The organism is Streptomyces sp. NPDC048606, from assembly GCF_040650855.1.
Classification (GTDB): Bacteria; Actinomycetota; Actinomycetes; order Streptomycetales; family Streptomycetaceae; genus Streptomyces.
This window is the reverse complement of the sequence record NZ_JBEZIB010000006.1, coordinates 1-56896: the sequence shown is the minus strand read 5'-3', so window position 1 is coordinate 56896 and position 56896 is coordinate 1. Positions and strand designations below refer to the sequence as shown.

The following is a 56896-nucleotide window of genomic DNA, read 5'->3' as shown; positions in this document are numbered from 1 at the left end:
CGGTGGGCCAGCAGCTCCTCGATCCGCCCGTTCAGCGCCGGGTGGCGGGCGGCGAGCACGCTGCCGCCCAACAGGACCGGCACCGCCTCCTCCAGCAGCCCCAGGCGGCCGAGCGCCACCGACGCCAGCGCCACCACCTCCTCGGCCTGCCGCTCCACGAGCGCCGAGGCCACCGCGTCACCCCCGGCCGCCACCGCGAACAGCACCGGCACCAGCTCGTGGATCCGGCGCCGGGGGACCGGCCCCAGGTGCAGCGCCTCGATCAGCTCCGCCATCGAGGCCAGCCCGAAGTGGGCGGGCAGCGCCGAAGCCAGCTCCGTCGGCCCGCCCCGCCCGTCCTCGGCCCGCGCCGCCCACCACAGGGACTCCTCCGCCAGGCCGCCCCCGCCGCCCCAGTCGCCGGAGATCACCCCGAGGGCCGGGAAGCGGGCGGTGCGCCCGTCGGGCAGCAGGCCGACGCAGTTGATGCCCGCCCCGCACACCACCGCGACCCCGCGCGGCGGGCCGGGCTCGGTCAGCCCGGCCCGCAGGATCGCGAAGGTGTCGTTGCGCACGTCGGTCGTCGCGCCCCAGCCCCGCTCCTGGAGCGCCCGCGCGAGGCGGCGTTCCTCCACGGGCAGGTCGGCGTTGGCCAGGCAGGCCGAGACCCGGGCCGCGTACGGGGCGCCGGGCACGCAGGCCGGGAGTCCGGCCGCCGCGACGGCCTCGGCGACCGCCTGCCCGAGCACGTCCACGGCCGCCTCGACGCCGACCCGGGGCGGCTGGAAGCCCCCGGCGCGTCCGGTGCCGAGCACGGCGCCGTCGTAGCCGATCAGGGCCACGTCCGTCTTGCTGTTGCCGGCGTCGACGGCGAGTACGGCCGCCCCCGCTACGCCCATGGCAGGTGCTCCTTGTTGTGCGCGAGCAGGCGGTCCGTGAGCCCCTCGGCCAGGTCGAACTGTCCGACCAGCGGGTGGGCGAGCAGGGCCCGGAAGACCCGGTCGCGGCCACCGCGCAGGGCCGCGTCCAGGGCCAGGTCCTCGTACGCGCCGACGTGCGCGACCAGGCCTGCGTACAGCGGGTCGAGCCGGGGCGCGGGCAGCGGTACGGGTCCGGAGCCGTCGACCCGGGCCTGGACCTCGACGACGGCGTCGTCGGGCAGGAAGGGCAGCGTGCCGTCGTTGCGGGCGTTGACCACCTGGACGGACGGCCCGCCGCCGCCCAGCAGGGCCGCGGCCAGGTCCACGGCCGCCTCCGAGTAGAAGGCGCCGCCGCGCCGGGCGAGCAGCTCCGGCTTCTCGTCGAGCGCGGGGTCGGCGTACAGGGCGAGGAGTTCGCGTTCCATGGCGGCGACCTCGGCGGCCCGGGAGGGCTTCTCGCCCAGTTCGCGGACCACCTCGTCGTGGGCGAGGAAGTAGCGCAGGTAGTACGAGGGCACCACGCCGAGCCGGTCCAGTACGGCGCGCGGCATCCGCAGGTCGGCGGCGACGGCGTCCCCGTGCTCCGCCAGCAGCCGCGGCAGTACGTCGGGCCCCTGCGGGCCGCCCAGGCGCACGCCGAGCTCCCAGGTCAGGTGGTTCAGGCCGACGTGGTCGAGGTGCACCTCGGCCGGGGTGACGTCCAGCAGCGCGGCGAACTTCCGCTGGAAGCCGATGGCGACGTTGCACAGGCCGACCGCCTTGTGCCCGGCCTGGAGCAGGGCCCGGGTGACGATCCCGACGGGGTTGGTGAAGTCGATGATCCAGGCGTCGGGGGCGGCCCGCCGGACCCGTTCGGCGATGTCCAGCACCACGGGCACCGTGCGCAGGGCCTTCGCCAGTCCCCCCGCGCCGGTGGTCTCCTGGCCGACGCAGCCGCACTCCAGCGGCCAGGTCTCGTCCTGGAGGCGGGCCGCCTGGCCGCCGACGCGCAGCTGGATCAGCACGGCGTCGGCCCCGGCGACCCCGGCGTCGAGGTCGGCGGTGGTGGTGATCCGTCCGGGGTGGCCCTGACGGGAGAAGATGCGCCGGGCCAGGCCGCCGATCAGTCCCAGGCGGTCGGCGGCCGGGTCGATCAGGACCAGTTCGCTCACCGGCAGGGTGTCGCGCAGCCGCGCGAACCCGTCGACCAGTTCGGGGGTGTAGGTGGAACCGCCGCCCACCACTGCGAGTTTCATCGGGCCTAGCCTTTCACTCCGGTCAGGGTGACGCCCTCGACGAACGCCTTCTGGGCGAGGAAGAAGAGGAGGATCACCGGGGCCATGACGAGCACGGTCGCCGCCATGGTGAGGTTCCAGTTGGTGTGGTGCGCGCCCTTGAAGGACTCCAGCCCGTAACTGAGCGTCCAGGCGGCCGGGTTGTCGGAGGCGTAGATCTGCGGGCCGAAGTAGTCGTTCCACAGGGCGAAGAACTGGAACAGGGCGATGGCCGCGATCCCCGGCTTCGCCATCGGCAGCACCACCCGCAGCAGGGTGCGGATCTCGCCGCAGCCGTCGATGCGGGCGGCGTCGAGGTACTCCTCGGGGATGGTCAGCAGGAACTGGCGCAGCAGGAAGATGGAGTAGGCGTCGCCGAAGAGCAGCGGGACGATCAGCGGCCACAGGGTGCCGGACAGGTCCAGCTGCTTCGCCCAGAAGAGGTACATGGGGATGACGACCACCTGCGGCGGCAGCATCATCATGGCGATCACCAGGAGCATCGACAGCCGCCGGCCGCGGAAGCGGAACCGGGCGAGGGCGTACGCGACGGGTACCGAGGAGAGCACGGTCAGCGCCGTGCCCAGGCCCGCGTACATCAGGGTGTTGCGCCACCAGGTGAGGAAGCCGGGAGTGTTCCACACCTTCGCGTAGTTGCCCCATTCCCAGGTGTCGGGCGTCAGGTCGCGGGTCAGCGCCTGTTGGTCGCTCATCAGGGAGGTGAGGAGGACGAAGACGAAGGGGAGGACGAAGAACAGGGCGGCGGCGACCCCGAGGGCGTGCACGCCGATCCAGTGGAGCACGGCCCTGCGGCGCACGGCCGGGGGCCTGGGCGGCGTCACGGGCTCGACCCCGTGCGCGGTCCGAGGCCCGGACACGACGACGGTCATCTCAGTCCCCCGCTTCGATCAGTCCGCCACGGCGGCGCATCAGGAGCGCGGTGCAGGCCATGGAGAGGGCGAACAGGACCAGCGCGACGACGCAGGCGGCGCCGTAGTCGAAGCGTTGGAACCCGGCGTTGTAGATGATCTGGGGCAGCGTCAGCGTGGACTTGTCCGGGTAGCCGGGCTCGAACTGCTGCCCCGAGCCGCCGATGACGCCCGCCGACACCTTCCCCGCCACCAGCGGCTGCGTGTAGTACTGCATGACCTGGATGACCCCGGTGACCACGGCGAACAGGATGATCGGGGAGATGTTCGGCAGGGTGATGTGCCGGAACCGGCTCCACGCCCCGGCCCCGTCCAGCTCGGCGGCCTCGTACTGCTCCCTGGGCACGTCGAGCAGGGCGGCCATGAAGATCACCATCAGGTCGCCCACCCCCCACAGGGCGAGCACGGTGAGCGCGGGCTTGGCCCAGTCCGCGTCCGTGAACCAGCCCGGCGCGGGCAGTCCGACCGCCTCCAGCGCGACGTTGACCGGGCCGGTGCCGGGGTTCAGCAGGAAGACGAAGGCCAGGGTCCCGGCCACGGGCGGCGCCAGGTAGGGCAGGGAGAACAGGGTCCGGAAGATCCCGGTGCCCGTCTTGATCCGCGTGATGAGCAGGCCGATGCCGAGGCCGAACAGGACCCGACAGCCGACCATCGCCAGGACCAGCCACAGGGTGTTCCACAGGGCCGGCCAGAACAGCGGATAGTCCGTGAAGACGTACGTCCAGTTGTCCAGGCCGTTGAAGACGGGCGGGCGGAAGCCGTCGTATTTGGTGAAGGAGAAGTACACCGTGGACAGGAGCGGGTAGGCGAAGAAGAACGAGAACCCGATCAGCCAGGGCGACATGAAGGCCGCGGCCCGCAGGGCGGACCTGCGGCGCTTCGCCCTCAGGGGGTGCGTGCCGGCCATCGGGGTCACTTCGCCTTCGCGATGTCCGTGTCGATCTGCCGGTCGACCCCGGCGAGGCCGGCCGGGATGTCGGCCACGTCCCCCTTCTCGACCGCGTACGCGAAGTCCGTGAAGGTCAGTTGGTAGGTGCCGCCGTCGGCCTGGGCCGGGGTGGTCGTCGACTTCGGGTGCCGGGCGATGTCGAGGAACGTCTTGAACTCCGGGCTCACCCGCAGGTTCGGGGAGTCCAGCGCGGCCAGCGTGGAGGGCACGTTGTGGATGGAGTTGGCGAAGGCGACGACCGCCTCGGTGTCGGTGGTCATGTACTTGACCAGCTCCCAGGCGGCGTTCTGCTTCCTGCTCGCGGAGGAGATGCCCATGATCGTGCCGGAGAGGTAGCCCTTGCCGTAGTCGGCGATCCGGTCGTCGGGCACGGGCAGCGGGGCGGTGCCGATCTCGAACGTGACCCCGGCCTCCTTGGCCATGTTCGCCCGCCACTCGCCGTCGATCTGCATGGCCACGAGCCCCTTGTGGAAGGGGTGCTCCGCGCTCCACTCGTCGCCGAAGGTGCTGCGGAAGCGCTCCAGCCGCTCGTACCCGCCGAGCTTGGCGACCAGGTCCTTCTGCGCCGTCAGCATGTTCGCGAAGGCCGGGTCCTTGGACAGGTTGGCCTTGCCGTCGGGGGTGAAGTACGTCGGGCCCCACTGCGCGGCGAGGCGCATGGGCGTGGTCTCGTAGCCGTGGAAGGTCGGCATGACGCCCACCCGCTCGTACGAGTCCCCCTTCGCCTTGGTCAGCTGCTGCGCCACCTCGACGAACCGGCTCCAGGTCTTCGGCGGTTCCGTGATGCCGGCGGCCTCGAAGGCGTCCTTGTCGTAGACCAGGCCGTACGCGTCGTTCAGCAGCGGCAGCGTGCACTGGTTGCCGTTGAACTGCGTGTACTCCAGCAGCGTCTTGGGGAAGACCTTCTCCTTCTCGATCCCGGACTTCCGCAGGAAGGGGTTCAGGTCGGCGAAGGCGCCGGAGTTGCAGAACTTGCCGACGCTGTCGGTGGTGAAGGAGGAGACCACGTCGGGGGCCTTGTCCCCGCCCGCCCGCAGCGCCTGGTTGATCTTGTCGTCGGTCATGTTGCCGGTGACCTTGACCTTGATGTTCGGGTGCGCCTTCTCGAAGCGCGCGATGTTCTCCTCGATGGCCTTGGTCTCGCCGGGAGCGGACCATCCGTGCCAGAAGGTGAGGGTGACGTCCGCCTGGGGGTCGTCCGCGGCGGCGGCGCCGCCCTGGCCGGTACAGGCGGTGGCGAGGACGGATATCGCGGCCAGGAGGGCCGCCGCGAGGGTCGGTCGTCCGGTTCTGGGCATGGCGGTGCTCGCTCTCTGCTGGAGGAACTTCCGGTGGGGGTGCCGATGCGCGGATGGGGCGTGGGCGTACGGGTGGGGCGTGGGGGGAGGGGCAAACAGGGGGGGGGGAGGAACGGGGAGGAACGGGGCGGGGCGGGCTCAGCGGGAGGTGTCGAAGACTTCCTCGCGGGTGGTGGCCAGGGCGCTCTCCAGGGCGCCGCGCAGCACGGGCCGGTCGACGACCTCGCCGGTGACCAGTCGGGGTCGGGAGGGGGCCAGTTCGGCGAGTTCGGTCTCCAGCAGGGCGCGCAGCGGTTCGCCGCCCGCGGTGATCACGGCCCCGGACAGCACCACGATCTCCGGGTCCAGTACGGAGACCAGCGAGGCCAGACCGGTCGCGAGGAGGGTGGCGTACGAGTGGAGGAAGCGCAGGTGCGCCCCCTCGGGCCGGTCGGCGGCACGCCGCAGCAGGGCGACGCCGGCCGCCACCTCCGCCCCGGCGGAGGTCGCCGCCGCCTCGCCGGGGTCCGCCGGCGGGGCCTCGACGCCGAGCCCGGCGGCCAGCGCCGGCAGCACCTGTACGCCGGCCAGCTCCTGGTAGCCGCCGCTGTTGGCCCGGGTGACCTGGCGGACCAGGGGGTGTCCGGGCACGGGCAGGAAGCCGACCTCGCCGGCTCCGCCGGTCCAGCCCCGGTGCAGCCGGCCGCCGAGGACCAGGGCGGCGCCGAGGCCCTCCTCGTTCCACAGCAGGACGAAGTCCTCGTGGCCCCGTGCGGCGCCGAGGCGCTGTTCGGCGACGGCGGCCAGGTTGACGTCGTTCTCGTACTCGACCGGCAGGGGCAGGGCCGTCGCCAGCTCGTCGAGCAGGGTGGGGGAGTGCCAGCCGGGCAGGTGGCTGGCGTAGCGCAGCCGTCCGGTGCGGGGGTCGAAGGCGCCCGGGGTGGCGATGACCAGCCGGCGCAGGTCCGTCAGGCCCAGTCCGGCGGCGGCGAGCGCCCCGTCGAGGGCCCCGGTGACCTGGGCGACGGCTTCGGTGCCCTCGGTGTAGGGGAGGGCGAAGCCGCCGACGATCGTCCCGGTGAGGTCGGCGACGGCGGCGAGGACCCGTTCGGGGGTGACGTCCAGGGCGCCGACGTACGCGGCGCGGGGGTTGAGCTCGTACAACTGGGCGTTGGGGCCGGGGCGGCCCTCGTCGGTGCCGGTGGCCAGGACCAGCCCGGCGGCCTCCAGCCGGGCCAGGAGCTGCGAGGCGGTGGGCTTGGACAGGCCGGTGAGGTGCCCGATCCGGGTGCGGGACAGCGGGCCGTGCGTGAGCAGCAGTTCCAGGGCGGCGCGGTCGTTCATGGCGCGCAGCAGGCTGGGCGTTCCGGGTGTCGCTGCGGGCATGGAGCGGTCTCTCCCTCACCGAGAAGAACTGTTAGGTAAGTTTCCTATCGTGTTCCGGAGCCTGTCAATGGCACTGCCCCGCCGGATGACAGACGGGGCAGTGCGCGGGCGGGGCGTGGTGGCGCGGGCCTACTTGGTGATCCGGGGCGTCTGCGGCGCCGGGATCGGGGCCGTGGCCAGGGACTGCGGCGAGGTCGGGTTGGCGAGCGCCGACGGCGCGGCCACGGCGGCCGTCGGGTCGGGCGTCGCCTCCTCGTCCTCGTCGCCGGCCGGCAGGCCGCCGATGATCCGGATGCCCGCCGCGTCGAAGGCCTCCTTGATCCGCCAGCGCAGCTCGCGCTCCACCGCGAACTGCTGGCCGGGCATGGTCTTGGCCGACACCTTCACGGTCATGGAGGCCAGCAGCACCTCGTCCAGACCCAGCACCTCCACCGGGCCCCACAGGCGCTCGTCCCACGGGGACTCCTTGGCCAGGGTGTCGGCGACGCCCTTGACCACCTCGCGGATGTGCGCCAGGTTCTCCGACGGCCGCACCTGCACGTCCACGCCGGCGGTCGCCCAGCCCTGGCTGAGGTTGCCGATGCGCTTGATCTCGCCGTTGCGCACGTACCAGATCTCACCGTTGTCGCCGCGCAGCTTCGTCACGCGCAGACCGACCTCGATCACCTCGCCGGAGGCCACACCCGCGTCGATCTTGTCGCCGACGCCGTACTGGTCCTCCATGATCATGAACACGCCGGAGAGGAAGTCCGTGACCAGGTTCCGCGCGCCGAAACCGATCGCCACGCCGGCCACACCGGCACTGGCCAGCAGCGGCGCCAGGTCGATCTTCAGGGCCGCCAGCACCATCAGCGCGGCCGTGCCCAGGATCAGGAACGAGGCCACCGAACGCAGCACCGAGCCGATCGCCTCCGAACGCTGCCGGCGGCGCTCCGCGTTGACCAGCAGACCACCCAGGGCGGTGCCCTCCACGGCCTCGGCGCCCGTGTTCATCCGGCTTATCAGCTTCGTCAGCGCCTTGCGGACCACCGACCGCAGCGCCGCCGCGATCACGATGATCAGCAGGATGCGCAGGCCGATGCTCAGCCAGGTGGCCCAGTTCTCCTCGATGAAGCTCGCGGCGTTCGTCACGCTCTCGGCGGCGTCGTCGGTCGTCGTCGCTGCCAAGGGGAGCAGGGTGGCGGGCGAGGGCACGGCGGGAACCTCCAGGCATAGCGGTCTGTCCGCCGGAAGGGGTGTGCGGACAGGCCAACCACACTAACGGGGCACGGGCCCCGACCCCGTTGTCGTGTTCGAGGGAGAGACCAGGCTCACCCGGGGACAGTGGAGGTGTGGTTGAAAACACCCCGGACCCGTTACGGGCGAGTGGTGGCGTTTCGACCGACCGTAAGGGGAGACTGGAAGGCAGATCGTCCCGGCGCGAGCCACGCGCCGCCGGCGTACAAGGAGGCAGTCCGTGCCGCACGTCCTGGTCCTCAACGCGTCGTACGAGCCCCTGGGCGTCGTACCGCTCCGCCGCGCGCTCGTCCTCGTCCTGGAGAACAAAGCGATCTCCCTGGAGGAATCCGGCGCCTTCCTGCACAGCGCGACCAGAGCGGTCCCCGCGCCCAGCGTGGTCCGGCTCAAGCGTTTCGTGCGGGTCCCCTACCGGGGGCCCGTTCCCCTCACCCGCCGCGCCCTCTTCGCCCGCGACGGCGGCCGCTGCATGTACTGCGGGGCCGTCGCCACCAGCGTCGACCACGTCATCCCGCGCAGTCGGGGCGGCCAGCACGTCTGGGACAACGTCGTCGCCGCGTGCCGCCGCTGCAACCACGTGAAGGCCGACCGGCACCTGCTGGAGCTGGGTTGGCGGCTGCGCCACCAGCCGGCCCCGCCGTCCGGCCTGGCCTGGCGGATCATCGGAACGGGGCACCGCGACCCCCGCTGGATGCCCTACCTCCAGCCGTACGGGGCCGACGACGCGCTCTCGCGCATCGGGGCCGCCGCGTCGTAGCGGTCGGGCCGGGCGAGGACCGGATCCAGGACCGGATGGAGAACGGGACCGAGAACGGGACCGAGGAGCGGATCGAGGAGCGGGGACCGGCAGGGCGCCGGGCCACCCGGGGCGGGCACCGGATCAGCCGACGACGGCGAAGGCCGAGGCGGACCACAGGCTGCACCCGAACCGGGTCGCCCGGCGCTCGCACGTCACCCGCAGGAAACGGGTGTCCGGCGCGTCCAGACGGACGGCGTCCACACCGCCGCGCGAGCTCACCGAGGCCCCCGGACGCCAGGTCACGCCGTCCGGGGAGGTCTCCACCCGGTACGCCGACGGGTAGGCGTCCTGCCAGTGCAGCGTCACCAGACCCACCCGGGCGGGCGCCGCCAGCTCCGCCTGCCACCACGCACCGTCCTTCGCCGGGGACGACCAGCGGGTGGAGTCCAGCGCGTCGACCGCCGCCGAGGCGGGGAAGCGCGCGGACTCCTCGCCCGAGGCCGAGGCCCGCGCGCCGCGCAGCAGGTCGGGGCCGCCCGTGCGCGGCACCGCCCGGACGGTGATCTCCCGCGTCTGCCCGTCGAAGACCAGCAGGATCCGGTACGTCCCGGCCGGCGTCCCCGCCGGGACGGTCACCTCCACCGGCACCGTCACCCCCGCCCCCCGGGGCACCACGACCTCCTGCGGGACCTTTACCTCCACCCCCGCCGGCGGGGCCGCCGACAGCGGGCCGCGCACCTCGCCCGGCGACAGCGCCGACAGCTCGACCGGCACCCGGCGGGCACCGCCGCCGATCTCGGCGTCGAGCGGGCCCCCGGCGGCCGGCTCGAACTCCACCCGGGGCCCGTCCGCGAACCACGGCACGACCCGGTGCACCACCGGGGCCGTTCCCGCCCACGCCAGGCGGACGGCGTCCGCGCGCACCCCGCCGGCGTCGGCCTGGGTCCAACCGGAACCGGCCGCGTCGGCGATCTTGCGCCAGCCCTCGCCCGGCACGTGGACCTCCACCACCGCGCCCCGCACCTCGGGAGCGGTCGGATCGGTCATCACCGTCACCGCCGACAGGGCGCGCGGGGAGTCGAGCCGGACCGTCCACGCGCCGGGCTCCTCCCGTACGGCGCCGGCCGGGCGGGCCGCGCCCGTCCAGGCGTCCGCCTCCTGGGTCGCCCGCTTCAGGAACGGGTCCAGCACCGAGACGTCCACCCGGGCGCCGCCCTTCTCGCCCGCCGCGCGCCGCGCCGCCGCCAGGTCCCGGGAGGCCTGCCAGGCCGCCGCGCCGTCACCGCGCGCCTGGGCCCGCAGCAGGTCCACGGCCAGCTCGCCCGCCGTCCCGTAGCGCGCGAGCCGCTCCAGCCAGGGGCCCGCCTCCGCCGCCAGCGACGGCAGTCGGGACGGGGCCTCCCGCAGCACCGTGAAGGCCTCCCGCAGCCGGTCGGCGGCCCGGTCGGCCGCCGCCCGGTCGCCGCCGGAGCGCGCCCGCCAGAACTCCTCGACCAGCGGCCGCAGGTACGCCGACTCCTCCAGCCTGAGCCCCGAGGAGGCCGTGTTCCCGGCCAGGGCCGCCAGCGCCGCCCGGGTGCGCGGATCCGGGCCCGCGAGGTCGCGCACCGCGGCCGCCCAGGACTCGCCGGCGCGGTAGCCGCGCGGGTTCCAGGCGTAGTCCGCGGCCGTGAACAGCGCCACCCGCGACAGGGTGCCCTGGGGCATCGCGTTGGCCAGCACGGCCGCCGAGCCGCTCGCCACCGCGGGCTCGCGGCCGGCGGTCGGCCCGAGGAAGATCCGGCCCGGGTCCCAGTCGTTGACCGGGTAGTTGTCCATGGTGACCACGGGGTGCCCGAGCGCCGAACGGGCGCCCGCCAGCTCCGCGCCGGTGATGGTGCGCGGCACCACCCCCACGCCCGTCCAGGCCACCTCCACCCGCGGGTCCAGGGCCCCGGCCAGCGCCGTCCGGTAGGCGGTGGCGCCCTCCTGGAAGTACTCGGTCGGCAGCAGCGACAGCGGGGCCGCGCCCGGGTGGCGGGCGGCCAGGTGGGCCGCCAGTTCCCCGGCGACCTCGGCGTGCGCCTTCGCGGCGGCCGCCGGGCCGGTCCCGTAGCGGACGCGGTCGGCGCGGCAGCCCCACTCGGTGTAGCTGACGTCCTGGAACTGCACCTGGAAGGCCCGGAAGCCGAGCTCCCACATGGCGTCCACCTTGCGGGCCAGGGCCGCCCGTTCGTCCGCCGAGGCCAGGCACATGCCCTGCCCCGGCGACACGGCCCAGCCCAGCACCACGTGGTTCGCGCCGGCCCGCCGGGCCAGCGCCCGGAACTCCTCCTGCCGCTCCCTCGGGTACTCCGTGCGCCACGACGTCGTCCGGTACGGGTCGTCGCCGGGGGCCAGCAGCAGCCGGTTCTGCTTGGTGCGGCCCATGAAGTCGACCTGCGCGAGCCGCTGCGACGCCGTCCAGGGCTGCCCGTAGAAGCCCTCGGTGATCCCGCGCACCGGGGCGATCGGCCAGTCCCGCACCAGCATGCCGGGCACCTTCCCGGAGCCCGTACCCGTGCCCGTGCCGGAGCCGGCCGGCGCCCCCGCCGCGAGCAGTTGACGCAGCGTCTGCGCGGAGTGGAAGAGCCCGTCCGCGCCGACGCCGGCCAGCGCGACCGTGTCCCGCCCGCCGGTACGGCCCACCGCCAGCCGGTAGCCGCCGTCGGGCAGGTCCCCGGCGGCCGAGGCGCCCAGGGCGCGCAGCGCGACCTCCGCGTCCGACCCCTGGAGCCGTACGACGAGGCCCCGTTCGGGCAGCGCCTGCCCGGGGGCCCGCTCGTGCAGGGTCCGTACGCCCGCCGCGCGCAGCGCGCCCCGGACCACCTCGACGGCGTACGGGTCCGCCCCGGCCGGCGCCACCACCACGGCCTCGGAGCCCACCGGGACCTCCCGCCCCGGATCGGCGTGGGCCGACTGCGGCCGGGGCCACACGGCGGGGCCCTCGGAGGCGGTTCGCGGGGGGTCGGAGCCCGGGTCGAGGGGCGGGCCGGGGGCGGTCGCGCCGGCGGGGACGGCCCCGCCGGTCGAGGCGGCGCCGGGTGCGGCGGCGGGCCCGCCGGCGCCGGGGCCCGTCGGCGTGCCGGAGGCCGCGAGGAACCCGAGGGGGGCCGAGGCCACCGATCCGCCCCACAACGTACCGAGCACGGCGACCGCCGCGGCGGCGCTCCGCTTCCTGCCCCTGAGCTGCACGGAGCCTCCCCGTTCGGCTTCGCGGCGGCGCGGGCCGCCTCGCACGCGTGATCCCGAGCCCACCACCCGTGCGGCGGGGGTGTCAATGAGGGTGGGGTGATCTGACCGGGAACCTTCAGGAATGCGGTGCCTCCGACTGGGTATGGCTGCGGTGTTCCTCGGCGGTGTTGCATGGGTGGATCCGGTCTTCGCGCACGAAGGAGTGCTCCCATGAATGCCCGTACCGCCCCCGCTTCCACCACCGCCTCCACCACCGTCACCCGTGCCCACGCACCGCTCGCCCACCTGCCCGTCCAGTCCGGGCCGGCGCAGGGCCCCCTCACCAGTGAGCCCCCGCTGACCGGTTCCGCGTTCGCGCCGCTGACCAGCGAACCCCCGCTCGCGGACGAGGCCCCGCTGACGAGCGAGCCCACCCTCCCCGCCGCGACCGCCGCGGGCTTCTAGACAGGGACATCGATGGACGACCTCGCCCGGCTCGCGGCCCACCACGGCGTCGCCGACAGCTACCGGCCCGCCGAGGAGGTCACCGTCGAGGTGCCCGACGCCACCGTCCGGGCGGTCCTCGCCCTGATGGGCGTCCCGGTCGACACCGAGGAGGAGGTCCGGGCGTCGGTCGACGCCGCCGAGCGGGAGCGGGCCGAGCGGCCCCTGCCGCCGACGGTGGTGCACTGGCGCGGCGAGGACGCCCCGCGGGCGCTGGCCGCGCTGCCGCCCGGGACCCGGCTGCGGGTGACCCTGGAGGACGGCGCCGGCGAGGTGGCGTGGGACCCCGGACTGCCCCTCGGGGTGCACCGCCTGACCGTCCGCACCCCCGACGGGCGCACCGCCGGGGCCACCCTGATCGTGGCCCCGGACCGGGCCCCGACCGCCCCGGAGCGGGCCCACGGGCTGCTCGTCCAGCTGTACTCGCTGCTCTCGGAACGCTCCTGGGGCATGGGGGACCTGGGCGACCTGGCGGAGCTGGCCCGCTGGGCGGCCCGCACCCACGGCGCCGACTTCGTCCAGGTCAACCCGCTGCACGCGGCCGTCCCCGGCACCCCGAGCGACCCCTCCCCCTACCGCCCCTCCTCGCGCCGCTTCCCGGACCCGGTGCACCTGCGGATCGAGGACGTCCCCGAGTACGCCGCCTGCCCCGAGCGCGAAGCCCTCGCCGCCCTGGCCGAACGGGGCGGCCGGCTGCGCCGCGAGGTGCTGGAGAAGGGCGCGCTGATCGACCGGGACGCGGTGTGGGAGCTCAAGCGGGCCGCCCTGGAACTGTTGTACGCCGTCCCGCGTTCCCCCGTACGGGAGGCCGCCTGGCGCGCGTTCCGGGCCGGACAGGGGGAGGCCCTGGAGCGGCACGCCGCCTGGTGCGCGACCGCGGCCGGGGAGGACCCGCGGGAGCGGGCCGACTTCCACGCCTGGCTGGTGTGGCTGACGGACGACCAGCTGACGGCCGCCCAGCGGGCCGCGCGGGAGGCCGGGATGGCCATCGGCGTCGTGCACGACCTGGCCGTCGGCGTGCACCCCGACGGCTCGGACGCCCTGACGGCGCCCTTCCACGCCCGCCGCGCCGCCGTCGGCGCCCCGCCCGACGCCTTCAACGCCCGCGGCCAGGACTGGGGGCTGCCGCCCTGGCGGCCCGACGCCCTGGAGCGGGCGGCGTACGCCCCCTTCCGGGAGCTGCTGCGCGGCGTGTTCCGGTACGCGGGAGCGCTGCGCATCGACCACGTGATGGGCCTGTTCCGGCTCTGGTGGATCCCGGAGGGGACCCCGCCCGCGCGGGGGGCGTACGTCTCCTACGACGGCGAGGCGATGCTGGCCGTGCTGGTCCTGGAGGCGCACCGGGCCGGGGCCGTGGTCGTCGGCGAGGACCTCGGGACCGTCGAGCCGCGGGTGCGGCGCGCGCTCGCCCGGCGCGGGATCCTCGGCACCTCCGTGCTGTGGTTCGAGCGGGACTGGTCGGGCGACGGAGAGCCGCTCGCGCCCGCCGACTGGCGGCGGGACTGCCTGGCCACGGTCACCACCCACGATCTGCCGCCCACCGCCGCGAAGCTGACCGGGGGCCACGTCGAACTGCGCGACCGCCTCGGGCTGCTGACCCGCCCCCTGGACGTGGAGCGCGGCGAGGACGCCGAGGACACCGCGGGCTGGCTGGGCCTGCTGGACGGGCTCGGGCTGGAGACCAAGACCGAGGAGGCCGCCGTACGGGCCCTGTACGCCTTCCTGCTGCGCACGCCCGCCCGGCTGGTCGGCGTATGGCTGCCGGACGCGGTGGGCGACCGGCGGCCGCAGAACCTGCCGGGCACCTGGGACCAGTACCCCAACTGGCGGTTGCCGATCGCCGACGGGGCGGGCCGGCCGCTGACCCTGGAGGCGCTGACGGCCTCTCCCCGGGCGAACGCCCTGCTGAGCGCGGTGCGGGAGGGGGCGCACCCCCGTACGGCACCCCCGGGCGCGCGCCCGCTTTAGGTGTTCGCTACGTTTGCACCGTGGACAAGAAGAACGCTCTGCGCGCCGGCGCCGTCACGGCCGGAACCGCGCTGATGATGCTGCTGATGACGTCTCCCGCCCTCGCGCTCACCCGCGACGACGGCGACGACCCGGGTCCGGGCCTGAGCATTGGCGAGACGCTCGGCCTGTTCGTGGCCGCTCCGATCGTGCTGTTCCTGGTCATCACGGGTCTCGTGATGGTCGGCGACAAGTCGCGCAAGCAGCAGAACGCGGGCTGACACCGGCCCGATCGGGGACCGGCCGACCGGACGGTCCTCCTTTCGACTTCCGGGCGCCGGAGGTCCGTGGAGCCGCCTTCGGGCGTGCCCCCGTGACCTCCGGCGCCTTGTCGTGCCCCGGATCGCGCTCCGGATCGAGTTTCGGATCCCGCTCCGGATCCCGTTCGGTCCCGCTCCGGATTCCCCGCCCGTTCCCCGGCGTGATCAGGCCGGGACGTCGGCCAGGAGCCGGCGCAGCAGGTCCGAGAGTCCTTCGACCTCCTCGGGCGCGAAGCCGGTGAGCGCGGCGCGCTGCACTTCGAGGCCCGCGGTGACCGCCTGGTCGACGACGGCCAGTCCGTGCTCGGTGATCGTCACCTGGAGCGCCCGCCGGTCGTGCGGATCGGGGCTGCGGGTGAGCAGTCCGGCCTTCTCCAGCTTGTCCAGGCGGCCGGTCATTCCGCCGGTGGTGAGCATGAGCGTGGCGGACAGCTGGCGGGGCGAGAGCGTGTAGGGGGCTCCGGATCGGCGCAGGGTGCCGATGACGTCGAACTCCCCGCGGGAGATCCCGTGGCGGCCGTAGGCGCGCTCCATCGCCTCGCCCATGGCTTTGGAGATCCTGTAGATCCGCCCGAAGACGGCCATAGGGGCGGTTTCGAGTTCGGGTCGCACCGCGTACCACTGGGCGATGATCGCGTCGACGGCGTCCTTGCTGGCCTCGGTCATGGCGTCAGTATCCGGTTCCACTTGTTCGTTCGCAAGAAAGTTGCTTGACGAAAAGTAGCTTAGGGGTAAGCTACTTCCAAGTGAGCTACTTGGGGGAGTCAGTGATGAAGCGGTTCGGGAAGACGCGGTCCGGAAAGGCGCCGGAAGAGCGCGTGGCGGGGGAGAGGTCCCTGCTCGTGGGCGTCGGGATCAGTGCGATCGGGATCGGCATGTACATCCCCTTCTCGCTCGTCTTCTTCCACCACGTCACCGGCCTCTCCTTCGCCCTCGTCGGACTGGTGCTCACCGTGACCGGCCTCGCCGGACTGGCGTTCATGCCGCTGGCCGGCTCCGCGATCGACCGGTTCGGCGCCCGCCGGATCAACCTGGTCCTCTACGCGGTCCGCGCCCTCGGCTTCGCCCTCTACCCCTTCGCGCACTCCCTGCCGGCCTTCGCCGCCGTCGCGTTGTTCACCGCGCTCGCCGACCGTTCCTTCCCCGTCGTCCAGCAGTCGCTGATCGGGGAAGTGGCGCGCGGCGCCGCCCGCGACCGGCTCCAGGCCTCCCTCCGGGCCCTGCAGAACGCCGGCATGGGCGCGGGCGCCCTCCTCGTCTCCGGGGTGCTCGCCCTGTGGGGCACGGGCGGCTTCCAGTACACCGCCTGGGGCAACGCCCTCGCCTTCGCCCTCGCCGGACTGCTCGTCAGTCGGGTCCGCCCGGTCCGCGACGCCGAGGCCGACGCGGCCGGCGCCCCCTCCGCGAAGCGGGCGCCCGCCGGATACCGGATGGTGCTGCGCGACCGCCCCTTCCTCGGCCTGACCGCCGCCAACTTCCTCACCGCGCTGGGCTACGCCGCCCTGTCCGTCCTCTTCCCGCTCTACATCTCCACCTGGCTGCGCGGGCCCGACTCCCTCACCGGAGCCGCCTTCACCGTCAACACCGTCCTGTGCGCCGGCATCGGCGTCCTGGTCGCCGGCCGCGTCCGCCGCTCCGGCGCCCGCCGCACCCGCTCCGCCGCCCTCGGCTCCCTGCTCTTCGCCGCCGCCTTCATCGGCCAGATCGTCCTGGGCACCCTGCGCCCCGGCCAGACCGTCACCCTGGTCGCCCTGCTGGCCATCGTGGTCGTCTACACCCTCGGCGAGCTGATCCACAGCCCCTCCGGCGGCGCCCTGTCGGTCTCGGCCGCCCCCGAAGCCGTCCGGGGCCGCTACCTCGCCACCTACCAGCTGTCCTACTCCCTGGCCACCGCCCTCGCGCCGTCCCTGTTCACCGCGCTGCTCTCCGTCGACGGCCGGCTGCCGTGGGCCGTCCTCGCCGTCGCCGCCCTCGGCGCCGCGTACGCCCTGCTGAGGCTGGAGCGCCGGCTGCCCGCCGAGGCCGTGTACGCCGCCCCGCCGCTGACGGCGCCCGCGGCGACCCCGCGGCCGGCGCGCCCCGCCGCCGCCCCGGCGGCCTGAGCCGCCGGACCGCCTGAGCCGCCGGGCCACCCCCGAGCCTCCCTTTCGCCCGAGCCGTACGAGGAGTCACCGTGAACCGCCTCGCCACCGTCGCACTGACCGCGCTCGCCCCGATCTCCTGGGGATCCACCTACGCCGTCGCCACCGAACTCCTGCCGCCCGACCGCCCGCTGTTCACCGGGGCCATGCGGGCCCTGCCCGCCGGACTGCTGCTGGTCGCGCTCTCCCGGACCCTGCCCAAGGGCGACTGGTGGTGGAAGTCCGCCGTCCTCGGCACCCTCAACATCGGCGCCTTCTTCCCGCTGCTGTTCCTCTCCGCCTACCGCCTGCCCGGCGGGGTCGCCGCCGTCCTCGGCGCCGCCGGGCCGCTGTTCGTCGTCGGGCTCGCCGCCCTGTTCCTCGGCGAGCGGGCCAGGGCGCGCACCGTACTGGCCGCCGTGGTCGGGGCGTTCGGCGTCAGCATGGTGGTGCTGAAGGCCGAGGCCGCGCTCGACCTCGTCGGCGTCATCGCGGGCGTGGTCTCCTCCGCCTCCATGGCGGCGGGCACCGTGATGACCAAGCGGTGGGGCCGCCCCGAGGGGGTCGGTCCGCTGGCCGTGACCGGCTGGCAGCTCACCGCCGGCGGGCTCGTCATCATCCCGATCGCCGCCCTCGTCGAGGGGGCGCCGCCCGCGCTCGACGGCAAGGCCTTCCTCGGCTACGGCTACATGATGCTGATCAACACCGGGATCGCGTACTGGCTCTGGTTCCGCGGCCTCGGCCGGCTCACCGCCACCTCCGTCACCCTGCTCGGCCCGCTGTCCCCGCTCACCGCCGCCGTCATCGGGTGGGCCGCGCTCGGCCAGTCGCTGACCCCCGTCCAGCTGATCGGCATGGCGATCGCCTTCGGCGCCACCATCGTGGGACAGCTCCCGGGCCGCGAGCCGGAGCCCGCCCAGGAACCTTTCAGCTCGGCTGAAGGAACTGATCGAAATGATTCGATGGACCTGGGTAATGCCGAGGTGCGACGGTAGGGCGGACCCACCCACCACCACACCCCGAGGGGGAGACCACCCGTGGCCGTCGAAGGCGCCCGTACCGTCACACAGGAACCGCGGCAGGAGCGGCCGCAGGACCGGCCGCGCGGCGGGTCCGAGGGCCGCCCCGCCGGCCCCGGCACGGGCGGGTCCGGCGGAAGGTTCACGGGGGCCGCCGGACTCGGCGTCCTGCTCGCCCTCGTCGCGACGGTCGTCTGGTCCGGCAGCTTCGTCGCCACCCGGGGCATGGCCGACACCGTCCCGCCCGTCCAGGCCGTCTTCTGGCGCTGGGTCATCGCCGCCGTCGCCGTCTCCCCCTTCGCCGCGCGCCAGGCCTGGCGGCAGCGGGCCCTGATCCGCCGCCACATCGGCTACGTCGCCCTCGCCACCCTCTTCGGCGTCACCCTCTACAACACCCTCGTCCACCAGGCCGGACTGACCACCTCCGCCGCCAACATGGGCATGATCATGGCCGCCTCGCCGGTCATCATGGCCGGCTACGCCCGCCTCGGCGGCGAACGGCTCGGCGCCCGCCGCACCTTCGGCCTGCTGCTCGCGGCCCTCGGCGTCCTGCTCCTGGTCGGCGACGGCTCGATCGGCTTCGACTTCGGCGCCGGCGACCTGTGGATGTTCGCCGCCGCCCTCTCCTTCGCCACCTACAGCGCACTGCTGAAGCGCAAGCCCGCCGAGATCGGCGGACTCGCCTTCCTGATCACCACCTTCGTGCTCGGCGCGCTGATGCTGGCCCCCGCCTACGCCGTCTCCGTCACCGTCCAGGGCGCCTTCACACCCACCCCCGCCACCCTCGGCCAACTCCTCTACATCGGCGTCTTCTCCTCCGCCGTCGCCTTCTTCGCCTGGAACAAGGCCATCACCCTCATCGGGGCGGCCCGCGCCGGAGTCGTCTACTACCTCCAGCCGGTGTGCGTCGCCGGACTCGGCCTGCTGCTGCTCGGCGAGGAGACCGGCCCCGCGCAACTGCTGTGCATGGCGCTGATCCTGGGCGGGGTCGGACTGTCGAGTGTCGCCCGACGGTAGCTTCGGGTCCGTGACCGAATGGGACCTGAAGAAACTCCGGATCCTGCGGACCCTGGCCGACCGGGGCACCGTGACCGCGACGGCCGAGGCGCTGCACATGACGCCCTCGGCCGTCTCGCAGGCCCTGACCAACCTCGCCCGGCAGGTGGGGGTGCCGCTGCTGGAGGCCCAGGGGCGACGCGTACGGCTCACCGACGCGGCCCGCCTCGTACTGCGGCACACCGAGACCGTGTTCGCCCAGCTGGAACGGGCCGACGCCGAACTCGCCGGGTACCTCGCGGGCGAGGCCGGCGAGGTGCGGGTCGGGGCCTTCTCCACGGCGGTCCCGGTGCTGGTCGTCCCCGCCGTGGCCGCCCTGAGGCGCAGCCACCCGGGCATCGAGGTCCGCGTCCGCGAGACCGAGGCCGCCGAGTCCTGGGAGCTGCTGTCCACCCGGGACGTGGACCTCGCGCTGTCCCTGGCCCCGCACGCGCCGGTCGGCGGCGACCCCCGCTTCACCCGGGTCACCCTGCTGGAGGACCCCCTCGACGTGGCCCTGCCGCCCGACCACCCGCTGGCCGCCGCCCCCGACCTGCGACTGGCCGACCTGGCGGCGGAGCGGTGGATCTACGGGGGCAGCGGCCCCTGGTCGGAGATCACGCGCGGCGCCTGCGAGGCGGCCGGGTTCGTGCCGCAGCGGGCGCACACGGCGTCCGGGTGGACGGCGATCCTGGCCATGGTGGAGGCGGGCATGGGCGTGGCCCTGGTGCCCCGCATGGTCTCCGCCCGCGCCTCGGGCGTGACCGTACGCGTCCTCGACCACGACCGCCCGACCCGGCACGTCATCGCCGCGCTGCGGCGCGGCGCCGAGAGCGGGCCCGCGGTCTCCCGGGTCCTGCGGGCCCTGCGCACGGCGGCCGAGAGGCTCGCGCAGGCCTCGTAGGAGCGCGAAAGGGGGCGCGGTCGGGCCGCGCCCCCTCTGTGACCGGGGAGGGTCAGCCGCGGTCGGCGGCCGCCGCGTCGGCGGCCTGGGCGCGCAGGGCGCGCTCCACGCCCGCGCGGGCCTCCGACACCAGACGGCGCAGACCCGCGTTCGGCTCGGCCGAGGCCAGCCAGGCGTCCGTGGCGTCCAGGGTCTCGCGGGAGACCTGGAGCGACGGGTAGAGGCCCACCGCCACCTGCTGCGCGATCTCGTGGCTGCGGGTGTCCCAGACCTCCTTGACCCGCTCGAAGTACGTGGCCGCGTACGGGGCGAGCAGTTCGCGCTGGTCGGTCTGGACGAAGCCGCCGATCACCGCCTCCTGCACCGCGTTCGGCAGGTCGCCGGAGTCCACCACCGAGGCCCACGCCTCGGCCTTGGCCTCCCGCGTCGGGCGCGCGGCGCGCGCCGTGGCCGCGTGGCGCTCGCCGGCGGCCGTGGCGTCCCGCTCCAGCTCGGCCGCGACGGCCGGCTCGTCGAGGGTCCCGGTCGCGACGAGGCGCTCCAGGAACGCCCAGCGCAGCTCCGTGTCCACGACCAGGCCCTCGACGGTCGCGGAACCGTCCAGGAGCGCGGCCAGGTACGTCAGCTGCTCCTCGGTGCGGGCCGTGGCCGCGAAGGCCCGGGCCCACGCCAGCTGGTGGTCGCTGCCCGCCTCGGCCGCGAGCAGGTGCTCGCGGGTGGCCTCGGTCCAGGTCGCGAGGCCCTGCTCGCGCCACGCCGGGTCGGCGTACAGGTCCACGGCCAGCTTCACCTGACGGTGCAGGGACTGCACGACGCCGATGTCCGACTCCTTGCCGATGCCGGACAGCACCAGCGCCAGGTAGTCGCGGGTCGCCAGCTCGCCGTCGCGCGTCATGTCCCAGGCCGAGGCCCAGCACAGCGCGCGCGGCAGCGATTCGGTGAAGTCGCCGAGGTGCGCGGTGACGTTCGCCAGCGACACCTCGTCGAGGCGGACCTTGGCGTAGGACAGGTCGTCGTCGTTGAGGAGCACGACCGTCGGGCGGGCCCGCCCGACGAGCTCCGGCACCGCCGTCAGCTCGCCGTCGATGTCCAGCTCGATCCGGTCGGTGCGGACCAGCTTGCCGTCCTGGAGCTCGTACAGGCCCACCGCGATGCGGTGCGGGCGCAGGACCGGCTCGCCCTTGGCGCCGGCCGGCAGGGCCGGGGCCTCCTGGCGGATCGCGAAGGCGGTGACGGAGCCGTTCTCGTCGGTCGTGATCTCCGGGCGCAGGACGTTGATGCCGGCCGTCTCCAGCCACGCCTTCGACCAGGCCGTCAGGTCGCGGCCGGAGGTCTCCTCCAGCGCGCCCAGCAGGTCGGACAGCCGCGTGTTCCCGAAGGCGTGCGCCTTGAAGTACGCCTGCACGCCCTTGAAGAAGGCGTCCTGGCCGACGTAGGCCACCAGCTGCTTGAGCACCGAGGCGCCCTTGGCGTAGGTGATGCCGTCGAAGTTGACGAGGACGTCGTCCAGGTCACGGATGTCGGCCATGATCGGGTGCGTGGACGGCAGCTGGTCCTGCCGGTACGCCCAGGTCTTCATGGAGTTGGCGAACGTGGTCCACGCGTGCGGCCACTTCGAGCCCTCGGCGTAGGCCTGGCAGGCGATCGAGGTGTACGTGGCGAAGGACTCGTTCAGCCACAGGTCGTTCCACCACTCCATGGTGACCAGGTCGCCGAACCACATGTGCGCCAGCTCGTGCAGGATGGTCTCGGCGCGCACCTCGTACGCCGCGTCCGTCACCTTGGAGCGGAAGACGTACTGGTCGCGGATGGTGACCGCGCCCGCGTTCTCCATCGCGCCCGCGTTGAACTCCGGGACGAAGAGCTGGTCGTACTTGGCGAACGGGTAGTCGTAGGCGAACTTCTCCTGGAACCAGTCGAAGCCCTGCCGCGTGACGTCGAAGATCGCGTCCGCGTCGAGGAACTCGGCCAGCGAGGGGCGGCAGTAGATGCCGAGCGGGACGGACTGCCCGTCCGGGCCCTCGTAGGAGCTGTGCACCGCGTGGTACGGGCCCACGATCAGCGCCGTGATGTACGTGGAGATCCGCGGGGTCGGCTCGAAGGCCCACACGCGGTCCTTCGGCTCCGGGGTCGGGGAGTTCGAGATGACGGTCCAGCCCTCGGGGGCCGTCACGGTGAACCGGAACGTCGCCTTCAGGTCGGGCTGCTCGAAGCTGGCGAAGACCCGCCGCGCGTCCGGCACCTCGAACTGGGTGTACAGGTAGGCCTGCTGGTCGACCGGGTCGACGAAGCGGTGCAGGCCCTCACCGGTGTTCGTGTACGCGCAGTCCGCGACGACGCGGAGCTCGTTGTCCCCGGCGGCCAGGTGCTTCAGCGCGATGCGCGAGTCCCGGAAGACGGCGGCCACGTCGAGCGACTTGCCGTTCAGGACGACCTCGTGCACGGCGGGCGCGACCAGGTCGATGAAGGTCTCGGCGCCGGCCTCGGCGGACCGGAAGCGCACGGTGGTCACGGAGGGGTACGTGCCGCCCTCCTGCGCACCGCTGAGATCGAGTTCGACCTCGTACGAGTCGACGGTGAGCAGCTTCGCCCGCTGCTGAGCCTCTTCACGGGTGAGATTCGTGCCAGGCACGCGGTCATCTCCTTTGATGGTGACGTTGCCCCGCCATCCTTCCACGCGGGCCACGTCACCGGGCAGGAGTAATCCACGGGCGAACGCCGCGTCCGTTTTCCGCCGGCTCCGCCCCGTTCGCGCGCCCACCCTGGGGCGCATGAACCCGTACGCCGCACTCCCCATCGCCCCCGAGGCGCTCGCCGCACTGCGCTCGCGCGACGACGCCGACCGCCCCTGCCTGCCGTACACCGACCCGGAGGGAGACGCTCCGCTGCGCTGCTGCCTGCGGCGGAGCCGGGCCGGCGAGAACATCGCGCTCGTCTCCTACGCCCCCCTGCGCCGCTGGGCGCGTGGCGCAGGCGTCGATCCGGGCGCCTACGACGAGCAGGGCCCGGTGTTCATCCACGCCGAGGACTGCGGCGGCCCGGCCGAGGCGGACGGCCCTCCCTTCGCCCACCCCGGCGCGTTGCGCGCCGCCCGCCGCTACGACGCCCGGGGCCGGATCCTCGGCGGCCGGGTCCTCTCCCTCGGCGAGGAACCGGCCGCCGAGATCGAGGACGCCCTGACCGAGGCCTTCGCCGACCCGCGGACCGCCCTCGTCCACGTGCGCGCGGTCGAGTTCGGCTGCTTCCTCTTCGAGGTCCGAAGGCCCTGATCCCGGACGGGGACGCGCAAGGGGGCGGCGCCGGAGCGGCGCCGCCCCCTCACGCGGGCCGGGGCGGGATCAGCCGCGGCGCAGCTCCTCGGCGACGAGCTCCGCGATCTGCACGGCGTTCAGCGCCGCGCCCTTGCGCAGGTTGTCGTTCGACAGGAACAGCGCGAGGCCGTTGTCGACGGTCTCGTCCACGCGGATGCGGCCCACGTACGAGGCGTCCTTGCCAGCGGCCTGGAGGGGCGTGGGGATCTCGGACAGCTCGACGCCGGGCGCGTCCTTCAGCAGCTCGTAGGCGCGCTCGACGGAGACCGGGCGGGCGAAACGGGCGTTGACCTGGAGGGAGTGGCCGGAGAAGACGGGCACGCGCACGCAGGTGCCGGAGACCTTGAGCTCCGGGATCTCCAGGATCTTGCGGGACTCGTTGCGGAGCTTCTGCTCCTCGTCGGTCTCGAAGGAGCCGTCGTCGACCAGGTTGCCCGCGAGCGGGACCACGTTGTACGCGATCGGCCGCTTGTAGACCTGCGGCTCGGGGAAGTCGAGGGCCTCGCCGTCGAAGGTCAGCTGGTCGGCAGCCTCGGAGAGCGCGCAGGCCTGGCCCTTGAGCTCGGCGACGCCGGCCAGGCCGGAGCCGGACACGGCCTGGTAGGTGGTGGCGACCAGCGCGGTCAGGCCGGCCTCCTCGTGCAGCGGGCGCAGCACGGGCATCGCGGCCATGGTGGTGCAGTTCGGGTTCGCGATGATGCCCTTGGGGCGATTCTTGATCGCGTGCGGGTTGACCTCGGAGACCACGAGCGGGACCTCGGGGTCGCCGCGCCAGGCGGAGGAGTTGTCGATCACGACGGCGCCCTGGGAGGCGACCTTCTCGGCGAGGGCCCGGGAGGTGGCGCCGCCGGCCGAGAAGAGCACGATGTCCAGGCCGGAGTAGTCGGCCGCGGAGGCGTCCTCGATGGTGATCTCGCGGCCCTCCCACTCCACGGTGGAGCCCGCCGAACGGGCCGAGGCGAACAGCCGCAGCTCGTCCACCGGGAACTTCCGCTCGGCCAGGATGCCGCGCATGACTCCGCCGACCTGTCCGGTGGCTCCGACGATTCCGACCCTCACGGTGACTCCTTTTGGTACGTACGACGCGGGCGCGCGTGAGGCCATCATGCGTTCGACCCCACGAGCCTTGTCCAATCCATTGTCCGAGGTACGGACGGTGTCCCTCGTGTGAACCCGCGTGACGAGTCCGTGACGGCAGTGTTGCACGACCCCCGATGAGGCGTTTTGCCTGTTCAGAGCCGGTTAGCGTCCCTTCTGTCGCGTCCGCTATCCGGATGCGGCGTACCAGAAGTCGAAACGCCGACCACCCGGGGAGAACCACCGTGCGGGACATCCGCCACCACCGCCGGTCCATACCGGCCCTCGCCGCCCTCGCGGCCGTCGCCGTCGCCGCGCCCGTCCTGCTCGCCGCCGCTCCGGCGTCGGCCCACGAGCGCGCCCCGCGCGAGGGCCGGCTCGCCAAGGAGCTGGTCGAGGAGGTCACCGCGCGCGGCGCCTACCGCCACCTGGAGCGGTTCCAGAAGATCGCCGACGCCAACGGCGGCAACCGCGCCGCGGGCACCCCCGGCCACGCCGCCTCCGCCGCCTACGTCCACGACACCCTGAAGAAGGCCGGCTACCAGGTCTCCTACCAGGACTTCGACATCCACGAGGCGCACACCAGGACGGAGCGGACCACCCTCCTCGGCGCCGAACCGCGCGAGCTCGCGACGGCCGCCTTCACCTACACCAAGTCCACCCCCGCCGGTGGACTGACCGCCCCGCTCGCCCTCGCGCGCGTGGACGACACCCCCGGCTGCACCGCCGACGACTACCCGGCGGGCGCGTTCGCCGGGAAGATCGCCCTGGTCAAGCGGGGTTCCTGCACCTTCGTGGAGAAGCAGAACGCCGCCGCGGCGGCCGGCGCCGTCGGCGTGATCGTCTACAACCACAGCGGCACCACCCCGGTCCGCGGCGGGTTCTCCACCCCGGCCGAGGGGATCATCCCGAGCGCCGGCATCACCCTGGCCGACGGCGAGGCGCTGACCGCCGCCGCCGCGAAGGGCGAGGTCCGGGTGCGCCTGGACCTGGACCAGGAGCACGTGAGGAAGACCACCCGCAACGTGATCGCCGAGACCCGCGGCGGTCGCGCCGACCGGGTGGTGACCGTGGGGGCCCACCTGGACTCCGTCGCCGAGGGGCCGGGCATCAACGACAACGGCTCGGGCTCGGCCGGTCTGCTGGAGGTGGCCCTCAGGCTCGCCGACGAGGGGGCGAACAAGAAGGGCAAGGGCAAGCAGCCCGCCAACAAGGTGCGCTTCGCCTGGTGGTCGGCCGAGGAGCTGGGCCTGCTGGGCTCCGAGCACTACGTCGCGCAGTTGTCCGAGAAGCAGAAGAAGGACATCGCGCTCTACCTGAACTTCGACATGATCGCCTCGCCGAACCCCGCGCAGTTCGTCTACGACGGCGACGACTCGGACCGCACCGGAGCGGGCGCCGGCCCGGCCGGCTCGGCGCAGATCGAGGCGCTGATCAACGGCTTCCTCGACCGCAAGGGCAAGCCGCACGAGGGCAGCGACTTCGACGGGCGCTCCGACTACGGCCCGTTCATCGCGAACGGCATCCCGGCCGGCGGCACCTTCACGGGCGCCGAGGGCATCAAGACCCCGGAGCAGGCGAAGCGTTACGGCGGCAAGGCCGGGGCGCCGTACGACCCGAACTACCACGGGGCGGGCGACGACCTGAGGAACATCGACCTCAAGGCCTTCGACACCAACCTCGACGTGATCGCCCACGCGGTGGGCACCTACGCCCAGGACCTGAGCTCGCTCGGGAAGTGACGCCGTGACGCGGTGACGCGGCAGCGGCGGCGGGGGAATCCGGCCCGGGGGGGGCGGGGGAGAACGACGAAGGGGCGGGCGCCCGATGCGGGCGCCCGCCCCTCCGTCATGCGTTCACGCGGTCACGCCCTTACGGGAGGACCTTGTCGATCTGCACGCTGCCGGTGCCGGCGGCGGTGCCGCGGCCGTTGAGCAGCTGGACCTGGCCGAAGAACTGACGGCCCTCGGGGGCCGCGCTGTTGACCAGGACCTTCGCCGAGACCTGCGCCGAGGCGCCGGTGGCGAGGTTCACCGTGGCGGCCTCGTCGACCTGGACGGAGCCCAGACCGGCCGAGAAGAACACGTCGCGGTAGTCGTACGTGGTGGTGCCGGCCGGGACCGCGTAACCGATCACCTTGACGGTGTAGGTGCCGGCGGCCGGCTTGACCAGGCTCACGGCCTCCTCGGAGTCGCCGTCGGCGGCCGAGCCGACCTTGACGCCGTCCTTGTAGACCTCGAGGTCGAGGTCGGCGCCCGTGTCGGAGACCTTGCCGATCGCGACGTCGAGGCGCGAGACGCCCTCGCCGATCGTGACCTCGGAGGTGTGGGTCTCACCGTTGGCGATGGTGGGCTTGGCGACCTTCGCGCTGCCGAGCGGGCCACCGGCGAGCTTGCCGCCGGAGATGGCCGCGGCCTCGTTCTTGACGGTCCACTGGACCGGCGCCGGGGTGCCCTGCTTGACCTCGGGCAGGACCTTCACGGCCGGGTCGAAGCTCGCGCCGAGCACCGAGATGTCCAGCTTGAACGGGTTGTCGAGCAGCGGCGACGTACGGCGCGACTCGACCTCGATCTCCCAGACGCCCGGGACCGGCTCGTTGTACGAGCGCAGGTCGGGGCGGCAGGTGTTCGCCGGGTTGTCGTAGTTCGGGTAGCACTGCGTGGTCGCGCTGTCCTCGACGCCCACACCGTACGGGTGGATCGAGATGAAGCGCGTCTGGCTGCCCGGCTTCAGACCGCCGAGGGCGACCTCGAGGGTCTTGGTGCCCTGGGGGACGGTGACGAAGTACGACTTGTGGCTGTTGCGCTGGACGGAGGAGGTGTCCGACAGCTTGAAGGACGGCTTCGCCAGCGGGGTGGAGGCGACGACCGTGGCGAGGACCTGCTTGTCGATGCCCTCGGTGGTCGGGTCGTCGAGCTGGAGGATGCCGCTGTGGACGCCGGCCGACTTGACGTTGGCCTCGACCTTGATGGTGACGGGCTTGTTCAGCGGCAGCGTGACGTAGTCGTAGCCGCCGATGACCTTGAAGCCGTCGTTGGTGCGCCAGCTCAGGTTGTGGCGGGTGCCGTACTTGACGCCGGTGGTGCGGGTGACGACGACGTCGTAGACCTTCTTCTGGCCGACCTTCAGGCCGCCCTCGCGGTCGTAGATGCCGGTGCCGAAGCCCGGGGTCTTCAGGAACTGGTCGATCGCGGTGTCGACCGGCGCCTTGACGGTGAACTCCTCGGCCTTGGCGCCACGCTGGATTGCCTCCCAGGCGGCGGGGACGTTGAGCAGACCGGAGCCCTGGGCGTGCGCCGGGACGTCGTCGATCTTCTTCGCCGAGCTGGTGAGCGCGACGCGCAGGTTCGCCGGCTTCAGGGCGATGTTCGCCTGCTTGGCGGCGGAGATGAGCAGGGCGCTCGCGCCCGCGGCCTGCGGCGAGGACATCGAGGTGCCCTGGAGCATGCCGTAACCGGCCGGCAGGTTGTAGCCGGCCTCCTTCACGGGGGCGCCGGGCAGCCAGGTCTGGATGGTGTTGATGGCCGCGCCGGGGGCGGTGATGGTCGGCGTGAAGCCGCCGTCCTCACGCGGACCGCGCGAGGAGAACGGGAACATGTTGTACTTCTTGCTCACGCCGGAGCCGTAGTTGGCGGCCCAGGTCTCCTTGGAGACCGCCGCGCCCACGGAGACGACCTTGTCGGCCAGGCCGGGGTCGCCGATGGTGTTGACGCCGGGACCCTCGTTGCCCGCCGAGATGACGAGCTGGACACCGTAGGTGTCGATGAGGTTCTTGTAGAGCTCCGAGCGGGCGTTGTTGCCGTCGTTGAGCGCCGGCAGGCCACCGATCGACATGTTGACGATGTCGACGCCGCGGTTGACGACGAGGTCGATCATGCCCTCGGTCAGCGCGATGTTGGTGCAGCCGCCGGACCAGGAGCAGGCGCGGGAGGAGACGAGCTTGGCGCCCGGGGCCTGGCCGTTCATCTGGCCGCCGAAGAGGCCGTTGGCGGCGGTGATGCCCGCGACGTGCGTGCCGTGCTCGGACTCGATGATGCCGATGTTGACGAAGTCGACCTTCTTGCCGACCCAGTCCCCGCCCAGCGGGTCCATCGGGACGTCCTTGCGGATCTCGATCACGAACGGGATGCGCTCGGCGACCTCGGTCGCCGGGTTGTCCGTGCCGAACCAGCCGATCTGGTAGCCGTCCTTGTACGGCTTCATCGGCTCGTTGTTCGTGAAGTCGTTGTCCTGGTCGGTGTCGACGCGGACGGTCCCGGCGACCGGGTCGTAGAGCATGCCGAACCGGTCGGTGGTGTCACCGTCGCGGTTGACGTCGCCCTTCATGTCACCGGTGGCGGTGATCGACTCGGTGAAGCGGCTCCACTGGAAGGTGCCCTCGGGGGCCTTCCAGTTGGCGCCGCCGGCGCTGAACGCGCCGCCCGCGGAGGTGACGGGGGTGACCTGGGGGCGCCAGGTCGCGTCGTTGTCCGTGATCGGGTCGGTCGCGGTGACCCAGTCGACGATCTTGCGCTCGCCGGTGGTGGTCTTCTGGAGCGCCGGGTGGCCGACGTCGACGCCCGAGTCCATGATGCCGATGGTCACGCCCCGGCCGTCGGCGGTGGGATTCTTCTTGACGAAGTCCACCGAACCGGTCTCGAAGGACGGGTTGTACGGGTTCTTCGCCGGAGTGTTCTTGTCCGGCGCCGCGTACGTCTCGGAGGCGGTCTTCTTGACCGTGCCGGTCTCGCGGTCCGACTCCGGACGGGGGTCCGGCAGCTGGATCTCGTGGCGCAGGTCGACGCCGTGCACGGAGTCGAGCTTGACGGCCGACTTCAGCGCGGCTTCCGCCTTGTCGGTCGGCAGGGTGGCGCGGACGTAGCCGAGCTGGTCGTACGTCCGGCCCACCGAGGCGCCCTGGACGGTACCGAGCTGGTCGGCGACCTGCTTGGTCTGTCCGGGGGCGGTCGCGACCATGACGGTGACGGTCGCGTCACCCTTGGCCTTGGCCTCCTGGAGCAGTTCGACGTCGGCCGAACCGAGCTTCTGGTCGGCCGACTTGACCGGCGGGGTGGCGGGGGTGGTGGGGCCGTCCGCCGCGAAGGCGGGCATCGCGCCGGTGGCGCACAGCGCGGCCACGAGGCCCGCGGCCGCCGCGACGCGGGCCACGCGCCTGGCGCCGGGTATCGCCCCGGTGGTGGAGCCGGTGGAGTCGAGGGTCATCAGCATCCCTGGCTAAGTGAAAGATACGGTCCGGAATTCGGTGCCGGATGACCGGTCAGCTTTGCGCAAGTGACAGCTGTTTGGGGAGTGTTGTTATTGACCGAGACCTGACATGGCGGAAACCCGCCGGCGCGGTGAACGCGCCGGCGGGGAGATATCCGGGCAGGGTCGGGCGAAGCGAGGGGCTATTCGAGTCGATTTATCGACTTCTCGGCCTCAGTGGGCGGTCGGCACGGGATCGCGTCTCGCCACAGGTGTGACACATTCCGATCATTCAGCGCACGCGCGTGCGCGCGTAATGCCGGGACGCCTTCGCGCGGTTGCCGCACGCGGCCATCGAGCACCAGCGGCGGGTGCCGTTGCGCGAGGTGTCGTGGAAGTGCAGGACGCAGCTCTCGGAGGCGCACTTGCGGATCCGGTCGGGCGAACCGCCCAGCAGTTCCAGGTAGTCGCGGGCTGCGAGCCAGGCGGGCCCCCAGGCGGGATCGGCGAACTCGGCCCGCTCGCCCGGCCCTTCGGCGGTGAGGGTGGCCCGGATGCGCCCGTGCTCCAGGACGGCGTCGACCAGGGCGCGCGCGCCCGCGTCCGCCGGGTCGGCCACCGCGCGGGCGAGCGACTCGCGTGCGGTCAGCAGGTGGACGAGGGTCGCGGCGTCGGCGCGGAAGCGGTCGGCCAGGCCGACGCCGTTCAGCCACACCGCCAGGCCCTCCACGCGGGTCAGTCCGAAGGCCCCGGCGAAGAGGTCCGCCACCGTGCCGTCGTCCATCCAGCGCGTGTTCAGCAGGTCGAGCGAGAGCGGCTCGCCCGTCAGGGGGCGGGGGTCCGGGGTGGTGTGCGCCGTCATGTCCGTGTCCGTCTCCTCGCTCGGCTAACCCCTCAAGAGTACGTGACCGGTTGACGCCATCGACTCTAACCCTTAATCTCGATTTAGAAGGTTAGAGATTCCGGGGCCTCCGGGATCTCCTCCGCCTGGGGAAGGGAACCCGTCATGACGACCGCCGTCGGCTCGCTCCGCACCGGACACGTGGGCCTGAACGTCACCGACCTGGACCGCTCGCTCGCCTTCTACCGGGAGGCCCTCGGCTTCGACCTGCTCGGCGAGGGCAAGGAGGAGGACCGGCGCTTCGCCTTCCTCGGCCGGGACGGCGAGCTCGTCCTCACGCTCTGGCAGCAGGCCGCCGGCCCGTACGCGCCCACCGCGGCCGGTCTGCACCACCTCGCCTTCTCCGCGGAGGCGGTCGAGGAGGTGCGGGCGTACGAGGAGCGGCTGCGCGGCCTGGGCGTCGCGTTCGCCCACGAGGGGGTCGTGGCCCACCAGGAGGGGTCCGCCTCGGGCGGGATCTTCTTCCACGACCCGGACGGGACCCGCCTGGAGATCTCCGTGTCCACCGGGGTCGAGGGCGCGTCCGCCCCCACGGGATCCGCCCCCACCTGCGGATTCTTCTAGACCCAGTCGGGCTGCCGACGGGGCCGCCCGTTCGTCGTCGAAGAGGGGAGAGGGTCGTGGAGCGCTACCACCGGGGTTCGCTGGACGTACAGGAGCGGGTCGGCGTCCGGGAGGCGGCCGAGCACGTCGGCCGGGCGATCGGCGCGGACATCAAGGACGTCGCGGCGCGGTTCCTGACCGAACAGCCGCACCTGGTCGTCGGCGCGGGCGACGGGGAGGGCCGACTGTGGGCCTCGCTCATCGCCGGCGCGCCCGGGTTCGTCCGGGCGACCGCGCGGGACCGGATCGCGGTCCTCGGCGGTCCGCCGGTCGGGGACCCCCTCGCGGAGGCGCTCGCCCTGGCCGGCGCCCCGGTGGGCACCATCGCCCTCGACCCGCGCACCCGCCGCCGGATGCGGCTGAACGGGGCGCTCGACGTCGCGCCGGGCGGGTTCGCGGTACGGGCGCGGCGGGTCTTCGCCAACTGCCCGAAGTACCTCCAGCGGCGACAGCCGGTGGAGCGGGTGCTCGACGGGCCCGGAGTGCTGCGGCGCGGGCCGGCGCTCGTCCCGGACCAGGAGCGGGCGGTGCGCGCCGCCGACACCTTCTTCGTCGCCACCACCGACGGGGCCGACGGGGTCGACGCGAGCCATCGGGGCGGCATGCCCGGCTTCGTCGAGGTGCTCTCGCCGACGGAGCTGGCCTGGCCGGACTACCCGGGCAACGCGATGTTCCTGACCCTGGGGAACCTGGCCGCCGACGAGCGGGCGGGCCTCCTGTTCCCCGACTGGGAGGGCGGGGGCGTGCTCCAGCTGAGCGGGCGGGCCCGGACCGAGTTCGGCGCGGACGGGGAGCGGCTCGTGCGCTTCACCGTGGACGCGGTCGTCGAGGCCCTGCACCCGGGGCGGCTGCGCTGGAGCGGGCCGGAGTACTCCCCGGCCAATCCGCCGCCGCCGGCTCACCGGGGCAGCACGACCAGGTAGGCGGCGGGTTCGCGGTCGTCGGAGGCGGTCAGGGCGGTGCGTACGACGGCCGCCTGCTGCTCCGGCCAGTCGCGCAGCTTGCGGGGGGTCAGGTACAGGACGGTCACCCCGAGGCGCTCCAACGTCTCGCGCTTGCGGACGGCCTCCGCCCAGTCCTCGTCCTCGCCCTGGCGGGGCGCGCGGGTGTCGATCTCGACGGCCACGGCCTGCTCGGGCCAGTACGCGTCCACGCCGCCGAGGTGCGGGCCGCCGGGCAGGCGCAGGTCCACGTTCCAGACGGGCTCGGGGAGTTCGTAGCCGCGCACCAGCTGGTACAGCCGGTGCTCGGCGATGGCCCGGCCCTCGGCGAGGAGGGACTCGACGGCGTCGACCACGTGCGGTCGGTTCAGCAGCCGGGCCACGGTCAGCTCCCGGACGACGGCCGTCGGCTCGCAGTGTCCGGCCCGGACGGCCTCGCTGAGCACGCGGCGCACCGTGCCCGCGTCGGAGAGCTGCGCCACGGCGTCGGCGACGGCCCGCGCCACGGGGGCCACCGGCAGTCCGGTGACCTCCACCGGGCGGGGCGGGGTGTGCGCGCGGACGACGCGGACGTCGCCGGTGGAGCGCAGCCGACGGGTGTTCGGGACGAGCACGTCGATGTGCGAGAGGGCGAGCAGGGCGGGGGCGGAGGAGAACCGGTAGAGCGCGAGGGCGGCCAGCCCGGTGATCATCACCTCGCCGCTGCCGCGCCGGCCGGCGTACAGCAGGGCCGCGTGGAGCCGCTCCTCGCTGGTCGCGGGGCCGGAGTGGAGCAGGAACACCCCGGGCAGCACCTGCTGCCAGGGCCGGCCCGCTGCGTCGGAGGCGCTGACGCCGTGCTCGCGGAGCTGGGCGACCGTCAGGACGCGGGGGCGGCTGGCGGTGAGGTGGGCGAGGGGGAGGGGTGCGTTCTGGTTCATGACGCGGTGATTCCCTCAGGCCATGGCCTTGCTAACGCCTGTTACACGTTCGTCGACAAATGCGGACAAGACGGGGCTAAAGTACGGGCGTTCGACTGCCGATGACGTGCCCCCGTTCGGCCGCATCCTCTCCGGCCCCGCCCTCCCCGGCCGCACCTCCGGGCCCCACCACCTCGGGCGCGGCACGGGACGGCCCCCGCCCCCGCCCCGGTGCGGGGTGGGGGCGGGGGCCGGTGCGCGTCGTCAGGCGTCGCGGGACTGGGCGCGCAGCGCGCGGGCCAGGTCGTCGCGGGACTCCAGGACCAGCCGCCGCAGCGCCGGCGCCGCGTCCGCGTGCGCCGCGAGCCAGGCGTCCGTCGCCTCCAGCGTGGCCGCGGAGTCCTGGAGCGAGGGGTAGAGCCCCTTCACCACGTGCATGCCGATCTGGATCGAGCGCCGTGCCCAGATCCCCTCGATCACCTCGAAGTAGCGGTCGGTGAACCCGGTCAGCAGGTCCCGGCGCGAGGGCTGCTGCATCCCGGCGATGGTCGCCTCGACCAGCGCGTTCGACAGCGCGTCCGACTCGACGACCGCCGCCCAGGCCTGGTCCTTGACCGCCGCCGAGGGCCGGGCCGCCAGGCACCGCACCTGGTGCCGCTTGCCCGAAGCCGTGTCGTCGCGCGCCAGTTCGGCCTCGATCGCGGCCTCGTCCACGGCGCCGTGCGCCGCCAGCGGCAGCAGGAAGTCCCACCGCAGCTCCTGGTCGACGTCCAGCCCGTCGATGCGCGCCGAACCGTCCAACAGCCCCAGCAGCAGCTGGAAGTCCCCCTCGGAGGAGGCGCTCGCCGCGAAGAAGCGCGCCCAGGTCAGCTGGTGCTCCGAGCCGGGCTCGGCCAGCCGCAGTTCGTGCAGCGCGCCCGCCGCGAGCTCCCGCCCGCCGCGCTCGCGCCGCTCGGGCGCCGCGTAGTGCGTGACCGCCGTCAGCGCCTGCGCGTGCAGCATCTGGAGCACGCCGACGTCGCTCTCCCGGCCCGCGTGCGCCAGCACCAGCGACAGGAAGTCCCGCGCCGGCATCAGCGCGTCCCGCGTCAGGTTCCACAGCGCCGACCAGCACAGCGCCCGCGCCAGCGGGTCGGTCAGGTCGCCCAGGTGGGCCCGGAGCGTGTCCAGGGAGCCCTCGTCGAAGCGGATCTTGCAGTACGTGAGGTCGTCGTCGTTGACCAGGATCAGGTCGGGACGGTCCAGTCCGGCCAGCTCCGCCACCACCGTCCGGGCCCCGGCCACGTCCGTCTCGGCCCGCGCGTAGCGCACCAGCGTCCCGTCCGCCTCCAGCCGGTAGAGGCCGACCGCCACCCGGTGCGGGCGCAGTTCGTCGCCCTCCTGGAGGACCGCCAGCTCGGTCAGGCGACCGGCGGCGTCGTAGGTCGCCACCGGGGTCAGCGTGTTCACCCCGGCCGTCTGGAGCCAGGCCCGCGACCACTGCGCCATGTCCCGCCCGGAGACCTCCGCGAGCACCGACAGCAGGTCCTGGAGGGTGGTGTTCCCGTAGGCGTGCGCCTTGAAGTAGCGGCGGGCGCCCTCCAGGAAGGCCTCCCGGCCCACGTAGGCGACGAGCTGCTTGAGGACCGCCGCGCCCTTGGCGTAGGTGATCCCGTCGAAGTTCAGCTTGGCGTCCTCCAGGTCACGGATGTCGGCCGTGATCGGGTGGGTGGAGGGCAGCTGGTCGGCCCGGTAGGCCCAGGCCTTGCGGTTGTTGGCGAAGGTCACCCAGGCCTGGTCGAAGCGGGTGGCCTCGGCCAGCCCGAAGGAGCCCATGAAGTCCGCGAAGGACTCCTTCAGCCACAGGTCGTCCCACCACTTCATGGTGACCAGGTCGCCGAACCACATGTGGGCCATCTCGTGCAGGATCGTGTTGCACCGGCGCTCGTAGGAGGCCTGCGTCACCTTGCCCCGGAAGATGTACTCCTCCCGGAAGGTCACCATCCCCGGGTTCTCCATCGCGCCCAGGTTGTACTCCGGCACGAAGGCCTGGTCGTACTTCCCGAAGGGGTAGGGGTAGTCGAAGATCTCGTGGAAGAGGTCGAAGCCCTGCTTGGTGACGAGGAACACCTCGTCGGCGTCGAAGTGCTTCGCGAGCCCCTTGCGGCACATCGCGCCGAGCGGGATCGTCAGGTCCCCGCGCGTGTAGGTGTCCGTCACGTAGTGGTACGGCCCCGCGACCACGCAGGTGATGTACGTGGAGATCGGCGCGGTCTCGGCGAAGCGGCGGGTGAGCCCCTCGCGGGACTCCTCGACGCCGTTGCTCCACACCTGCCAGCCCTCGGGCGCGGTCACCTCGAAGCGGTACGGGGCCTTCAGGTCCGGCTGCTCGAAGTTGGCGTACACGCGGCGGGCGTCCGCCGGCTCGTACTGGGTGTAGAGGTAGACCTCGCCGTCCTCCGGGTCGACGAAGCGGTGCATGCCCTCGCCGGTGCGGCTGTAGGCGCAGTTCGCGTCCACCACCAGCGTGTTCTCGGACGCGAGGTCGGCCAGGGCGATGCGCGCTCCGTCGAAGACCTCGGCCGGGTCCAGGGCGCGGCCGTTGAGGGTGACGGAGTTCACGGAGGGGGCGATGAGGTCCGCGAAGGAGGAGGCGCCCGGGGCGGCGGCCCGGAACCGGACGGTGGTCACCGACCGGAAGGTGCGGGGACCCTCGGACGGTTCGGCCTCGTCCACCGCCGACGTCAGGTCGAGCACCACCTCGTACCCGTCGACGGACAGCAGCTCGGCCCGCTCGCGGGCCTCCTCGCGGGAAAGGTTCTCACCGGGCACGTGCACTCCTTCGTGCGTGATCGCGTTCTTCGGTTCGAATCCTCCCACGGGGGAATGCGGGCGGGCCCGGTCTGGTTGGCGATGGGGATGGTGACGAGCAACGCCTTATGACACGAGGAGAGACATGGCCGACACTCAGGTGAGCGAGAAGACCCCGGTCGACTTCTGGTTCGACCCGCTCTGCCCCTGGGCCTGGATGACGTCGCGTTGGGTGCTCGAGGTCGAGAAGCTCCGCGACATCGAGGTGCGCTGGCACGTGATGAGCCTGGGCGTGCTCAACGAGAACAAGCTCGACGAGCTGCCGGAGTCCTACCGCAAGCTGCTGGGCCCCGAGGCCTGGATCCCCGTACGCGTGGTGACCGCCGCCGAGCAGAAGTACGGCAAGGAGATCACCGGCAAGCTCTACACCGCGCTCGGCACCCGCATCCACAACGAGGGCCGCGGCAACACCCACGAGGTCATCGTGGAGGCGCTGGAAGAGGTCGGCCTGCCCGCGGAGCTGGCGAAGTTCGGTACGACCGACACCTTCGACGCGGAGCTGCGCGCCTCCCACAACGACGGCATCGAGCGCGTCGGCCAGGAGGTCGGCACCCCGGTGATCTCCGTGCCCGGCTCGGACGGCAAGGACGTGGCCTTCTTCGGCCCGGTCGTCACGCCCACCCCGCGCGGCGAGGACGCCGCCCGCCTGTGGGACGGCACCCTGCTGGTCGCCTCCACCCCCGGCTTCTTCGAGATCAAGCGGACCCGCGACAAGGGCCCCAGCTTCGAGTAGTCCCTACCCGGCGCGTACGAAGGCCCCCCACGAGTCACGTCCTCGCGGGGGGCCTTCGCTGTACACGCCCGCCGGTGAAGGTTGAGAAGACGATCACGAGGCGGACGGGCTTGTGGACGAGCCGGAGATCAGCCCTTGACGGGGATCAGCAGCGGGGTGTTCGCCTTGGCGTCGGTGTAACGCTTCGCCACGTCCTGCCAGTTGACGACGTTCCACATGGCCTCGATGAAGTCCACCTTCTGGTTCTTGTACTGAAGGTAGAAGGCGTGCTCCCAGGCGTCGAAGACCAGGATCGGGGTGCTGGCCACGCCGATGTTGCCCTGGTGGTCGTAGACCTGCTCGACGACCAGACGGCCGCTGACCGGCTCGTAGGCGAGCACGCCCCAGCCGGAGCCCTGCGTGGCGGACGACGCGAAGGTCAGCTGCTTCTTGAACTTCGCGAAGGAGCCGAAGGACTCGGTGATCGCGTCGGCCAGGTCGCCCAGACCGTCGGCCGCGGTCGGCTCGCCGCCGCCCTCGCCGGTCTTCGGGCTGGCCATGTTGTGCCAGTAGATGCTGTGCAGGATGTGGCCGGAGAGGTGGAACGCGAGGTTCTTCTCAAGGCCGTTGAGAGCGCCCCAGTTCTCCTTGTCGCGGGCCTCAGCCAGCTGCTCCAGCGTGTTGTTGGCGCCGGTGACGTAGGCCGCGTGGTGCTTGTCGTGGTGCAGCTCGATGATCTGCGGGTTGATCACCGGCTCCAGCGCCGCGTAGTCGTACGGAAGCTCAGGAAGCGTGTAGATGGCCATGCGTGTATTCCGGTCCCCTCAGCGTGCCAATCGCTAATTGCAATTAATGCGCAACTGCACGCTAGCAGTATCTATTCCGGCCCACGAGTAAGGGTCACCTCTCTTGTCGCTCCCTACGGAACGACGGAGGCCGGGCCCATGCGATCGCATGGGCCCGGCCTCCGACCTGCCGTTCGGTGCGGTACTGACGGGGTGTGGGGCGCACCGGACGGAAGTTTCTATCCGGCCGGCGACGGCCGATCCTCCACCGCGCGGGTCTGCGCCCGACGCTGCATCACGTACCCGGTGGCCGCGAGGGCCACGGTCAGGCCGCCGGTGAAGAGCACCTGCACCCGGGTGTCCCCGTCGAGCGCCATCAGGACCAGCACGCCGACGACTCCGGCCAGCGCGACCCACGTCAGGTAGGGGAAGCCCCACATCTTCACGACGAGCCTCTCGGGGGCCTCGCGCTCCAGCCGGCGGCGCAGCACGAACTGGGAGACGGCGATGAAGCCCCAGACGATGAGGATGACGCCGCCGACCATGTTCAGCAGCCAGGCGAAGAGGGTGTCCGGGTACCAGTAGGAGAGGAGCACGGTGACGAAGCCGAAGCCGGAGGAGGCGAGCACGGCCCGGCGCGGCACGCGGCCGCTGACCTTGGCCAGCGCCTTGGGGCCCTGGCCCCGGGAGACCAGCGAGTAGGCCATGCGGGAGGAGCCGTAGATGTTGGCGTTCATCGCGGACAGCAGGGCGATCAGGATGACCACGTTCATGATCTGGCCGGCGGCCGGGATGCCCAGGTGGTCCAGGGTGGCCGCGTAGGGGCCCTGTCCGGTGACGGCCGGGTCGTTCCACGGCAGCAGGGTGACGATGACCAGCATCGAGCCGACGTAGACGATCGCGATGCGCCACATGGTGGTCTTCACGGCCTTGGCCACGCCCTTGACCGGGTCGGCGGACTCGGCGGCGGCGATGGTCACCGTCTCCAGGCCGCCGTACGCGACGACGGACGCGAGCAGACCGACCAGCAGGCCGTCGATCCCGTTCGGCAGGAAGCCGCCGTCGTGCAGCAGGTTCGCGGAGCCGGGGGAGGCGGTGCCGGGCAGCAGGCCCAGGACCGCCAGGGTGCCCAGGCCCAGGAAGAGGGCGATGGCGCCGATCTTGAGGGCGGCGAACCAGAACTCGAACTCGCCGAAGTTGGAGACGGCCGCCAGGTTGCTGCCGCAGAAGAAGGCCATGAAGACCAGCACCCACATCCACGACGGGGTGCCGGGGAACCAGCCCGTCATGATGTGCGCCGCGCCGATCGCCTCGATCGCCACGCCCACGCACAGCAGGGTCCAGAACATCCAGCCCGCCGTGAAGCCGGCCCAGGGGCCGATGGCCCGGTCGGCGTGGACGGAGAAGGAGCCGGAGGCCGGGTTGGCCGCGGACATCTCGCCCAGCATCCGCATCACGAACATGACCAGCAGCCCCGAGGCGGCGTACGCCAGCACGATCGAGGGACCGGCGGCCGCGATGCCGGCGCCCGAGCCGACGAAGAGGCCCGCGCCGATGACCCCGCCGAGGGCGATCATCGAGAGGTGGCGCTGCTTGAGGCCGTTGCCGAGGGGGGAGGTGCCCGCGGGGTGCGGGGCCTGCGGCCGTTCGGGGGGAGCGAGGGTGCTGTTCTGGCTCATGGGAGGGGGCCTGTCCGGTGTGCGGGGGTCGTGCGCGTTCTCGTGGTGAGGTGCCCCAGTCTGCCGACCGTCCGATTACCGGACGTTTTCTGTCCGCTATCCGGACTGCGGGTTCACGGATGGTGATCGCGTCCGTACGCTCGCGGGGGCCCGGCGGAAGGCGCCGGGCCTTGCGCGAGAGGGGTACGGCGATGGGCGACACCGTCAGGGACATGGGCTCCACCGGCCGGGGCGTGCTCGTCACCGGCGCCTCCCGGGGCATCGGCCGGGCGGTCGCGGCGGCGTTCGCGCGCCAGGGGGACCGGGTCGCGGTGCACTGCTCCGCGCCGGGCCCGGACGCCGAGGCCACCCTCGCCGCGCTGGAGGGGGAGGGGCACGTGCTGCTCGCGGCCGACCTGGCCGACCCCGCGCGGGTGGAGGCCCTGGCCGACGAGGCCGAGGAACGGCTCGGCGGGGTGGACGTGCTCGTCAACAACGCGGCCGTGATGGTCGCGCACCCGCCCGCCACGACCTCGTACGCGCGGTGGCAGGAGGCCTGGCGGCGCACCGTCGACGTGAACCTGTTCGGCGCCGCGAACCTCAGCCACCGCGTGGCCCGCCACATGATCGACGGGGGCCGCCCGGGCCGCATCGTCAACGTCGGCTCGCGCGGGGCCTTCCGGGGCGAACCGGACCACCCCGCCTACGGGGCCACCAAGGCCGCGCTCCACGCACTGGGCCAGTCCCTCGCCCTGGCCCTGGCCCCGCACGGGATCGCCGTCGCCTCCGTGGCCCCCGGCTTCGTCGCCACCGAACGGGTCGCCGGCCGACTGGAGGGGGCCGAGGGGGCGGGCATCCGGGCCCAGAGCCCCTTCGGCCGGGTCGCGGAGCCCGAGGAGATCGCCTCGGCCGTGCTCTACCTGGCCTCACCCGGCGCCGTGTGGAGCTCGGGCGCGATCCTCGACGTCAACGGCGCCTCCCACCTGCGCACCTGACGGCCGCGCACCACTCGGCCGCACACCACTCGGCCGCGCGGCCCGCGCCCGCACCCGAGCCCGGACGCGCGGGACCCCCGCGCCGTCGGGTGGCGCGGGGGTCGCGGGGTGAGGCGTACGGAGGGAGGCGTACGGGACCCGGGGTCAGGCGGCCTCGGCCTTGCGGGCGCGGATCTCCCGCACCCACGCCACCAGCAGCACGGCCGCCGCCGCGCCCGTGGACCACAGCAGCTGCGGTCGCGCCGAGTCGTCGAACAGCATCAGCACCAGCACCGCCGCCATCCCCAGCAGCGCCGTCCACGTCAGGTAGGGGAACAGCCACATCCGCAGCGTCAGGCGCTCCGGCATGTCCCGCTCCAGCTTCGGCCGCAGGCGCAGCTGCGAGACGGCGATCAGCGCCCACACGAACAGCAGCACCGCGCCGACCGCGTTCAGCATGTAGAGGAAGACCGTGTCCGGCCACAGCAGGTTCAAGACCACCGACACGAACCCGAAGGCCACCGAGGCGAACACCGCCCGGCGCGGCACCCCGCCGCCGGAGACCTTCAGCAGGGCCCTCGGCGCCTCGCCCCGCTCGGCGAGCGAGAAGATCATGCGCGAGGAGCCGTAGAGGTTCGCGTTCAGCGCCGACAGCAGCGCCACGAACACCACGATGTTCATGATCTGACCGGCCGCGGGGATGCCGATGGAGTCGAGGACGGCCACGTACGGGCTCTGGCCCGGCTCCAGCGAGTCCCACGGCAGCAGGGTCACGATGACCAGCATCGAGCCGACGTAGAAGAAGAGGATGCGCCACACCGCGCTGCGCACGGCGCGGGCCACCGAGCGGGCCGGGTCGTCGGACTCGGCCGCCGCGATGGTGACGACCTCCAGGCCGCCGAAGGCGAAGATGACGGCGAGCATGCCGGCGACGACCCCGCCGAAGCCGGCCGGGAAGAAGCCGCCGTCACCGGTCAGGTGGGCCATGCCGACCGGGTCCGTGTCGGGGAGCAGGCCGAAGATCGCCAGGGTGCCCAGGATCAGGAACAGCACGATCGCGCCGACCTTGAGGGCGGCGAACCAGAACTCGAACTCGCCGAAGTTCTTCACGGCCGCGAGGTTGCTGACGGTGAAGACCACCATGAAGATCAGCACCCAGACCCACTGGTCGACCGAGGGCAGCCAGCCGTTCGCGATCTTCGCGGCGCCGGTGGCCTCCACGGCGAGCACCACGACCAGCAGGAACCAGTACAGCCAGCCCGCCGAGAAGCCGGCCCAGCGGCCGAGCGCCTTCTCGGCGTAGACGGAGAACGAGCCCGAGGCGGGCATCGCGGCCGACATCTCGCCGAGCGCCCGCATCACCAGCATCGCGAGCGCGCCCGCGAGCAGGTACGAGCAGATGATCGCCGGCCCGGCGATGCCGATGCCGGCGCCGGAGCCGACGAAGAGCCCGGCGCCGATGACGCCGCCGAGCCCCAGCATGGTCAGGTGGCGCTGCTTGAGGCTGTGGCTCAGGGGTTCCGGGGGCAGGTCGGTGTCGACGTCGGGCGGTTCGGGCAGGCGGTCGCGCATGAGGATGCTCGTACTCTCGATCGGCCAAGCGGCGCTGTGGGGCTGTGGGGCCGCACCAGGGGTCGGCGGGGGATGGGCAACGGTTGGCGGGAACCTACAGTCTGGCTGGAGGACGGCTGTAGGAGCAAAAAGGACGTGTCGTAGAAGATAGGCCGTGACACGGATCACGCCAACTCGGGTGTGAGGTCGGCTCTTTGTGCGGTCTCCACCAAACCGGGCAGTCGGGCTTTGTCCCCGTCGCCGGCGGCGCCGGACCGCGGCGCGCACTAGCCTCGCGGTGTCCTGTCGATCACCACCCCGCGGAGCCCCCGATGAGCACTGCTTCCGTCTCCTTCCGGCCCGGCGCCGTCCTCGCCGACCTGCTGCCCGCGACCAGGGTCCGCGACATCGCGCTCGTCGTCGGCGGCGCCGCGCTGACCGGTCTGGCCGCGCAGATATCCGTACCGGTCCCCGGCTCGCCCGTCCCGGTCAGCGGCCAGACCTTCGCCGCCCTGCTGGTCGGCACCGCCTTCGGCGCCCGCCTCGGCTTCCTCGCGCTCGCCCTGTACGCCGCCGCCGGCGCGGCGGGCATGCCCTGGTTCGCGGGCGGGACCTCCGGCGCCTTCGGCGCGTCCTTCGGCTACGTGCTCGGCATGCTGCTGGCCGCCACCGTCGTCGGCGGGCTCGCGCGGCGCGGCGCCGACCGCTCGGCGCTGCGCACGGCGGGCACGATGGTGCTCGGTTCGGCCGTGATCTACGCGGTGGGCGTGCCCTACCTGATGGCCGCCACCGGGATGTCGCTGGGCGCCGCCGTCGCGGCGGGCCTGACCCCGTTCCTGATCGGTGACGCGCTCAAGGCCGCGCTGGCCATGGGCGCCCTGCCGGCCGCCTGGAAGCTGGCCGGGCGTCGGGGCTGAGGCCTCCCCGCCCGAACGAAAGCCCCGGACCACGACGGAGTGGTCCGGGGCTTTCGCGTTCCTGCGGGGCCCCTCGCACAGGGTCCCGCGGGAGTGCTACGCGGAGACCTCGGCCGAGGCCTTGCGGCGTCGCAGGTCGCGCACGGTGCCGATGGCCACCGTGACGGCCGCCACGAGCACCGACAGCAGGACCACCTCGCGGTTGGCGTCGTCGAAGAGCATGTAGACGAGCACACCGGTGATCATCAGGGCCGTGGCCCAGGTGAGGTAGGGGAAGAGCCACATCTTGACGGTGACCTTCTCCGGGGCCTCGCGCATCAGGATCCCGCGCATGCGCAGCTGGGTCAGGCAGATGACCAGCCACACGAAGAGCGCGATGGCACCCGAGGAGTTCAGCAGGAAGTTGAAGACCGTGTCCTTGAAGGCGTAGTTGAAGTACACGGCGGCGAAGCCGAAGACGACCGAGCCCAGGATCGCGGCCGTCGGCACGCCCTTCTTGTTGACCTTCGCGAAGGCCTTCGGGGCGTCGCCGCGCTCGCCGAGCGAGAACGCCATGCGCGAGGCGGTGTAGAGGCCCGAGTTCAGGCAGGACAGCACGGCCGTCAGGACGATCACGTTCATGATCTGGCCGGCGTTGGCGATGCCGATCGAGTCGAGGGCGGCCACGTAGGAGCCCTTCTCGGTGATCGACGGGTCGTTCCACGGCAGCAGCGTCAGGACGACGAAGATCGAACCGAGGTAGAAGACGCCGATGCGCCAGATCACCGAGTTGGTGGCCTTGGTGACCGCGCGGCGCGGGTCCTCGGACTCGCCGGCGGCCAGCGTGACGATCTCGCTGCCCATGAAGGAGAAGACGACCATCAGCACGCCGGTGAGGACGGAGCCGACGCCGTTCGGCATGAAGCCGCCGGTGTCGGTCAGGTGTGCGAAGCCCGCGCCCGGGTTGTCCGAGCCCGGCAGGAGGCCGAAGACGGCCAGCATGCCGACGACCACGAACGCGCCGATGGCGACGACCTTGATGCCCGCGAACCAGAACTCGAACTCGCCGTAGGAGGCCACGGAGCCGAGGTTGGTGATCGTCAGGACCACCATCACGATCAGGGCCCAGGCCCACTGCGGGACGGCCGGGATCCAGCCCTCCAGGATGACGGCGCCGGCGGTGGCCTCCACGGCCAGGACGACGACCCAGAAGAACCAGTACAGCCAGCCGATGGAGAAGCCGGCCCAGCGGCCGAGCGCCCGGTCCGCGTAGGCGGAGAAGGAGCCGGAGTTCGGGCTGGCGGCGGCCATCTCGCCCAGCATCCGCATCACGAAGACGACCATCGCGCCGACGAGGGCGTACGAGATCAGGATGGCGGGGCCGGTCTTGGCTATACCGCCGCCGGAGCCGACGAAGAGGCCGGCTCCGATGACACCGCCGATGGCGATCATGGACAGGTGGCGGTTCTTGAGACCGGCCTTCAGACCGTCGGAGGGCTGGGCGGAACCGGGTTCACCGGTGGGGTCGCCTGCCTTCTGAAGGGTCGTCGTGGTGCTCATGGACGATTCCTTAGGTTCTGGGAGGGCTCGGGTTGCGAGCCCCGGCATTCAAACCTGATTCGCCCGCTTTACGGAAGACCCTCCTCCGATGGTTGCCTCGGGCACGAAGTCCGGGACCAAGGTCCCGGCCCGCCCTGTCTGCGTTCTTTGGGTTTACTTGAGGTTTAGAAGTGATTTACGCGACACCCGCCGCGAGCCGTCCGGCCCGCTCGTGACACACTCGGAACATGCGCGTGTACCTCGGATCCGACCATGCAGGCTTTGAGCTGAAGAACCACCTCGTGGACTGGCTCAAGAACAACGGCCACGAGCCCGTCGACTGCGGGCCCCACATCTACGACGCGGTGGACGACTACCCGCCGTTCTGCCTGCGCGCCGCGGAGAAGACCGCCGCGGACGCCGACAGCCTCGGCATCGTGATCGGCGGCTCCGGCAACGGGGAGCAGATCGCCGCGAACAAGGTCAAGGGCGTGCGCGCCATCCTCGCCTGGAGCGTGGAGACCGCGAAGCTCGGCCGCGAGCACAACAACGCCAACGTCATCTCGGTCGGCGGCCGGATGCACACCCAGGACGAGGCCACCGCCTTCATCGAGGCCTTCCTGGCGACGCCGTACTCCGACGAGGAGCGCCACACGCGCCGCATCGAGATGCTCTCCGCCTACGAGACGACCGGCGAGCTCCCCCCGATCCCGGCCCACCACCCGCAGGGCTGACACCCGGCCCGCAGGACCACCACCCGTGCCGCCGGACCCGAGTCCGGCGGCACGGTCGTGCACAGACCAGGAGCGCCGCCGTGCCCGAAGGGCATACGATCCACCGCCTCGCCCAGGACCACACCGAGCGGTTCGTCGGACGGGCCGTACGCGTCACCAGCCCCCAGGGCCGCTTCGCCGACAGCGCCGCCCTGCTCGACGGACGCACGCTGGAGAGCGCCGAGGCGCACGGCAAGCACCTCTTCCTGGAACTGGGCGACGCCTGGATCCACATCCACCTCGGCCTCTTCGGCAAGCTCGGCTTCGGACCGGCCCCCGCCCCGCCGGCCGCGGACACCGTCCGCCTGCGCCTGCTGAACGAGGACCACTACGCCGACCTGCGCGGCCCCACCGCCTGCGCCCTGCTCGGCGAGGGCGAGAAGAAGGCGATACACGACCGGCTCGGCCCCGACCCGCTGCGCCCGGCCGACGACCCCGACCGCGCCTGGAAGCGGATCTCCCGCTCCCGCACCACCATCGCCGCCCTCCTCATGGACCAGAAGGTCGTCTCCGGCATCGGCAACGTCTACCGCGCCGAGGTCCTCTTCCGGCACGGCATCGACCCCTACCGGGCCGGCAGGGACGTCACCCGCGCCGAATGGGACGCCATGTGGGCGGACCTGGCGGCGCTGATGCGCGAGGGCGTGCGCCACAACCGCATCGACACCGTCCGCGACGAGCACCTCCCCGAGGCCATGGGACGCCCGCCGAGGGTGGACGACCACGGCGGAGAGGTGTACGTCTACCGCAGGGCGAACCTGCCCTGTCACCTCTGCGGGGGCGAGATCCGCACCGCCGATCTCGCCGCCCGCAACCTCTTCTGGTGCCCCGCCTGCCAGCACCGCTGACCCGCGCGGCGCGCACCGCCGACCGGACCGGCCGGCGGACCGCCGGCAGCGGAGGGGCCCGTCAGAACCCGTGCGGCAGCCAGGGGGCCACGTCCCAGGCGAAGGCCCGCGAGGCCCGCGCCAGGGCGCCCGGCCGCAGCTCCCGCACCCGGCCGGCCGCCCCGAGGGAGGCCAGGGTGATCCCGCCCAGGTACGCCGAACCCAGTTCCCGCACCGAGAGCTCCAGCTCCGCGCGCTCCCGCGTCGGCTCGCACCGCGCGGTCCCGTCGGCGTCGGCGACCAGGTGCCACCGGCCCGTGTTCCACGGGCAGAAGGCGTCCTCGACCTCCAGCACCACGTCCAGCGGGCCCGCGTAGGACCGCGCCGCGAGCGCCGCCGGCAGGTCCACCGGCCGCACGTGCAGCGCGTCCCGCGTGCGGGGCACCGCCCGGCGGACGTCACTGACCAGGTGCAGCAGCGGATCGTCCACGGGCCGCCCGTAGGCCTGGACGTGCCAGGTGAGGTCGATCTCGAAGAGGTAGCGCCACAGGGCCGCGTACGAGACCGGGTCCAGCGCGTTCACCTCGCTCACCAGGACCTTGCCGTCCGAACCGCTCTGCTCCCAGTCCGGCTTCACCCGGTAGCGGGCGTACCCGACGACCTCCCCGTCCGTGCCCTCCGCCACCACGCACTTCAGCGGCGACGCGCCGCCGCGACTGCCCTCGGGGTCCAGCAGCCCCTGCTGCTCCCAGCCCGGCTGCCGGGCCGGCACGCCCGGCCGGGTCGCCGGCAGCGCCGCGTAGACCCGCTCGCAGTCGGCCAGCGACTTGCGCGGGTCCACCAGCCGCATCCGCACCGCGTCCGTGCCCGGCGGCACGGACAGCCGCACGCGGGTGGTGTCGACGTCGAAGGACATCCCGTACGCGCCGATCCCGTACCCGAAGCGGCCGTAGATCTCCGGCTCCGAGGCCGTCAGCACGGCGAGCGGTTCGCCACCCGCGCGGACGTCGTCCAACTGGCGCCGCATCAGCGAGGTCAGCACGCCCCGCCTGCGGTGGGTGGGGGCGACCCCCACCATCGTCACGCCCGCCGCCGGCACCAGGGCCCCGCCCGGTACCGAGAGCCGGAAGCTGAAGGCGCCGGCCGAGCCGACGCAGGTCTCCCCGTCCCAGACGCCGAGCGAACGTTCCGGCTCGGTCAGCGACCGGTAGAGCGCCCGCTCCTCGGGACTCTCGGGCACGCCACCGAACGCCAGTTCCAGATGGTCGTACCAGGCATCCCACTCATCACCCTGCAATACACGCGTATCAAGAGCCATAAGGTCATACCTACCAGGGCGATACGTCCCGGTCGAAAGGTTTTCGATCCCCGAACACCCCGAGGTCCGGGGGTACCCCTGCGCGCACACAGCCTGGATGGATAGGGTCCCGAAGCAATGGCCGGAGCACGCGTGGAGACGCTCACGGCCCGGGCGCGCATGATGTCGCACCGGGCCCGCACCGCCCTGCGCAAATCCGCCGTCGACTACTTCCGCGGCGACGCCTCCGACTGGCTCGCCTTCGTCGGCCTGCTCCTGACCGTGCCCGCGCTCGCCTGCGGCACCCTGATGCTGCCCGTCTGGTTCTCCCCGTCGGCCCTGGTCCTGCCCATCGTGGCGGGCGGACTGCTGCTGCGGCCCGCCAGCCTCCTCGCCCTCTACGCCGCCTCCGCCACCGCCCTGATCGTCGAGGCCCTCGTCCTCGGCCCGTACACCCAAGGGCCCGCCCGGGTCACCCCCGGCACCGTGCTCGTGGTGGCCGCCTGCGGCTTCTTCGGGCTGGTCATCGCCCAGTTCCGCAGCCGCGTCGGGGTCCCCTGGCGGCGCGGCGGCACCATGCTCTTCGACCTCCGCGAACGCATCCGCGTCCAGAGCAAGCTCCCCGCCCTGCCGCGCGGCTGGCACCGCGAGATGGCCCTGCGCCCCGCCGGCGGCCAGTCCTTCTCCGGGGACTTCGTCGTCGCCGCCCGCACCGGCGGCGGCCGCACCCTGGAGATCGTCCTCACCGACGTCTCCGGCAAGGGCATGGAAGCCGGCTCCCGCGCCCTGCTGCTCTCCGGGGCCTTCGGCGGCCTGCTCGGCGCCCTGCCCCCGCACGGGTTCCTGCCGGCCGCCAACGGCTACCTCCTGCGCCAGGACTGGGACGAGGGCTTCGCCACCTCCATCCACCTCGTCCTCGACCTGGAGACCGGCGACTACGAACTCCTCTCCGCCGGTCACCTCCCCGCCCTCCAGCTCTCCGCCGGCACCGGTCGCTGGCAGGAGGTCTCCGGCGAGGGCCCCCTCCTCGGCGTCTACGACGGCGCCGAGTTCGAGCCCGCCCGCGGCAACCTGCGGCGCGGCGACGTCCTGATGCTCTTCACCGACGGCCTCGTCGAGACCGCCGACCGCGAGATCAGCGAGGGCATCGACCGGCTCACCGGCGAAGCCGACCGCTACGTCGCCGCCGGCTGGGAGGGCGCCGCCTGGCACCTCATCGAGAAGGTGGCCAAGGACGTCAACGACGACCGCGCCCTGCTCCTGATCCGCCGCTCCCCCTGACCACGGGGTGGGGTTTGCCCCACCCCGCTCCGCCGGTCCGCACCATGGCCGGCGCCGCCGGGGCTCCGTAGCGTCGGATGCGCACACGACAACGGCTCCGGCAGGGAAGGCGGCACACCATGGGGTTCCGGCGCGAGCGGCGACAGCGGGACGGCGAGCACACGACGGACCCCCACGGCACCCCCGCCGTCGAACTGCGCGGCGTCCGACGCGTCTACGGGCGCGGCGCCACGGCCGTCCACGCCCTGCGCGGCATCGACATCGCCCTCCCGCGCGGCAGCTTCACCGCCGTGATGGGCCCCTCCGGCTCCGGCAAGTCCACGTTCCTCCAGTGCGCCGCCGGACTCGACCTCCCCACGGAGGGCTCCGTGCGCCTGGGCGGCACCGAACTCACCGGCATGAACGAGAACCAGCTCACCGAGCTGCGCCGCAGCCGCCTCGGCTTCGTCTTCCAGGCCTTCAACCTGATGCCCTCGCTGACCGTCGAGCAGAACGTCCTGCTGCCCGTGCGGCTCGGCGGCGGGCGCCAGGACCGCGCCCGCGTCGCCGAACTGCTGGCCCGCGTGGGCCTCGACGGCAAGGGCCGGCGCCGCCCCGCCGAACTCTCCGGCGGTCAGCAGCAGCGGGTCGCCATCGCCCGGGCCCTGGTCACCCGACCCGACGTGGTCTTCGCCGACGAGCCCACCGGCGCCCTCGACACCACCACCGCGGGCGAGGTCCTCGGGCTGCTGCGGGACGCCGTCGACTCCCTCGGCGCCACCGTCGTCATGGTCACCCACGACCCGGCCGCCGCCGCCCACGCCGACCAGGTGCTGTTCCTCGCCGACGGCCTCATCGCCGACCGCATCCCGCGCAGCACGGCCCTGGCCGTCGCCTCCCGCATGACCGCGCTCACGACGGCGTAGGCCCCGGCCCCGGCCCCGGCGCGGCGGGGCTCAGCGGGACACCGCCGACCAGGCGCTCAGACCCAGCCGGCCGGTGGTGCCGAGGTCCACGGGGCTCGCGAGCGGCAGGCGCAGGCGCGGGGCGCCCGGCTTCGGGGTCAGCTCCAGCACCCGTCCCTCGGCGGGCGGCGTCGACACCTCCGTGACCGTGTTCCGCCAGACCAGGCCCACCGACGCCGCCTGCCCCGGTCGGAGCGTCACCTTCCGGGGCGGTGCGTCGAAGTTGTCCATGATCGTCACGCCGTTCGTGCCGTGCCCCACGTGGACCTCCACGGGGCGCCCCTGCCCGTCCAGCAGCCGGATCTCCGGGTACCCGTTCAACACGTAGTCGCCGCTCCCGCAGTTGATCAACTGGAAGTCGGCCACCCGCAGCCCCATCGCCGCGTTCCCCGGCCCCTCCAGCAACCGCACGCCTCCCTCGCAGGCCGTCGCCGAGGGGGTCGCCGGGGTGTCGGTCGGCGCGGTCGGCAGCCCGTCGGCCCGTACGGCCCCGCTCGGCACCGCCGCCGGCGTCCCCGGCGCGCCCGCCGGGCCCGCGGCCCCGGGCGCCACCGTCGTCCCGCATCCGAGCAGGGCCGCCGCCAGCAGCAGGCCCCCGGCCGCCGCGCCGCCCCCGCGCACCCGCATCCGTACTCTTGTGATCATCCGAAGACCTTAGGGCCTGTCGACGACAGGCCCTGGAACGCCGAACGGGCCACTGCGACGCGATTGGCCCGTTCCCGGACCCCGCCGCGCCCCTACCGTGCGGCCATGGACCGCACCCTCGCCGCCGACCTCGCGCGCCTGCCCGAACTCCTCGACGCCACCCGCCGCGCCGCCGGCGCCACCCTCGCCGGCCTCGACTCCCGCCCCGTCGTACCGCCCGCCTCCCCGCTCCCGGACCCCGAACCGCTCCCCGAGCACGGCGTCGGCACCGAGGTGGCCCTCGCCGCCTTCGCCTCCCGCTGGGCCCCGCGCCTGTCGGCCTCCGCCGGTCCCCGCTACCTCGGCTTCGTCACCGGCGGCGCCACCCCCGCCGCCCTCGCGGGGGACTGGCTGACCGCCGCCCACGACCAGAACTCCAACTCCGCCCTCGACGGCGCGGGCCAGGACCTCGAACGCGAGACGGTCGGTTGGCTGCGCGAACTCTTCGGCCTCTCCGAAGCCCACAGCGGCACCTTCGTCAGCGGCGCCACCATGTCCAACACCACCGGCCTCGCCATCGCCCGCGAATGGCTCGGCGAACGCCTCGGGGTCCGCGTCGCCGAGGACGGCGTCGGCGCCCTCGGCCGCGTCCGCGTCCTGTCCGGCGCCCCGCACTCCTCCATCGCCAAGGCCCTCTCCGTCCTCGGCCTCGGCCGCGCCGCCCTCGTCCCCGTCCCGACCCTCCCCGGCCGCGAGGCCGTCGACCCCGCCGCCCTGGACCGGGCGCTCGCCGACACGCCCGGCCCGGCCGTCGTCGTCGCCAACGCCGGCACCGTCAACACCGTCGACTTCGACGACCTGCCCGCCCTCGCCGCCCTGCGCGAGCGCCACGACTTCTGGCTCCACACCGACGCCGCCTTCGGCGCCTTCGCCGCCCTCTCCCCGGCCCACGCCCACCTCGCCGCCGGCCTCGACGCCTCCGACTCCCTCTGCGTCGACCTGCACAAGTGGCTGAACGTCCCCTACGACAGCGCCGTCCAGTTCACCCGCCGGCGCGACCTCCAGGCCCGCGTCTTCCAGAACTCCGCCGCCTACCTCGGCCCCCTCGGCGACCACCCCGACCTGGTCCACCTCACCCCCGAGAACTCCCACCGCCTGCGCGCCCTCGCCGCCTGGTTCACGCTGCGCGCCTACGGCCGCGAGGGCCACCGGGAGATCGTCGAACGGGACGTCGACTGCGCCCGCGCGCTCGGTGCCGCCCTCGACCGCGACCCCGCCCTGCGCCTGCTCGCCCCGGTCCGCCTCAACGTCGTCTGCTTCACCCTCGCCGAGGCCCCCACCGCCGAACGCCTGGCCGCCCTGCGCCGGGCGGTCGAGGCCGAGGTCTTCCTGACCCCTACGGTGTACGGGGGAACCCCCGCGCTGCGGGCCGCGTTCTCCAACTGGCGCACCACGCGGGCGGACGCGCACCGGGTCGCCGAAGCCCTGCGTACGGCGGCGAAGGAGCTCGAATGACGGACCACCCCCTGACCCTCACCGAGGTCGAGGCCCTCGCCCGCGCGGCGCACGAGGGCCAGACGGACAAGGCCGGCCGGCCCTACGCCGAGCACCTCGCGGCCGTCGCCGAAGGCGTCCGGCTGCGCGGCGGCAGCCTCGGGCAGCAGGCCGCCGCCTGGCTGCACGACGCCATCGAGGACGAGGCCCTGACCCCCGGGTGGCTGGCCGCGGCGGCCCTGCCCGAGGAGGTCAAGGCGATGGTCGGGGCCCTGACCAAACGCCCCGGAGAACCGCTGGAGGCCTACGCGGCCCGGATCCTCGCCACCCCGGGCGCCGTCCTGGTCAAGGAGGCCGACCTCGCGCACAACGCCGACCCCGTACGGCTGTCCGTACTCGACGCCCCCACCCGCGAGCGGCTGACCGCGAAGTACGCCCACGTCCGCGCGCTCCTGGGGATCACCGCCCCCTGACCCGCCCCCCGCTCCGCCCCGCATGCCCGAAATGCGGCCATTTCAGGCGCCGTTGACGTGCCCGAAACGACGGTGATTCGTCACGAGACGGATAGCGGGGGCGTGTTGGTGGGAGGATGGTGCGTATGGGGATGCGCACGGACGTACGCCCCGGGCCGGCCAGGGGACGACCGAAGGTGTGATCAGTAGTGGCCATTTCGCTGTCAGTGGTGGTTCTGTTGGCGATCATCCTGGTGATCCTGATCCGCGGCAAGCACATCAAGGCCGGCCCGGCCATCGTCGCGGTGCTCTTCGGGTTCTTCCTGGCGTCCAGTTCCATCGCCCCGGACGTGAACCGCTTCCTGAACTCCCTCGCGGACACCATCGCCGGCATCAAGCTCTAGCGGTCCGGCGACCCGGCGGCGCGGCCCCGCGAACGCGCCGGGGAAACGCGTCAGGGCCAGGTGGAGGAATTCCTCCGACCTGGCCCTGAGCCGTCGAGAGCGGGTGACGGGAATCGAACCCGCGTAGCTAGTTTGGAAGACTAGGGCTCTACCATTGAGCTACACCCGCAACGCGTGCGCCGCAGGTCCGGGGACCGCGGCACGAACAGCATCCTAGCGGGTCGCGCCGGGGGAGTGCACACCCCTTTCGGTGCCGCGCCGGGCTCCGCGCGCCGGCCGCCCGCGCCCGCCCGGAAAACCGGGGGCGTCGGAGGGTCTCCGGGCATGTACCCTACGTGTCGCACCGACGGGGTGTGGCGCAGCTTGGTAGCGCGTCCGCTTTGGGAGCGGAAGGTCGTCGGTTCGAATCCGGCCACCCCGACCATCCAGCAGTACCCCCTCACGGGATCCCTCACGAAGATCGCGTTGTGGGCTGATTGCCGCTTGCGGTTACTATGCAAGCTGCGTGCCCGTGTGTCTGATGGACCGGGCCGAATCCGCCGAACCGCTGAATCGCAGCGATGCGGCAGAACCCCAAGCAGTCAGCCACAAGGAGACCGAACCGTGAAGAGCGCCGTGGAGACCCTGAACCCGACTCGGGTTCGGCTCACTGTTGAGGTGCCCTTCGAGGAGCTCAAGGACAGCCTCGACGCGGCGTACAAGAAGATCAACCAGCAGGTCACGGTGAAGGGCTTCCGCAAGGGCAAGATCCCCGCGCGCGTCATCGACCAGCGCTTCGGCCGCGGTGCGGTGCTGGAGGAGGCCGTCAACGACGCCCTCCCGAAGTTCTACACCGAGGCGGTCAACGAGGCCGACCTGAACCCGCTGGGCCAGCCCGAGGTCGACATCACGGAGCTGAAGGACGGCGAGCTGCTCTCCTTCACCGCCGAGGTCGACGTCCGCCCCGAGATCGAGATCCCGGACTACTCCGGCATCGAGGTCGAGGTCGACGCGGTCGAGGTCTCGGACGAGGACGTCGAGAAGTCCGTCGAGCAGCTGCGCGGCCGCTTCGCGTCCACCAAGGATGTCGAGCGCGCCGCCGCCGACGGTGACGTCGTCACCATCGACCTGGAGGCCAAGGTCGACGGCGAGGTGCTGGAGGACGGCGTCGCTTCCGACGTCTCCTACACCATCGGCTCGGGCGAGCTCCTCGACGGCATCGACGAGGCCGTCAAGGGCCTGGAGGCCGGTGGCGAGGCCACCTTCACCTCCCAGCTGAAGGGCGGCTCCGCCGAGGGCAAGGACGCCGAGGTCACCGTCAAGGTCACCAAGGTCTCCGCCCGCGAGCTGCCGGAGCTGGACGACGAGTTCGCCCAGATGGCGAGCGAGTTCGACACCCTCGACGAGCTGAAGGCCGACAGCCGCAAGCGCCTCGAGAACATGAAGCAGTACGACCAGGCCACCCAGGCCCAGGAGCGCGTCCTGGAGAAGCTCCTGGAGCTCGTCGAGGTCCCGATCCCCGAGAAGCTCCTCGCGGACGAGGTCCAGACCCGCAAGCACAACCTGGAGCACCACCAGCTCGGCCAGATGGGCCTGGACCTGGCGAAGTTCCTGGAGATCCAGGGCAAGACGGTCGAGGAGTTCGACGCCGAGACCACCGAGCAGGCCGTCAAGGGCATCAAGACCCAGTTCGTCCTCGACGCGCTGGTCAACCAGGAGAAGCTGGGCGTCAACCAGGAGGAGCTCACCGAGCACCTCATGCGTCGCGCGCAGTCCTCCGGCATGTCCCCCGACCAGTTCGCCCAGGCGGTCGTCGAGGGTGGCCAGGTCCCGATGCTCGTCGGCGAGGTCGCCCGCGGCAAGGCCCTCGCGGTCGTCGTGGAGAAGGCCAAGGTCGTCGACACCAACGGTGAGGTCATCGACCTCTCCGACGACGAGGACGAGACCGAGACGGCCGCCGAGGTCGTCGAGGCCGCCGTCGAGGGTGACGCCGAGGCCAAGGCCGACGAGGCCAAGTAACACCCCGGGCGAAGCCCGCTGAGCAGTGCCACGGAGGGCCCGGACGCGACCGCGTCCGGGCCCTTCCGCACATCCGCCGGAGGGCGGGTGGAGCTTGCGCTCCGAGCGAACAGTTCGGGAAGCGGGATGGCGTTGTCCTACCTGCGCGTTAGGGTCCATGAATACGAGGGCACGGGAGTACCCGAAGCCGGAGTGCTTCGCACCATCGGTGGGTCCGCGCCCCAGAACGAGACGCTGAGACGGCATGTGGCCGTCGGAGACGAGCAGGTGGATACGTGACGAATCTGAAGCCTTACGCCGCGGGTGAGCCGTCCATCGGTGGCGGCCTCGGCGACCATGTCTACAACCGGCTGCTCGGCGAGCGCATCATCTTCCTCGGCCAGCAGGTCGACGACGACATCGCGAACAAGATCACGGCGCAGCTCCTCCTCCTGGCCGCCGAGCCGGAGAAGGACATCTACCTGTACATCAACAGCCCCGGTGGCTCCGTGACGGCCGGCATGGCCGTCTACGACACCATGCAGTTCATCCCGAACGACGTCGTCACCATCGGCATGGGCATGGCCGCCTCCATGGGGCAGTTCCTGCTGACCGGCGGCGCCAAGGGCAAGCGCTTCGCCCTGCCGAACACCGACATCCTGATGCACCAGGGCTCCGCCGGCATCGGTGGCACCGCGTCGGACATCAAGATCCAGGCCCAGTACCTGCTGCGCACCAAGCAGCGGATGGCCGAGATCACCGCGTTCCACTCGGGCCAGACCGTCGAGGCGATCATCCGCGACGGTGACCGCGACCGCTGGTTCACCGCCGAGGAGGCCAAGGACTACGGCCTCATCGACGAGATCATCTCGGCCGCGTCCAGCGCACCGGGCGGCGGCGGCACCGGGGCCTGATCCCGGTACCCACCGCCGCTACCCAGCAGCCGACAGCCCGCAGAACGCCACCAGGATGGTGAACACCCAGATGCAGAACAACTTCTCCGCGAGCGGCCTCTACTCCGGCCCGCAGGTGGACAACCGCTACGTGATCCCGCGCTTCGTCGAGCGCACCTCGCAGGGCGTGCGCGAGTACGACCCGTACGCGAAGCTCTTCGAGGAGCGCGTGATCTTCCTCGGCGTCCAGATCGACGACGCCTCGGCCAACGACGTCATGGCGCAGCTGCTGTGCCTGGAGTCGATGGACCCGGACCGCGACATCTCGATCTACATCAACAGCCCCGGTGGTTCCTTCACCGCGCTGACGGCCATCTACGACACGATGCAGTTCGTGAAGCCGGACGTCCAGACGGTCTGCATGGGCCAGGCCGCCTCCGCGGCCGCCGTCCTGCTGGCCGCCGGCACCCCCGGCAAGCGCATGGCCCTGCCGAACGCCCGCGTGCTGATCCACCAGCCCTCGGGCGGCACCGGCCGCGAGCAGCTCTCCGACCTGGAGATCGCGGCCAACGAGATCCTGCGCATGCGCGACCAGCTGGAGAGCATGCTGGCCAAGCACTCGACCACGCCGATCGAGAAGATCCGCGAGGACATCGAGCGCGACAAGATCCTCACGGCCGAGGACGCGCTCGCGTACGGCCTGATCGACCAGATCATCTCCACCCGCAAGAGCAACGCGCTCTGATCCTTGCCACCAGTCGGCGTGGGCTCGCTGTCGCATTTCGGCGATGTGAACCACGTCAAGGGGGCCCCGCACGGGGCCCCCGGCAAGGTACCGTCGGATATGAGGCACCAGGAGCGCTGAACCAGGCGTCTCCCAGGCGAAGGGGAAGCACCTCGTGGCACGCATCGGTGACGGCGGCGACCTGCTCAAGTGCTCGTTCTGCGGGAAGAGCCAGAAGCAGGTGAAGAAGCTCATCGCAGGACCCGGTGTGTACATCTGCGACGAGTGCATCGACCTCTGCAACGAGATCATCGAAGAGGAACTCGCGGAGACCTCCGAGGTCCGGTGGGAGGAACTCCCCAAGCCCCGTGAGATCTACGAGTTCCTGGAGAGCTACGTCGTCGGCCAGGAGCCGGCGAAGAAGGCGCTCTCCGTGGCGGTCTACAACCACTACAAGCGCGTCCAGGCCGGCGAGAACGGCGGCGCTCAGGGCCGTGACGACGCGATCGAGCTCGCGAAGTCCAACATCCTGCTGCTGGGCCCGACGGGCTCCGGCAAGACCCTGCTCGCGCAGACGCTGGCGCGCATGCTGAACGTCCCGTTCGCCATCGCGGACGCGACGGCGCTGACGGAGGCCGGCTACGTCGGCGAGGACGTCGAGAACATCCTGCTCAAGCTGATCCAGGCGGCCGACTACGACGTCAAGAAGGCCGAGACCGGGATCATCTACATCGACGAGATCGACAAGGTCGCCCGCAAGAGCGAGAACCCGTCGATCACGCGCGACGTGAGCGGCGAGGGCGTCCAGCAGGCCCTGTTGAAGATCCTGGAGGGCACGACCGCGTCGGTGCCCCCGCAGGGCGGACGCAAGCACCCGCACCAGGAGTTCATCCAGATCGACACGACGAACGTGCTCTTCATCGTGGGCGGCGCCTTCGCCGGCCTGGAGAAGATCATCGAGTCGCGCGCGGGCGCCAAGGGCATCGGCTTCGGGGCGACGATCCGCTCGAAGCGCGAGATCGAGGCGAGCGACCAGTTCCAGGAGGTCATGCCGGAGGACCTGGTGAAGTTCGGGATGATCCCCGAGTTCATCGGCCGTCTCCCCGTCCTGACCTCGGTGCACAACCTGGACCGCGAGGCCCTGCTCCAGATCCTCGTCGAGCCGCGCAACGCGCTGGTGAAGCAGTACCAGCGGCTGTTCGAACTCGACGGTGTCGAGCTGGACTTCGAGCGAGAGGCCCTCGAAGCCATCGCCGACCAGGCGATCCTGCGCCAGACGGGCGCGCGCGGTCTGCGCGCCATCATGGAGGAGGTCCTCATGTCGGTGATGTACGAGGTCCCGTCCCGCAAGGACGTGGCCCGCGTGGTCATCACCGCCGACGTGGTCCGCTCCAACGTCAACCCGACGCTCGTCCCCCGCATCGTCCCCAAGGACCAGGGCCCGCACGAGAAGTCGGCGTAACCCGAGCACGCAAACGAGAGGGGGGGGGGCGGCCGGGGGGGCGGGGGCCGCGCGCGCGCCCCCGGCGGTGGTGCCGGCCTGAGAGACCCGCCCGAGGGGCGACGACGGAGGGAGAGCGTAGGGGCAGGAGAGCGAACGGCGCGAGGAGCGAGTG

47 protein-coding genes and 2 tRNA genes (1 of these 49 cut by a window edge) are annotated in these 56896 nt (G+C 72.6%); 27 read left to right on the top strand and 22 right to left on the bottom strand.

Translation table 11 applies throughout. The annotated features are described in order from the left end of the window. From AB0D01_RS08640 to AB0D01_RS08610, 7 genes are all read right to left on the bottom strand, one after another. On the bottom strand, nucleotides 1–878 hold the 5' portion of the coding sequence (locus tag AB0D01_RS08640; RefSeq protein ID WP_363054349.1) for a BadF/BadG/BcrA/BcrD ATPase family protein. The gene continues 166 nt to the left of window position 1, outside the view; the window shows 878 of its 1044 coding nt (coding positions 1–878); it begins with the start codon at nucleotides 876–878; its stop codon lies beyond the left edge, outside the window. Beyond that, entirely contained in the window at nucleotides 869–2134 is a 1266-nt protein-coding gene (locus AB0D01_RS08635; RefSeq protein ID WP_363054348.1) for a 6-phospho-beta-glucosidase, read from the bottom strand. Before AB0D01_RS08635 ends, AB0D01_RS08640 begins: the two co-directional genes overlap by 10 nt. A 5-nt stretch (nucleotides 2135–2139) precedes the next feature. Continuing rightward, nucleotides 2140–3042, bottom strand: coding sequence for a carbohydrate ABC transporter permease (locus AB0D01_RS08630; protein WP_363054347.1), 903 nt, complete (start codon nucleotides 3040–3042; stop codon nucleotides 2140–2142). A 1-nt stretch (nucleotide 3043) separates the two neighbouring features. After that, entirely contained in the window at nucleotides 3044–3988 is a 945-nt protein-coding gene (locus tag AB0D01_RS08625; protein WP_363054346.1) for a sugar ABC transporter permease, read from the bottom strand. Between the two features lie 5 nt (nucleotides 3989–3993). Continuing rightward, nucleotides 3994–5328, bottom strand: a complete 1335-nt coding sequence (locus AB0D01_RS08620) for an ABC transporter substrate-binding protein (RefSeq protein WP_363054345.1) — start codon at nucleotides 5326–5328, stop codon at nucleotides 3994–3996. Between the two features lie 138 nt (nucleotides 5329–5466). Further along, nucleotides 5467–6693, bottom strand: a complete 1227-nt coding sequence (locus tag AB0D01_RS08615; RefSeq protein ID WP_363054344.1) for an ROK family transcriptional regulator — start codon at nucleotides 6691–6693, stop codon at nucleotides 5467–5469. Between the two features lie 129 nt (nucleotides 6694–6822). Beyond that, on the bottom strand, nucleotides 6823–7860 hold the full coding sequence (locus AB0D01_RS08610; protein ID WP_363054343.1) for a mechanosensitive ion channel family protein: 1038 nt from the start codon (nucleotides 7858–7860) through the stop codon (nucleotides 6823–6825). A 289-nt stretch (nucleotides 7861–8149) separates the two neighbouring features. Here AB0D01_RS08610 and AB0D01_RS08605 point away from each other — a divergent pair, with 289 nt between their 5' ends. Further along, nucleotides 8150–8686, top strand: a complete 537-nt coding sequence (locus AB0D01_RS08605; RefSeq protein ID WP_363054342.1) for an HNH endonuclease — start codon at nucleotides 8150–8152, stop codon at nucleotides 8684–8686. Between the two features lie 123 nt (nucleotides 8687–8809). On the opposite strand, the gene AB0D01_RS08600 is transcribed toward AB0D01_RS08605, so the two are convergent. Next, nucleotides 8810–11881 (bottom strand): beta-N-acetylglucosaminidase domain-containing protein, encoded by a 3072-nt coding sequence (locus AB0D01_RS08600; protein WP_363054341.1) that lies wholly within the window; start codon nucleotides 11879–11881, stop codon nucleotides 8810–8812. A 210-nt stretch (nucleotides 11882–12091) separates the two neighbouring features. On the opposite strand from AB0D01_RS08600, the gene AB0D01_RS08595 reads away from it, so the two are divergent. From AB0D01_RS08595 to AB0D01_RS08585, 3 genes are read left to right on the top strand one after another with little or no spacing between them, the layout of a single operon-like run. Further along, nucleotides 12092–12325, top strand: coding sequence for a hypothetical protein (locus AB0D01_RS08595; RefSeq protein WP_363054340.1), 234 nt, complete (start codon nucleotides 12092–12094; stop codon nucleotides 12323–12325). A gap of 12 nt (nucleotides 12326–12337) precedes the next feature. Next, the gene (locus tag AB0D01_RS08590; protein ID WP_363054339.1) at nucleotides 12338–14332 is read left to right on the top strand and encodes a 4-alpha-glucanotransferase; all 1995 of its coding nucleotides are present in this window, start codon (nucleotides 12338–12340) and stop codon (nucleotides 14330–14332) included. A 20-nt stretch (nucleotides 14333–14352) separates the two neighbouring features. Continuing rightward, nucleotides 14353–14592 carry a hypothetical protein gene (locus tag AB0D01_RS08585; RefSeq protein WP_363054338.1) on the top strand — a complete coding sequence of 80 codons (240 nt, stop codon included), beginning with the start codon at nucleotides 14353–14355 and terminating at the stop codon, nucleotides 14590–14592. Between the two features lie 204 nt (nucleotides 14593–14796). Here AB0D01_RS08585 and AB0D01_RS08580 read toward each other — a convergent pair whose 3' ends face one another. Next, nucleotides 14797–15297: a MarR family transcriptional regulator gene (locus AB0D01_RS08580; RefSeq protein ID WP_363054336.1), complete on the bottom strand. Its 501-nt coding sequence runs from the start codon at nucleotides 15295–15297 to the stop codon at nucleotides 14797–14799. 152 nt (nucleotides 15298–15449) lie between these two features. Here AB0D01_RS08580 and AB0D01_RS08575 point away from each other — a divergent pair, with 152 nt between their 5' ends. From AB0D01_RS08575 to AB0D01_RS08560, 4 genes are all read left to right on the top strand, one after another. Further along, complete coding sequence (locus AB0D01_RS08575) at nucleotides 15450–16733, top strand: MFS transporter (RefSeq protein ID WP_363054335.1); 1284 nt, start codon at nucleotides 15450–15452, stop codon at nucleotides 16731–16733. A 71-nt stretch (nucleotides 16734–16804) separates the two neighbouring features. Further along, nucleotides 16805–17746 carry an EamA family transporter gene (locus AB0D01_RS08570; protein ID WP_363054334.1) on the top strand — a complete coding sequence of 314 codons (942 nt, stop codon included), beginning with the start codon at nucleotides 16805–16807 and terminating at the stop codon, nucleotides 17744–17746. 192 nt (nucleotides 17747–17938) lie between these two features. Further along, entirely contained in the window at nucleotides 17939–18787 is an 849-nt protein-coding gene (locus tag AB0D01_RS08565; protein ID WP_363054529.1) for a DMT family transporter, read from the top strand. A gap of 10 nt (nucleotides 18788–18797) precedes the next feature. Further along, entirely contained in the window at nucleotides 18798–19709 is a 912-nt protein-coding gene (locus tag AB0D01_RS08560) for a LysR family transcriptional regulator (protein WP_363054333.1), read from the top strand. 52 nt (nucleotides 19710–19761) lie between these two features. On the opposite strand, the gene pepN (AB0D01_RS08555) is transcribed toward AB0D01_RS08560, so the two are convergent. Beyond that, nucleotides 19762–22341, bottom strand: coding sequence for an aminopeptidase N (pepN, locus tag AB0D01_RS08555; protein WP_363054332.1), 2580 nt, complete (start codon nucleotides 22339–22341; stop codon nucleotides 19762–19764). 139 nt (nucleotides 22342–22480) lie between these two features. Here pepN (AB0D01_RS08555) and AB0D01_RS08550 point away from each other — a divergent pair, with 139 nt between their 5' ends. Then, a complete protein-coding gene (locus tag AB0D01_RS08550) occupies nucleotides 22481–22978 on the top strand; it encodes a DUF1203 domain-containing protein (RefSeq protein WP_363054331.1) in 498 nt (165 codons plus the stop codon). Nucleotides 22979–23047: 69 nt separating this feature from the next. On the opposite strand, the gene AB0D01_RS08545 is transcribed toward AB0D01_RS08550, so the two are convergent. After that, complete coding sequence (locus tag AB0D01_RS08545; protein ID WP_363054330.1) at nucleotides 23048–24079, bottom strand: aspartate-semialdehyde dehydrogenase; 1032 nt, start codon at nucleotides 24077–24079, stop codon at nucleotides 23048–23050. A 263-nt stretch (nucleotides 24080–24342) separates the two neighbouring features. Here AB0D01_RS08545 and AB0D01_RS08540 point away from each other — a divergent pair, with 263 nt between their 5' ends. Continuing rightward, nucleotides 24343–25839 (top strand): M28 family metallopeptidase, encoded by a 1497-nt coding sequence (locus AB0D01_RS08540; protein ID WP_363054329.1) that lies wholly within the window; start codon nucleotides 24343–24345, stop codon nucleotides 25837–25839. 130 nt (nucleotides 25840–25969) lie between these two features. On the opposite strand, the gene AB0D01_RS08535 is transcribed toward AB0D01_RS08540, so the two are convergent. Both AB0D01_RS08535 and AB0D01_RS08530 read right to left on the bottom strand, forming a co-directional pair. Continuing rightward, entirely contained in the window at nucleotides 25970–29299 is a 3330-nt protein-coding gene (locus AB0D01_RS08535; protein WP_363054328.1) for a S8 family serine peptidase, read from the bottom strand. A 274-nt stretch (nucleotides 29300–29573) separates the two neighbouring features. Next, nucleotides 29574–30143, bottom strand: coding sequence for a CGNR zinc finger domain-containing protein (locus AB0D01_RS08530; protein WP_363054327.1), 570 nt, complete (start codon nucleotides 30141–30143; stop codon nucleotides 29574–29576). Between the two features lie 144 nt (nucleotides 30144–30287). Here AB0D01_RS08530 and AB0D01_RS08525 point away from each other — a divergent pair, with 144 nt between their 5' ends. Continuing rightward, nucleotides 30288–30746, top strand: a complete 459-nt coding sequence (locus AB0D01_RS08525; protein WP_363054326.1) for a VOC family protein — start codon at nucleotides 30288–30290, stop codon at nucleotides 30744–30746. Between the two features lie 56 nt (nucleotides 30747–30802). After that, entirely contained in the window at nucleotides 30803–31708 is a 906-nt protein-coding gene (locus tag AB0D01_RS08520) for a pyridoxamine 5'-phosphate oxidase family protein (RefSeq protein ID WP_363054325.1), read from the top strand. Here the strand turns inward: AB0D01_RS08520 and AB0D01_RS08515 are convergent. After that, nucleotides 31684–32646: a hypothetical protein gene (locus AB0D01_RS08515; protein WP_363054324.1), complete on the bottom strand. Its 963-nt coding sequence runs from the start codon at nucleotides 32644–32646 to the stop codon at nucleotides 31684–31686. The genes AB0D01_RS08520 and AB0D01_RS08515 overlap by 25 nt on opposite strands. Before the next feature lie 243 nt (nucleotides 32647–32889). Next, nucleotides 32890–35436, bottom strand: coding sequence for an aminopeptidase N (pepN, locus tag AB0D01_RS08510; protein ID WP_363054323.1), 2547 nt, complete (start codon nucleotides 35434–35436; stop codon nucleotides 32890–32892). A gap of 124 nt (nucleotides 35437–35560) precedes the next feature. Between pepN (AB0D01_RS08510) and AB0D01_RS08505 the strand changes: the two genes are divergently transcribed. After that, nucleotides 35561–36208, top strand: coding sequence for a DsbA family protein (locus tag AB0D01_RS08505; RefSeq protein ID WP_363054322.1), 648 nt, complete (start codon nucleotides 35561–35563; stop codon nucleotides 36206–36208). Between the two features lie 128 nt (nucleotides 36209–36336). On the opposite strand, the gene AB0D01_RS08500 is transcribed toward AB0D01_RS08505, so the two are convergent. Next, entirely contained in the window at nucleotides 36337–36993 is a 657-nt protein-coding gene (locus AB0D01_RS08500; RefSeq protein ID WP_363054321.1) for a superoxide dismutase, read from the bottom strand. A gap of 218 nt (nucleotides 36994–37211) precedes the next feature. Beyond that, nucleotides 37212–38651, bottom strand: coding sequence for an amino acid permease (locus AB0D01_RS08495; RefSeq protein ID WP_363054320.1), 1440 nt, complete (start codon nucleotides 38649–38651; stop codon nucleotides 37212–37214). Nucleotides 38652–38842: 191 nt separating this feature from the next. Between AB0D01_RS08495 and AB0D01_RS08490 the strand changes: the two genes are divergently transcribed. Next, entirely contained in the window at nucleotides 38843–39625 is a 783-nt protein-coding gene (locus AB0D01_RS08490; protein WP_363054319.1) for an SDR family oxidoreductase, read from the top strand. A gap of 144 nt (nucleotides 39626–39769) precedes the next feature. Here AB0D01_RS08490 and AB0D01_RS08485 read toward each other — a convergent pair whose 3' ends face one another. Beyond that, the gene (locus tag AB0D01_RS08485; RefSeq protein ID WP_363054318.1) at nucleotides 39770–41176 is read right to left on the bottom strand and encodes an amino acid permease; all 1407 of its coding nucleotides are present in this window, start codon (nucleotides 41174–41176) and stop codon (nucleotides 39770–39772) included. Between the two features lie 311 nt (nucleotides 41177–41487). Between AB0D01_RS08485 and AB0D01_RS08480 the strand changes: the two genes are divergently transcribed. Continuing rightward, a complete protein-coding gene (locus AB0D01_RS08480; protein ID WP_363054317.1) occupies nucleotides 41488–42072 on the top strand; it encodes a biotin transporter BioY in 585 nt (194 codons plus the stop codon). Between the two features lie 96 nt (nucleotides 42073–42168). Here the strand turns inward: AB0D01_RS08480 and AB0D01_RS08475 are convergent, their stop codons facing one another. Continuing rightward, complete coding sequence (locus tag AB0D01_RS08475) at nucleotides 42169–43611, bottom strand: amino acid permease (RefSeq protein ID WP_363054316.1); 1443 nt, start codon at nucleotides 43609–43611, stop codon at nucleotides 42169–42171. A 227-nt stretch (nucleotides 43612–43838) separates the two neighbouring features. On the opposite strand from AB0D01_RS08475, the gene AB0D01_RS08470 reads away from it, so the two are divergent. Then, complete coding sequence (locus tag AB0D01_RS08470; protein ID WP_363054315.1) at nucleotides 43839–44324, top strand: ribose-5-phosphate isomerase; 486 nt, start codon at nucleotides 43839–43841, stop codon at nucleotides 44322–44324. 80 nt (nucleotides 44325–44404) lie between these two features. Further along, a complete protein-coding gene (locus AB0D01_RS08465; protein WP_363054314.1) occupies nucleotides 44405–45211 on the top strand; it encodes a DNA-formamidopyrimidine glycosylase family protein in 807 nt (268 codons plus the stop codon). Nucleotides 45212–45272: 61 nt separating this feature from the next. Here AB0D01_RS08465 and AB0D01_RS08460 read toward each other — a convergent pair whose 3' ends face one another. Next, nucleotides 45273–46508, bottom strand: a complete 1236-nt coding sequence (locus AB0D01_RS08460) for a GNAT family N-acetyltransferase (RefSeq protein WP_363054313.1) — start codon at nucleotides 46506–46508, stop codon at nucleotides 45273–45275. Between the two features lie 117 nt (nucleotides 46509–46625). Between AB0D01_RS08460 and AB0D01_RS08455 the strand changes: the two genes are divergently transcribed. Next, nucleotides 46626–47768, top strand: a complete 1143-nt coding sequence (locus AB0D01_RS08455) for a PP2C family protein-serine/threonine phosphatase (RefSeq protein WP_363054312.1) — start codon at nucleotides 46626–46628, stop codon at nucleotides 47766–47768. Between the two features lie 119 nt (nucleotides 47769–47887). Then, nucleotides 47888–48673, top strand: a complete 786-nt coding sequence (locus tag AB0D01_RS08450) for an ABC transporter ATP-binding protein (protein ID WP_363054310.1) — start codon at nucleotides 47888–47890, stop codon at nucleotides 48671–48673. Nucleotides 48674–48703: 30 nt separating this feature from the next. Here AB0D01_RS08450 and AB0D01_RS08445 read toward each other — a convergent pair whose 3' ends face one another. Then, nucleotides 48704–49357, bottom strand: a complete 654-nt coding sequence (locus AB0D01_RS08445; protein ID WP_363054309.1) for a DUF4232 domain-containing protein — start codon at nucleotides 49355–49357, stop codon at nucleotides 48704–48706. A 105-nt stretch (nucleotides 49358–49462) separates the two neighbouring features. On the opposite strand from AB0D01_RS08445, the gene AB0D01_RS08440 reads away from it, so the two are divergent. The 3 genes from AB0D01_RS08440 (at nucleotide 49463) to AB0D01_RS08430 (ending at nucleotide 51686) form a co-directional block, all read left to right on the top strand. Further along, the gene (locus AB0D01_RS08440; protein ID WP_363054308.1) at nucleotides 49463–50851 is read left to right on the top strand and encodes a pyridoxal-dependent decarboxylase; all 1389 of its coding nucleotides are present in this window, start codon (nucleotides 49463–49465) and stop codon (nucleotides 50849–50851) included. Then, nucleotides 50848–51303 (top strand): HD domain-containing protein, encoded by a 456-nt coding sequence (locus AB0D01_RS08435; RefSeq protein WP_363054307.1) that lies wholly within the window; start codon nucleotides 50848–50850, stop codon nucleotides 51301–51303. Before AB0D01_RS08440 ends, AB0D01_RS08435 begins: the two co-directional genes overlap by 4 nt. 188 nt (nucleotides 51304–51491) lie before the next feature. Beyond that, nucleotides 51492–51686, top strand: coding sequence for a hypothetical protein (locus tag AB0D01_RS08430; protein WP_249766035.1), 195 nt, complete (start codon nucleotides 51492–51494; stop codon nucleotides 51684–51686). Between the two features lie 98 nt (nucleotides 51687–51784). Here the strand turns inward: AB0D01_RS08430 and AB0D01_RS08425 are convergent. Then, nucleotides 51785–51855, bottom strand: a tRNA-Gly gene (locus AB0D01_RS08425). A gap of 178 nt (nucleotides 51856–52033) precedes the next feature. On the opposite strand from AB0D01_RS08425, the gene AB0D01_RS08420 reads away from it, so the two are divergent. The 5 genes from AB0D01_RS08420 to clpX all read left to right on the top strand — a co-directional run bounded on the left by AB0D01_RS08420 (nucleotide 52034) and on the right by clpX (nucleotide 56742). After that, a tRNA-Pro gene (locus tag AB0D01_RS08420) sits at nucleotides 52034–52110 on the top strand. 179 nt (nucleotides 52111–52289) lie between these two features. After that, a complete protein-coding gene (tig, locus tag AB0D01_RS08415) occupies nucleotides 52290–53684 on the top strand; it encodes a trigger factor (RefSeq protein ID WP_363054305.1) in 1395 nt (464 codons plus the stop codon). 275 nt (nucleotides 53685–53959) lie between these two features. Then, entirely contained in the window at nucleotides 53960–54577 is a 618-nt protein-coding gene (locus AB0D01_RS08410; protein ID WP_266391368.1) for an ATP-dependent Clp protease proteolytic subunit, read from the top strand. 55 nt (nucleotides 54578–54632) lie between these two features. Then, entirely contained in the window at nucleotides 54633–55301 is a 669-nt protein-coding gene (locus AB0D01_RS08405) for an ATP-dependent Clp protease proteolytic subunit (RefSeq protein ID WP_363054304.1), read from the top strand. Nucleotides 55302–55455: 154 nt separating this feature from the next. Then, nucleotides 55456–56742 (top strand): ATP-dependent Clp protease ATP-binding subunit ClpX, encoded by a 1287-nt coding sequence (clpX, locus tag AB0D01_RS08400; protein ID WP_030229634.1) that lies wholly within the window; start codon nucleotides 55456–55458, stop codon nucleotides 56740–56742. The last annotated feature ends 154 nt before the right edge of the window (nucleotides 56743–56896 follow it).

Excerpts from the sequence above, each read along its gene's own strand:
- AB0D01_RS08460 (WP_363054313.1), bottom strand. The coding sequence starts at position 46,508 with ATGGCTCTTGATACGCGTGTATTGCAGGGTGATGAGTGGGATGCCTGG.
- AB0D01_RS08500 (WP_363054321.1), bottom strand. The coding sequence starts at position 36,993 with ATGGCCATCTACACGCTTCCTGAGCTTCCGTACGACTACGCGGCGCTG.
- AB0D01_RS08445 (WP_363054309.1), bottom strand. The coding sequence starts at position 49,357 with ATGATCACAAGAGTACGGATGCGGGTGCGCGGGGGCGGCGCGGCGGCC.
- AB0D01_RS08595 (WP_363054340.1), top strand. The coding sequence starts at position 12,092 with ATGAATGCCCGTACCGCCCCCGCTTCCACCACCGCCTCCACCACCGTC.
- AB0D01_RS08495 (WP_363054320.1), bottom strand. The coding sequence starts at position 38,651 with ATGAGCCAGAACAGCACCCTCGCTCCCCCCGAACGGCCGCAGGCCCCG.
- AB0D01_RS08440 (WP_363054308.1), top strand. The coding sequence starts at position 49,463 with ATGGACCGCACCCTCGCCGCCGACCTCGCGCGCCTGCCCGAACTCCTC.
- AB0D01_RS08405 (WP_363054304.1), top strand. The coding sequence starts at position 54,633 with ATGGTGAACACCCAGATGCAGAACAACTTCTCCGCGAGCGGCCTCTAC.
- AB0D01_RS08475 (WP_363054316.1), bottom strand. The coding sequence starts at position 43,611 with ATGAGCACCACGACGACCCTTCAGAAGGCAGGCGACCCCACCGGTGAA.
- AB0D01_RS08630 (WP_363054347.1), bottom strand. The coding sequence starts at position 3,042 with ATGACCGTCGTCGTGTCCGGGCCTCGGACCGCGCACGGGGTCGAGCCC.
- AB0D01_RS08590 (WP_363054339.1), top strand. The coding sequence starts at position 12,338 with ATGGACGACCTCGCCCGGCTCGCGGCCCACCACGGCGTCGCCGACAGC.
- AB0D01_RS08615 (WP_363054344.1), bottom strand. The coding sequence starts at position 6,693 with ATGCCCGCAGCGACACCCGGAACGCCCAGCCTGCTGCGCGCCATGAAC.
- AB0D01_RS08505 (WP_363054322.1), top strand. The coding sequence starts at position 35,561 with ATGGCCGACACTCAGGTGAGCGAGAAGACCCCGGTCGACTTCTGGTTC.
- AB0D01_RS08435 (WP_363054307.1), top strand. The coding sequence starts at position 50,848 with ATGACGGACCACCCCCTGACCCTCACCGAGGTCGAGGCCCTCGCCCGC.
- AB0D01_RS08485 (WP_363054318.1), bottom strand. The coding sequence starts at position 41,176 with ATGCGCGACCGCCTGCCCGAACCGCCCGACGTCGACACCGACCTGCCC.
- AB0D01_RS08450 (WP_363054310.1), top strand. The coding sequence starts at position 47,888 with ATGGGGTTCCGGCGCGAGCGGCGACAGCGGGACGGCGAGCACACGACG.
- AB0D01_RS08530 (WP_363054327.1), bottom strand. The coding sequence starts at position 30,143 with ATGACGGCGCACACCACCCCGGACCCCCGCCCCCTGACGGGCGAGCCG.
- AB0D01_RS08515 (WP_363054324.1), bottom strand. The coding sequence starts at position 32,646 with ATGAACCAGAACGCACCCCTCCCCCTCGCCCACCTCACCGCCAGCCGC.
- AB0D01_RS08580 (WP_363054336.1), bottom strand. The coding sequence starts at position 15,297 with ATGACCGAGGCCAGCAAGGACGCCGTCGACGCGATCATCGCCCAGTGG.
- AB0D01_RS08535 (WP_363054328.1), bottom strand. The coding sequence starts at position 29,299 with ATGACCCTCGACTCCACCGGCTCCACCACCGGGGCGATACCCGGCGCC.
- AB0D01_RS08525 (WP_363054326.1), top strand. The coding sequence starts at position 30,288 with ATGACGACCGCCGTCGGCTCGCTCCGCACCGGACACGTGGGCCTGAAC.
- AB0D01_RS08455 (WP_363054312.1), top strand. The coding sequence starts at position 46,626 with ATGGCCGGAGCACGCGTGGAGACGCTCACGGCCCGGGCGCGCATGATG.
- AB0D01_RS08480 (WP_363054317.1), top strand. The coding sequence starts at position 41,488 with ATGAGCACTGCTTCCGTCTCCTTCCGGCCCGGCGCCGTCCTCGCCGAC.
- AB0D01_RS08625 (WP_363054346.1), bottom strand. The coding sequence starts at position 3,988 with ATGGCCGGCACGCACCCCCTGAGGGCGAAGCGCCGCAGGTCCGCCCTG.
- AB0D01_RS08550 (WP_363054331.1), top strand. The coding sequence starts at position 22,481 with ATGAACCCGTACGCCGCACTCCCCATCGCCCCCGAGGCGCTCGCCGCA.
- AB0D01_RS08490 (WP_363054319.1), top strand. The coding sequence starts at position 38,843 with ATGGGCGACACCGTCAGGGACATGGGCTCCACCGGCCGGGGCGTGCTC.
- AB0D01_RS08635 (WP_363054348.1), bottom strand. The coding sequence starts at position 2,134 with ATGAAACTCGCAGTGGTGGGCGGCGGTTCCACCTACACCCCCGAACTG.
- AB0D01_RS08470 (WP_363054315.1), top strand. The coding sequence starts at position 43,839 with ATGCGCGTGTACCTCGGATCCGACCATGCAGGCTTTGAGCTGAAGAAC.
- AB0D01_RS08620 (WP_363054345.1), bottom strand. The coding sequence starts at position 5,328 with ATGCCCAGAACCGGACGACCGACCCTCGCGGCGGCCCTCCTGGCCGCG.